General features: G+C 58.2%; 52 protein-coding genes, 2 tRNA genes and 2 pseudogenes (1 of these 56 only partly in view). 22 read left to right on the top strand and 34 right to left on the bottom strand.

Annotated features, from left to right (window positions below):
- Positions 1-142: 142 nt before the first annotated feature.
- Positions 143-219 (bottom strand) — tRNA-Pro (locus C5L12_RS16685).
- A 259-nt stretch (positions 220-478) separates the two neighbouring features.
- Between C5L12_RS16685 and C5L12_RS16690 the strand changes: the two genes are divergently transcribed.
- On the top strand, positions 479-835 hold the full coding sequence (locus C5L12_RS16690) for a hypothetical protein (protein ID WP_105373187.1): 357 nt from the start codon (positions 479-481) through the stop codon (positions 833-835).
- Between the two features lie 444 nt (positions 836-1,279).
- Positions 1,280-2,398: a hypothetical protein gene (locus C5L12_RS16695; RefSeq protein ID WP_105373188.1), complete on the top strand. Its 1,119-nt coding sequence runs from the start codon at positions 1,280-1,282 to the stop codon at positions 2,396-2,398.
- A 44-nt stretch (positions 2,399-2,442) separates the two neighbouring features.
- Here C5L12_RS16695 and C5L12_RS16700 read toward each other — a convergent pair whose 3' ends face one another.
- From C5L12_RS16700 to rfbC, 10 genes are all read right to left on the bottom strand, one after another.
- Positions 2,443-4,191: a glycosyltransferase family 2 protein gene (locus C5L12_RS16700; protein WP_157949069.1), complete on the bottom strand. Its 1,749-nt coding sequence runs from the start codon at positions 4,189-4,191 to the stop codon at positions 2,443-2,445.
- A gap of 314 nt (positions 4,192-4,505) precedes the next feature.
- Entirely contained in the window at positions 4,506-5,786 is a 1,281-nt protein-coding gene (locus C5L12_RS16705) for a KpsE/RkpR family capsule polysaccharide export protein (protein ID WP_157949070.1), read from the bottom strand.
- 18 nt (positions 5,787-5,804) lie between these two features.
- Positions 5,805-6,458, bottom strand: a complete 654-nt coding sequence (locus C5L12_RS16710; protein ID WP_105373191.1) for an ABC transporter ATP-binding protein — start codon at positions 6,456-6,458, stop codon at positions 5,805-5,807.
- A 2-nt stretch (positions 6,459-6,460) separates the two neighbouring features.
- A complete protein-coding gene (locus C5L12_RS16715; protein WP_105373192.1) occupies positions 6,461-7,654 on the bottom strand; it encodes a KpsE/RkpR family capsule polysaccharide export protein in 1,194 nt (397 codons plus the stop codon).
- Positions 7,655-7,918: 264 nt separating this feature from the next.
- Positions 7,919-8,869 carry a glycosyltransferase family 2 protein gene (locus C5L12_RS16720; protein WP_205839352.1) on the bottom strand — a complete coding sequence of 317 codons (951 nt, stop codon included), beginning with the start codon at positions 8,867-8,869 and terminating at the stop codon, positions 7,919-7,921.
- Between the two features lie 14 nt (positions 8,870-8,883).
- Positions 8,884-9,885: a rhamnosyltransferase WsaF family glycosyltransferase gene (locus tag C5L12_RS16725; protein WP_157949071.1), complete on the bottom strand. Its 1,002-nt coding sequence runs from the start codon at positions 9,883-9,885 to the stop codon at positions 8,884-8,886.
- 449 nt (positions 9,886-10,334) lie between these two features.
- Complete coding sequence (gene rfbA / locus C5L12_RS16730) at positions 10,335-11,210, bottom strand: glucose-1-phosphate thymidylyltransferase RfbA (protein ID WP_105373194.1); 876 nt, start codon at positions 11,208-11,210, stop codon at positions 10,335-10,337.
- Entirely contained in the window at positions 11,207-12,130 is a 924-nt protein-coding gene (gene rfbD, locus C5L12_RS16735; RefSeq protein ID WP_105373195.1) for a dTDP-4-dehydrorhamnose reductase, read from the bottom strand. Before rfbD ends, rfbA begins: the two co-directional genes overlap by 4 nt.
- Positions 12,127-13,194, bottom strand: a complete 1,068-nt coding sequence (gene rfbB / locus C5L12_RS16740; protein WP_105373196.1) for a dTDP-glucose 4,6-dehydratase — start codon at positions 13,192-13,194, stop codon at positions 12,127-12,129. Before rfbB ends, rfbD begins: the two co-directional genes overlap by 4 nt.
- Before the next feature lie 48 nt (positions 13,195-13,242).
- The gene (rfbC, locus tag C5L12_RS16745) at positions 13,243-13,812 is read right to left on the bottom strand and encodes a dTDP-4-dehydrorhamnose 3,5-epimerase (RefSeq protein ID WP_105373197.1); all 570 of its coding nucleotides are present in this window, start codon (positions 13,810-13,812) and stop codon (positions 13,243-13,245) included.
- A 202-nt stretch (positions 13,813-14,014) separates the two neighbouring features.
- On the opposite strand from rfbC, the gene C5L12_RS16750 reads away from it, so the two are divergent.
- The 3 genes from C5L12_RS16750 to C5L12_RS29075 all read left to right on the top strand — a co-directional run bounded on the left by C5L12_RS16750 (position 14,015) and on the right by C5L12_RS29075 (position 18,950).
- A complete protein-coding gene (locus C5L12_RS16750) occupies positions 14,015-14,755 on the top strand; it encodes a metallophosphoesterase family protein (RefSeq protein WP_105373198.1) in 741 nt (246 codons plus the stop codon).
- A 2-nt stretch (positions 14,756-14,757) separates the two neighbouring features.
- Positions 14,758-16,164, top strand: coding sequence for a bifunctional serine/threonine-protein kinase/universal stress protein (locus C5L12_RS16755; RefSeq protein WP_105373199.1), 1,407 nt, complete (start codon positions 14,758-14,760; stop codon positions 16,162-16,164).
- Between the two features lie 632 nt (positions 16,165-16,796).
- Complete coding sequence (locus C5L12_RS29075; protein WP_157949072.1) at positions 16,797-18,950, top strand: M10 family metallopeptidase; 2,154 nt, start codon at positions 16,797-16,799, stop codon at positions 18,948-18,950.
- Between the two features lie 354 nt (positions 18,951-19,304).
- Here C5L12_RS29075 and C5L12_RS16765 read toward each other — a convergent pair whose 3' ends face one another.
- Both C5L12_RS16765 and C5L12_RS16770 read right to left on the bottom strand, forming a co-directional pair.
- Positions 19,305-20,387: a calcium-binding protein gene (locus C5L12_RS16765; RefSeq protein WP_105373200.1), complete on the bottom strand. Its 1,083-nt coding sequence runs from the start codon at positions 20,385-20,387 to the stop codon at positions 19,305-19,307.
- Positions 20,388-20,973: 586 nt separating this feature from the next.
- A tRNA-Gln gene (locus tag C5L12_RS16770) sits at positions 20,974-21,048 on the bottom strand.
- A 189-nt stretch (positions 21,049-21,237) separates the two neighbouring features.
- On the opposite strand from C5L12_RS16770, the gene C5L12_RS16775 reads away from it, so the two are divergent.
- Positions 21,238-22,149 carry an MBL fold metallo-hydrolase gene (locus tag C5L12_RS16775; protein WP_105373201.1) on the top strand — a complete coding sequence of 304 codons (912 nt, stop codon included), beginning with the start codon at positions 21,238-21,240 and terminating at the stop codon, positions 22,147-22,149.
- A gap of 9 nt (positions 22,150-22,158) precedes the next feature.
- Positions 22,159-22,611 (top strand): annotated as a pseudogene (locus C5L12_RS16780) (thiol-disulfide oxidoreductase DCC family protein).
- 16 nt (positions 22,612-22,627) lie between these two features.
- Here C5L12_RS16780 and C5L12_RS16785 read toward each other — a convergent pair.
- Positions 22,628-23,521, bottom strand: a complete 894-nt coding sequence (locus C5L12_RS16785; RefSeq protein WP_105373202.1) for a DUF1499 domain-containing protein — start codon at positions 23,519-23,521, stop codon at positions 22,628-22,630.
- 331 nt (positions 23,522-23,852) lie between these two features.
- Here C5L12_RS16785 and C5L12_RS16790 point away from each other — a divergent pair, with 331 nt between their 5' ends.
- From C5L12_RS16790 to C5L12_RS16800, 3 genes are all read left to right on the top strand, one after another.
- Positions 23,853-24,119: a hypothetical protein gene (locus tag C5L12_RS16790; RefSeq protein ID WP_105373203.1), complete on the top strand. Its 267-nt coding sequence runs from the start codon at positions 23,853-23,855 to the stop codon at positions 24,117-24,119.
- Between the two features lie 131 nt (positions 24,120-24,250).
- The gene (locus tag C5L12_RS16795) at positions 24,251-24,799 is read left to right on the top strand and encodes a sigma-70 family RNA polymerase sigma factor (protein ID WP_105373204.1); all 549 of its coding nucleotides are present in this window, start codon (positions 24,251-24,253) and stop codon (positions 24,797-24,799) included.
- Positions 24,796-25,440 carry an NrsF family protein gene (locus C5L12_RS16800; RefSeq protein WP_105373205.1) on the top strand — a complete coding sequence of 215 codons (645 nt, stop codon included), beginning with the start codon at positions 24,796-24,798 and terminating at the stop codon, positions 25,438-25,440. The genes C5L12_RS16795 and C5L12_RS16800 overlap by 4 nt, the downstream gene beginning before the upstream one ends.
- A 21-nt stretch (positions 25,441-25,461) precedes the next feature.
- Here C5L12_RS16800 and C5L12_RS16805 read toward each other — a convergent pair whose 3' ends face one another.
- From C5L12_RS16805 to C5L12_RS16830, 6 genes are all read right to left on the bottom strand, one after another.
- Positions 25,462-25,821, bottom strand: coding sequence for a VOC family protein (locus C5L12_RS16805; RefSeq protein ID WP_105373206.1), 360 nt, complete (start codon positions 25,819-25,821; stop codon positions 25,462-25,464).
- Positions 25,822-25,940: 119 nt separating this feature from the next.
- Positions 25,941-26,372, bottom strand: coding sequence for a GNAT family N-acetyltransferase (locus C5L12_RS16810; RefSeq protein WP_105373207.1), 432 nt, complete (start codon positions 26,370-26,372; stop codon positions 25,941-25,943).
- Positions 26,369-29,041: a pyruvate, phosphate dikinase gene (gene ppdK, locus C5L12_RS16815; RefSeq protein ID WP_105373208.1), complete on the bottom strand. Its 2,673-nt coding sequence runs from the start codon at positions 29,039-29,041 to the stop codon at positions 26,369-26,371. The genes C5L12_RS16810 and ppdK overlap by 4 nt, the downstream gene beginning before the upstream one ends.
- Positions 29,042-29,404: 363 nt before the next feature.
- Positions 29,405-32,866, bottom strand: coding sequence for a chromosome segregation SMC family protein (locus C5L12_RS16820; protein ID WP_105373209.1), 3,462 nt, complete (start codon positions 32,864-32,866; stop codon positions 29,405-29,407).
- Positions 32,867-32,902: 36 nt separating this feature from the next.
- The gene (locus tag C5L12_RS16825) at positions 32,903-33,607 is read right to left on the bottom strand and encodes a DsbA family protein (RefSeq protein WP_105373210.1); all 705 of its coding nucleotides are present in this window, start codon (positions 33,605-33,607) and stop codon (positions 32,903-32,905) included.
- Positions 33,608-33,752: 145 nt separating this feature from the next.
- Positions 33,753-34,277 (bottom strand): DUF721 domain-containing protein, encoded by a 525-nt coding sequence (locus tag C5L12_RS16830; protein ID WP_105373211.1) that lies wholly within the window; start codon positions 34,275-34,277, stop codon positions 33,753-33,755.
- 164 nt (positions 34,278-34,441) lie between these two features.
- Here C5L12_RS16830 and mutY point away from each other — a divergent pair, with 164 nt between their 5' ends.
- A complete protein-coding gene (gene mutY, locus C5L12_RS16835) occupies positions 34,442-35,545 on the top strand; it encodes an A/G-specific adenine glycosylase (protein WP_105373302.1) in 1,104 nt (367 codons plus the stop codon).
- 20 nt (positions 35,546-35,565) lie between these two features.
- On the top strand, positions 35,566-36,180 hold the full coding sequence (locus C5L12_RS16840; protein ID WP_105373212.1) for an HAD family hydrolase: 615 nt from the start codon (positions 35,566-35,568) through the stop codon (positions 36,178-36,180).
- Positions 36,181-36,410: 230 nt separating this feature from the next.
- Here the strand turns inward: C5L12_RS16840 and C5L12_RS16845 are convergent, their stop codons facing one another.
- From C5L12_RS16845 to C5L12_RS16855, 3 genes are all read right to left on the bottom strand, one after another.
- Entirely contained in the window at positions 36,411-36,710 is a 300-nt protein-coding gene (locus C5L12_RS16845) for a helix-turn-helix transcriptional regulator (RefSeq protein ID WP_105373213.1), read from the bottom strand.
- A 17-nt stretch (positions 36,711-36,727) separates the two neighbouring features.
- On the bottom strand, positions 36,728-38,050 hold the full coding sequence (locus tag C5L12_RS16850; RefSeq protein WP_105373214.1) for a type II toxin-antitoxin system HipA family toxin: 1,323 nt from the start codon (positions 38,048-38,050) through the stop codon (positions 36,728-36,730).
- Between the two features lie 314 nt (positions 38,051-38,364).
- Positions 38,365-38,721 carry a type II toxin-antitoxin system PemK/MazF family toxin gene (locus C5L12_RS16855; protein WP_425350805.1) on the bottom strand — a complete coding sequence of 119 codons (357 nt, stop codon included), beginning with the start codon at positions 38,719-38,721 and terminating at the stop codon, positions 38,365-38,367.
- Positions 38,722-38,849: 128 nt separating this feature from the next.
- On the opposite strand from C5L12_RS16855, the gene C5L12_RS16860 reads away from it, so the two are divergent.
- Together C5L12_RS16860 and C5L12_RS16865 are read left to right on the top strand one after the other, a co-directional pair.
- Positions 38,850-39,122, top strand: coding sequence for a ribbon-helix-helix domain-containing protein (locus tag C5L12_RS16860; protein ID WP_105373216.1), 273 nt, complete (start codon positions 38,850-38,852; stop codon positions 39,120-39,122).
- A pseudogene (locus tag C5L12_RS16865) lies at positions 39,109-39,453 on the top strand (type II toxin-antitoxin system RelE/ParE family toxin). Before C5L12_RS16860 ends, C5L12_RS16865 begins: the two are co-directional and overlap by 14 nt.
- 192 nt (positions 39,454-39,645) lie before the next feature.
- On the opposite strand, the gene C5L12_RS16870 reads toward C5L12_RS16865, so the two are convergent.
- The 3 genes from C5L12_RS16870 to C5L12_RS16880 all read right to left on the bottom strand — a co-directional run bounded on the left by C5L12_RS16870 (position 39,646) and on the right by C5L12_RS16880 (position 41,611).
- Positions 39,646-40,776 carry a site-specific DNA-methyltransferase gene (locus tag C5L12_RS16870; protein WP_105373217.1) on the bottom strand — a complete coding sequence of 377 codons (1,131 nt, stop codon included), beginning with the start codon at positions 40,774-40,776 and terminating at the stop codon, positions 39,646-39,648.
- A 161-nt stretch (positions 40,777-40,937) separates the two neighbouring features.
- Entirely contained in the window at positions 40,938-41,285 is a 348-nt protein-coding gene (locus C5L12_RS16875; RefSeq protein ID WP_105373218.1) for an antibiotic biosynthesis monooxygenase family protein, read from the bottom strand.
- On the bottom strand, positions 41,282-41,611 hold the full coding sequence (locus C5L12_RS16880) for an NIPSNAP family protein (RefSeq protein ID WP_105373219.1): 330 nt from the start codon (positions 41,609-41,611) through the stop codon (positions 41,282-41,284). The genes C5L12_RS16875 and C5L12_RS16880 overlap by 4 nt, the downstream gene beginning before the upstream one ends.
- Positions 41,612-41,682: 71 nt before the next feature.
- Here C5L12_RS16880 and C5L12_RS16885 point away from each other — a divergent pair, with 71 nt between their 5' ends.
- The gene (locus tag C5L12_RS16885; RefSeq protein WP_105373220.1) at positions 41,683-42,384 is read left to right on the top strand and encodes an ArsR/SmtB family transcription factor; all 702 of its coding nucleotides are present in this window, start codon (positions 41,683-41,685) and stop codon (positions 42,382-42,384) included.
- Here the strand turns inward: C5L12_RS16885 and C5L12_RS16890 are convergent.
- From C5L12_RS16890 to C5L12_RS16900, 3 genes are all read right to left on the bottom strand, one after another.
- Positions 42,317-42,790, bottom strand: coding sequence for a DUF1284 domain-containing protein (locus C5L12_RS16890; RefSeq protein ID WP_105373221.1), 474 nt, complete (start codon positions 42,788-42,790; stop codon positions 42,317-42,319). The two genes, C5L12_RS16885 and C5L12_RS16890, sit on opposite strands and share 68 nt — an antisense overlap.
- A gap of 1 nt (position 42,791) precedes the next feature.
- Positions 42,792-43,376 carry a biotin transporter BioY gene (locus tag C5L12_RS16895; protein WP_105373222.1) on the bottom strand — a complete coding sequence of 195 codons (585 nt, stop codon included), beginning with the start codon at positions 43,374-43,376 and terminating at the stop codon, positions 42,792-42,794.
- Positions 43,377-43,567: 191 nt separating this feature from the next.
- The gene (locus tag C5L12_RS16900) at positions 43,568-44,230 is read right to left on the bottom strand and encodes a GntR family transcriptional regulator (RefSeq protein WP_105373223.1); all 663 of its coding nucleotides are present in this window, start codon (positions 44,228-44,230) and stop codon (positions 43,568-43,570) included.
- A gap of 138 nt (positions 44,231-44,368) precedes the next feature.
- Here C5L12_RS16900 and C5L12_RS16905 point away from each other — a divergent pair, with 138 nt between their 5' ends.
- Positions 44,369-45,058: an HAD family hydrolase gene (locus C5L12_RS16905; protein ID WP_105373224.1), complete on the top strand. Its 690-nt coding sequence runs from the start codon at positions 44,369-44,371 to the stop codon at positions 45,056-45,058.
- Between the two features lie 15 nt (positions 45,059-45,073).
- Here the strand turns inward: C5L12_RS16905 and C5L12_RS16910 are convergent, their stop codons facing one another.
- Positions 45,074-45,643, bottom strand: coding sequence for a PilZ domain-containing protein (locus C5L12_RS16910; protein WP_105373225.1), 570 nt, complete (start codon positions 45,641-45,643; stop codon positions 45,074-45,076).
- A 127-nt stretch (positions 45,644-45,770) separates the two neighbouring features.
- On the opposite strand from C5L12_RS16910, the gene thrC reads away from it, so the two are divergent.
- From thrC to C5L12_RS16930, 4 genes are read left to right on the top strand one after another with little or no spacing between them, the layout of a single operon-like run.
- Positions 45,771-47,171 (top strand): threonine synthase, encoded by a 1,401-nt coding sequence (gene thrC, locus C5L12_RS16915; RefSeq protein WP_205839353.1) that lies wholly within the window; start codon positions 45,771-45,773, stop codon positions 47,169-47,171.
- Between the two features lie 29 nt (positions 47,172-47,200).
- Positions 47,201-48,499 carry a M16 family metallopeptidase gene (locus C5L12_RS16920; protein ID WP_105373226.1) on the top strand — a complete coding sequence of 433 codons (1,299 nt, stop codon included), beginning with the start codon at positions 47,201-47,203 and terminating at the stop codon, positions 48,497-48,499.
- Between the two features lie 44 nt (positions 48,500-48,543).
- Positions 48,544-49,155: a GNAT family N-acetyltransferase gene (locus C5L12_RS16925; RefSeq protein ID WP_170109104.1), complete on the top strand. Its 612-nt coding sequence runs from the start codon at positions 48,544-48,546 to the stop codon at positions 49,153-49,155.
- On the top strand, positions 49,152-52,061 hold the full coding sequence (locus tag C5L12_RS16930; protein ID WP_105373227.1) for an EAL domain-containing protein: 2,910 nt from the start codon (positions 49,152-49,154) through the stop codon (positions 52,059-52,061). The genes C5L12_RS16925 and C5L12_RS16930 overlap by 4 nt, the downstream gene beginning before the upstream one ends.
- 2 nt (positions 52,062-52,063) lie before the next feature.
- Here C5L12_RS16930 and C5L12_RS16935 read toward each other — a convergent pair whose 3' ends face one another.
- Positions 52,064-52,768 carry a winged helix-turn-helix transcriptional regulator gene (locus C5L12_RS16935; protein WP_105373228.1) on the bottom strand — a complete coding sequence of 235 codons (705 nt, stop codon included), beginning with the start codon at positions 52,766-52,768 and terminating at the stop codon, positions 52,064-52,066.
- 194 nt (positions 52,769-52,962) lie between these two features.
- Between C5L12_RS16935 and C5L12_RS16940 the strand changes: the two genes are divergently transcribed.
- Positions 52,963-54,117, top strand: coding sequence for an acyl-CoA dehydrogenase family protein (locus C5L12_RS16940; protein ID WP_105373229.1), 1,155 nt, complete (start codon positions 52,963-52,965; stop codon positions 54,115-54,117).
- 33 nt (positions 54,118-54,150) lie between these two features.
- Here C5L12_RS16940 and C5L12_RS16945 read toward each other — a convergent pair whose 3' ends face one another.
- From C5L12_RS16945 to C5L12_RS16955, 3 genes are all read right to left on the bottom strand, one after another.
- Entirely contained in the window at positions 54,151-55,314 is a 1,164-nt protein-coding gene (locus C5L12_RS16945; RefSeq protein ID WP_105373230.1) for a zinc-binding metallopeptidase family protein, read from the bottom strand.
- Positions 55,315-55,405: 91 nt separating this feature from the next.
- Positions 55,406-55,597, bottom strand: a complete 192-nt coding sequence (locus tag C5L12_RS16950) for a CsbD family protein (protein WP_105373231.1) — start codon at positions 55,595-55,597, stop codon at positions 55,406-55,408.
- Positions 55,598-55,693: 96 nt separating this feature from the next.
- Positions 55,694-56,299 carry a YqgE/AlgH family protein gene (locus C5L12_RS16955; RefSeq protein ID WP_105373232.1) on the bottom strand — a complete coding sequence of 202 codons (606 nt, stop codon included), beginning with the start codon at positions 56,297-56,299 and terminating at the stop codon, positions 55,694-55,696.
- 162 nt (positions 56,300-56,461) lie between these two features.
- Here C5L12_RS16955 and C5L12_RS16960 point away from each other — a divergent pair, with 162 nt between their 5' ends.
- Positions 56,462-57,030, top strand: partial view of a protein-disulfide reductase DsbD domain-containing protein gene (locus C5L12_RS16960; protein ID WP_105373233.1) — the 5' portion only. The gene runs 277 nt beyond the window's last position; the window shows 569 of its 846 coding nt (coding positions 1-569); the start codon lies at positions 56,462-56,464; its stop codon lies beyond the right edge, outside the window.

Genomic DNA, 57,030 nt, shown 5'->3' on the forward strand with positions numbered 1-57,030 from the left:
TGCTGCGCTTCCTTTCCTGATGCTTGTGGCTGTTTGGACAGACCACGTTTTATCATCAGCTCGAAGCGCAGCACCTCCTGCATCACCGTGGAAGATGAGGCGAAAGCCGAATACCCCATCTCCGGTATGGACAAATTCAAGCTGGTCGGAGTGGAGTGATTCGAACACTCGACCCCCACGTCCCGAACGTGGTGCGCTACCAGACTGCGCTACACTCCGTGACCAGCGGGGGTTTCTATAGACCAGCATTTTTCTTTCCACAAGCGTCGTCGCGTAAAAATGACGACGGAATTATTACTCGTTTTGGAGCCTTGAGGTGAAAAACAAAGCGTTGCAAAAAAGCGGCGCCCTCAAAATATGATGTCCATAGTGCGGAGGGGAGCCTCCGGTGCTCTCCCTGCCTTATCACAGAATCTGTTACGTGCGATTCGCAGGCGCATTCCACCGGGCGCTGGAGAATAATAAGGACTTTGGAACCATGAGCCGTCGCATCATCATCTGCACCGCACTTATTGCCTTGGGGCAGGCTGGCTGCACCACCGCCAGCGTCGGTGGCAATCCGATTAACGCGCGCTGGGTCGGACATTCGGCTGGCGAGTTTTTCGCGAAATTCAGCCCGCCGATCAGCGACAGTGGTGAAGGCTCCTCCACCGTTTACAACTGGCGTGGTGGCTATAACCGCATCAAACAGCAGAACGGTCGTGTCGCTAGCGTCAGTTGCTCCGCAAAGATCAGCGTCTCAGACAACTACATCATTCGCGAAATCACGATCGTTTCTGATCGCCCCGGCACCAACGGACCGAGCTACTGCACGGAATTGCTGACGGCGAAGTAATGAGAGCCCCAGGCGGAGCGGTGAAACCTCATTCAAAGGATTATCTGCGGAGAAAGATGCCGACAATTTCATGGCTTAGGGAAGTGCCCGCACCCTCCTTAAACTCACTCCGGCACCGGACTAAGTTGGATCATCATCAGTTGCGTAAAATGCCGATAGGGATAAAAATACCGCCGATGCTGATGGCTCGATCATGCTCCATGACTGCAACACCTGGAGCCACATTGTGTTAAACACCTGAACTAGGATCAGAAAGACAAGCTGCCGGTCTTCCTTCAAAACGTTGGACCACAAAATGTCGCCGACACGTCACTTTTGCAGACTTTACATCCTGGCCGAGGACGAAATGACACGGTGTATCCAAGTGGCTTGCAGACGTGATTCAGCAAAAAGAAACTCCACTCACAATCTCAGCCGCGGCCATATTCCGAGTAGTCTCAATCGATGATGCTGAACGAGTTAAAGTCCAAACTCCATCTAAAGCTTGCCCAAGTCGTCCCAAAGGGCAAGACAAAGGAAAAGACGCCAGCCACTTTCAAACCTCGATCGATCATCGTTTTCCGAAAAAACGCCAACCCGACCTTCGCCTACTATCTCGAGGACCGGCTTACGTATTATTCCAGGCGAATACCCGTGATTGTCCGGTGCATTGACCACGACAATCTGGACGACATCGACCCCGCCGGCGCATTCGTCATTATCTGTCGCTATCTGCGTGCAAAGCATGTGAACTGGCTGAACCAGAATCAAAGCGACCTATGTGGAATTGGGATGCTCGTCGACGACGACATCCCAGCCGTAATCACAGGGGTCGAAGCCACGTTTCCATATAGGTTTTCTCTAGTCCGCTGGCATGTGGCGCCAATGGTTAGGCTCCGCGGCAAGCTTGACATAATATGGGCATCGACACCGCCGCTTGCTGCGCGACTGGCCGCCGACAACCAAGCAGTAAGGCTTCTACCTCCGCTGCCGCGCCGGGAGGATATCGGAGAAGTCCTAGTACGTCCACCATCCGATGGTGGGATAACGATGGGCTACTATGCAACAGGAATTCATATCAAGGAACATGCTTTTCTGGCGTCGTTCATCCCAGAGCTCTTAGCTCAGTATCCGCACGTCACGTTCGAAGTGGCGGCGGACCGACGAGTAAGACACCTGTGGGAACGACTTGCTGCGACTACCCCTCAGATCCGCTTCGCTTCCGTCGTGCCGTGGACGCAATTCTCGCAACGAACTGACTATGGCCGTTTGGACATCGCCCTGGTGCCACTGCTCGCTGGCTTGGTCAATGATGCAAGGGCTGACACGAAGCGGATGGACGTGTGCCGGCAGGGCGCTGCAGCGGTTTTTTCCAATGTTACCGCCTATGAGCGCAACCGACACCAAGATGAACTTCTGGTTGAGAATACACCTCAGTCATGGCGCCTCGCCATCGAAACTCTGATTAATTCGGACACAACCCGAGAAAAAGCGCGACTTGCCACCAGAGCCGCCCTTGTCAAACTCCGTTCCGAAGCGGATTTTACCATCCCCGGTCTCGTCGCATCGGCCGAGGCGTGGTAAGGAAACAGCAGTCGTCCTGCCTTTTTTGCTAGGCGTTTAGCCATTCACGGCAGCGATGGGCCACGCGCTGCCAGATCTTCTGGAAAAGCTTCCAGCACGAAGTCTTCGGCAATTTTGGAAAGATTGGGATTGTGGAAAGGGTCGTTTTTCAAAGACGTACCCCAACGCTGGAACATCACCGCTTCTTCACGTGCAAAACGTCGCAGTTTGACATCAGTGTCATCTTTGCCTCGCGAAACAGACTCGCGGTGCCAAAGCTTTGCAAAGGGCGTCCAAATGATACGCCTCCTCATCCGGCGCAATTTCAAGCAATAATCGACGTCATTGAAAGCTACCGTAAGATGCTCTTCGTCCATGCCTCCCACTGCCTGCCAAAGTGATCTAGTGGTCAGCATGCAGGCTCCTGTCACAGCCGAAACATCACGCCGCTCACGGAGAAGCCCACGATCTTCTCCTCCTTCGGGATGGATGAAGCTGAAACTGTGCCGCGCAATCGATCCAGCTCCAAGTGTTACACCTGCATGCTGGACGAAACCATCAGGGTAAAGCAGATAAGCACCGACAGCGCCCACCGTTTCGTCGCTCAACTCCCAAGCCATCTGCACTAGCCAATCGGGAGAAATGGGGTCCACGTCATTGTTTAGCAGCAAGATGAGGTCATGTCGGGCGGCGGCAACTCCTACGTTGCATGCGCGAGCAAAATTGAACTCGCCTGGCATGTTAATCACTCGCGCCCGACCCTCTGTCTGCAATTCGCGAAGATAGGCAAGGGTAGCTGGTTCACGGCTGTCATTATCGATGATGATGATATCAAGTTCAGCGCCCTTTGTTCGGTTCCGCAAACCCTCCATGCATGCCGACAAAAGATCAAGACGGTCGCGACTAGGAATGATGATCGTGACTTTCGGACGCCAATTCTCGCTAATTGCGGGACGTTCCGGACCATTTGTGCGAATTCTCGTTATCGTCCGAGAAAGCAGGACTTTCGGCACGTGAAGGACAGAGCGGGCAAAAGGTTCAGCAACCGATAAGATTACATCCTTCACAAGAGCATTCGAGATATCGATCTCGTGCGGAATAGACGACAAACGAATTAGAGCTGCGTCAAGCGGCAGCCAGCCGGATTTAGCGAGAAGCGGGCTCCAGGCCGGCTTGAAAAAAGGACTGTGGCGCCTGCCTCCGAAACCGAGGCGATCTTCATCCGGATAGACGACCGAGACCTCGGGCGAGGAGAATGGTTTTACCAACTCTTCTAGTGCCTCTTCGGCGAGCACAGCGCCGGCAGGTAAAGGCAGCCACAGAAATTCGTGGCTGGCCCCGCTCGACCGAAACAAAGGCAGATCCCCTCTCTCGACCTTACGCCAATTTCGAAATGCCTGGCGCGCGAGAGAATTCTCAGTCACCGCAGTTTGGACATTTGACGCCATTTCCAGCGTGATAAGAACGATAACATTTCCTGTCGGTTTCGCATCTCCAAATGTCGATACGCTCTTCAAATGCCGATCCAGCCAAAGACGATATGGCAAGGCATTTAGCTCCTCGGCGAGGCGCGCGAACCGAAATGAGACGCCCCTTCGGTTACCAATTAGGAACAGCTTTCCGATTCCCACAAATTTCCGGGGATTCTTTGCTAGCGCCCTGATGATCAGCTCCAGCAAGGAGGCACGCCTTACAGACATAATTGAAAGGTCAACCGGCGCCAGAGTCTTTTGGTCGGCACCGTAGATCTGCACCGTCATGGCGGCCTTAGGAACCCAGCAATAAAGAGTCGCTTGTCCGTTCGCATCAATCATCGGAGATCGGAAGACGAGCGAAGGATCTCGATCTTGCCGAAAGAAAGCTATTCGCACGTTGTTCGGCCAAGAAGCGCTTTGGTTGGAGATCGTTACTCGGATAAGTTCGCCCCTCAAGTGGGTGACCGGCACCGAGAGCACCCGAGGCTCTTTTCCCAACCTTTGTCCGCGATTGGAACCGCTAACAGCCAAAAACCTTGCTATGAACTTCATTGACCCGCAACGATTCTGTTCTGGGTTGCCCATGTCCAACTAAGATCGCATCCCGTCATTCACGCATGCGCAATCTAGGTCAACCGCAATCACAATGAGTCTCAGTCCAATTTCTGGCGAGTAAGTATAACGGCACCGCATGCGGCGCCACAAACGGCCAAACATGCAAGCAAGGTCAGAAAAAGAGACAGTGCAACCCTTGGATACTTGTTCGTATCGGGCACGGTCGGCTCGGTAAAATTGTCAACATAAACCAACTGAAGCGAACTTACCAATTTGACCTTTTCAAGGTCGGTGATTGCAGATTTCAATCTACCCTCCGCCATAGACAAATCTAATTTCAATTTGTCAAACATTGCGGAGTATTGGGCAAGGTTCCCATCTCCTTCCGTGGTCTGGCCCGCAGACTGAGCCCGCAACTGCCTCGCCTGCTCCTCCTGCGCGGCAATGCGCCTATCCAAATCGGTCATCTGCGGCGCATTCTTCCCGACGCTCTTGCTCAAAGCCAATCGGCGGCTCTTTAAGTCCGCTATACTCGCCTCGATGGTCGTCAGGACATCCTCGATCCGTTTCGCGGAGAGATCGATATCGAAAACGCCTGTCTGATTTTGTGTCTCCTGTATCTTGCCGCGAAGGTCAGCAACCTCCTTCGTTGCACGTTCAACATCCTCCTGCGTTGCAGAACGAAGGTCATCCCACATTCCCGAACTAAGTTTGTTGACTTGCGCTTCGGCGAGATGAAGTACAAGCTTCACCATTTCACTCGCCTCGTTCGGCGTATAAGCTGTCACTTCTAGTTCGACAATGCCACTTTTGGTATTGACGGACACAGATGCATGTCTCTTCCAGTATTCGAGCATCTCCTCCTGAGTAGCGTCGACCCGCAAGCGAGAAAAGAAATCGATATCTGATCGCCCATACAAGTTTTGAAGGTCAACTTGCCGCTGCATATCCTGAATGATCGCTGGGCTTTCGAGGTAATTTAGCAGGATGGCCGTATCCTGTACGATCTTCTCCTTTGGTTCGATCGTGTCGCTGGAGTACCTATCACGCGAAAGAAATGGCGTGGATGATCGTACGATGAACCGTACTTCCGAAGCATAGCCAGGACTGGCCATGAAGGTGTAATAGCAAATGCTACCAGCCATGGGCAGGACGAACGTCAAGCCGATCAGTAACATTATTAGGTAGGAAAAGACGCGATCTCGCGTCCTCGGCGACAATCCGGCGAGGCGATAGAGATTGCGGCGGCTTCTATTCTCAAACGTAAGAGCACGCGCATAGGAGCTTAGCGCCGACGCCAGTTTTTGGCTCCGACCGGTAACAGTCAGAGGCGCGGCTTGAATCGACAGAATTTCGTCTTTATTTGTTTTCTTCGACAAGAGCTTTCCGCCTATCCCTTATCGGTTGAGACGCATGTAGGTTGCAATACCATCTTCCACGTTATCAAATTGGACCATTTGTCCATCGATTAGAACGATAGCAACATCGCAGTAGTTCTTAATAGTCTGCATATCATGCGAGATCATAATGACATCCGATTTCTGACGTCTTGCACGAAACGCCTCCCGGCAACGGCGCTGAAAATTCGAATCACCGACAGCGGTAATTTCATCGACCAAATAGCAATCGAATTCGATCGCCATCGAGAGACCAAACGCAAACCGTGCCGCCATCCCCGATGAGTATGTTCTAAGGGGTTCGTTGATGTAACTGCCAATCTCGGCAAATTCCGCCACGAAGCGAAGGACGCGATTGAAGTCCTCACCATAGGCGCGTGCGACAAATTTGAGATTTTCCTTGCCGCTCAGTAAAGGATTCAAGCCGCTGGAGAATCCAAGCGGCCATGAAACGCGCACCTGTCTGCGCACGCGCCCCTTGTTGGGAAGTTCCGCCCCCGAGATCAACCGCATGGTGGTGGACTTGCCCGCTCCATTTACACCGAGCAGGCCATAAGAACGCCCCGCGGTAAAATGCACCGATTGATTTCGAAGGATGTATCTCCGATGTGCGGCGGTCTTGTAAAACTTTGTGACGTTTTCGAGTGCGATCACCTCTACACCCTATGATCTTCAATAGACATCCAGACCAGCGTCGCCGTCATCCAGAGCGTTAACAGACCCGCCGTGAGAATAATCCAACTGGAAAGACGGTCCGGATATTCCGATTCCTCCGGCATGTGCGGATCGGAAAAAGTAGAAATAAAGGTGGTTCGCTTCAGGGCCGTGGATTTGGCGGTGTCAAGATTGCGGACATTGGCTTCATAAATCGCCTGCGTCACAATCCGCCGGGTTTCGAGACGCGAGAATTCAGTAAGGCTCGCCGATAGTTGTGTTCCGTCGACTGCATCCTGGCCTGCTATGCTGTTTTGGCGCAGTTGAATTTGGTCATCGATAGCTTGAATCGAACGCCGCAGTTCCCGACCGCGCGCTGTATCATCTGCATTGGCAGCCTCCAGAGACTTCAGGCTGATCGTCAGCTGCAGCTTTTCTTCCATTAATTTCCCGATGACAGCGCTCAGCATCTTGGCAGACGAAAGCGGATCTAAAATGCCGGTCTTATTCTGGTAGTCACGCAATTCATCGAGCGCAACACGATATTCCTCCAGACTGGAATTAACTTCGCCTTCCACGCGGGTCACAAGATCCTTTTTCGCCCGCTCGGAAATCTTGTCGATCATCTCATCACATGCAGCCAAGGCAGCTTTCGATATTGCGACCGAATCCTCTGGAGAAAATGCGCGCAGGGTGAAGATAATGATCCCTGAAGGGCCGTCTACATAGGTATCGACATGCCGAATCCAGTACCGATAAAGTTCTTCAAATTGCGCATCGGTCGAAAGACGCGATAACCAGTCGATATCCTCCCTTAAGAAAAAGCTCCGCAGTCCGATCTGCGTATCAAGTTTGCGGACAATCTCGGGAGACTTGAGATAGTTTGCGACAACATACGCATCCTGCGTCAGAGAATCTCCGCCGACCATCGACCGCCCCTCGCGTTTTTCGGAGCTGTCAAACCTGTCACTCACACCGATCGTCCGAACGATCATCCTTGTTTCGGCCACATATTGGTCGCTTGCGATCAGAAAATAGTAAGCGGCAGACGCAATACCGGGAAGCAGAACAAACGCTAATAGCGTATTCCTCTTCGTGAAGAACAAACTGAAAAGCCGGGAAAACAAACCTTTGTCGGAAAGGCTTTCTAGCTCGGATGACTTCTCCCGAGAATCGTAGCCAATTTCAAGGCTCATTCATCTTCCCCGCCCAAACCCAAGGTCTCACTCTATTTTCCGATCTAGGTACGCCCGTCGGCAGATTTGACCATCTGTCCCCCTGTACCATTAACTACTTGCGCTTGCCCCAGCCCTATGTCTTCCAATTCCAATGGACCCGGCCTCCTGCTTATATCCCTTTGGGTATGGCATAACCATGGCACGCGTAAACTTTGGCGACAGCTCAAAGATAGATTTTGATCATTGCGCCACGTGGCCCACGATCTCCGACCGGCCTCAATGTTAAGACTTGAAAAGCTTCTGATCGAGAGACAGCCGTGAGGATAAGAACCGAGGCAGTCGATTGTGATGTGCACCGAGGTAATGACCTGCAACCAGTGCTGTACGCTGCCCGGCCCTCTCGAACCGATGACGAAGCGTAACCCTTCCGTACTGATCATCCAAACGCTGCCGGAAGGCCTGCAAGGAGAACTTCCCGGCAGCAATAACCGTCCGGCGCATACTGGGCGACAGTTTATACCCAAAATACTTGGAAAAGTTGCGCGATTCATCAAAAGCTCGGCGCAGCTGCTCTACGAACCCATAATCATGGGAATGATAGACTACGGCATTCGGAGCATAAGCTTTGTGATATCCCGCCTCGATGATCATCGAAGCCCATATCTGGTCTTCAGCAAACTCAACGTCCGGATAAGGGATTTTCTCCCACACGGATTTTCGCAACAGCGAGTTATTGTCAGAATAGAAGTGCAGTAGCTGCCGCCAGCCCTGGTCCCTCTCATATCTGGCTGAATCGAGATCACGGGAAACCACCAGGCGGTGCGCTAGGAAGCCGTCGAAATGGCGATCCAAATCGTTCTTCGTAAAGGGTGATGCCGTAGAATAGGCTATGTGCCGACCGAAAACGCCGGCGATCTTCGTATCCTGCTCCGCAGCAGCTACAAGGGCGGCGAGCCATGTTGCATCGACGGGCTCCGCATCGTGCGTAAGAAAAGCAACGAAGTCGGCATTGGCCAGTTGGACGCCCAGGTTGCGGGTCTTGCCATGACCGAATTCATGCGGTGCAATTTCCAAATAGCGTATCCGATCCAGGCTTCGCAAATATTCCTTGGTGCCGTCTGTGGAACCGGAGTCAATCGCTATGACCTCATACGACCAAGGCACGCGCTGAGCCAACACCTTATCCAGCACTTTCGGTAGCACGCGCATGGCATTCTTGGTCGGAATGACCACTGCGCAACGATGCCTTACCACTGCCTATCCCCCCTCTCGACCGCCTGTTGCACCCGCTCCCGGATCGCTGCCTCTATCATGCGGGCCGATTTCTCCCAGGAATAGCCGCTCACGTGCGACAACCCTTCTTGTCGGAGACGATCACGCTCCTGACAATTCTTCAGTAGCCGTTCCATCGTATCTGCAATCCCCTGGGGTGTGGGTTTCGCGAAAGCCATCGTGTCTTCCGGAAAGATCGTCCGCACCGTGTCGAGATCTAGATCGATCACCGGTAGACCACAGGCCATCATTTCCTTGTTGACCAGCGAATGATTGGTTACGGAGAAGACCACGCCAATCGTGGCCTCGCGATAGAGCTGTGCAAGTTCCTCACCGTTCAAAATACCGCGGTCACGATATGGAAACGCGAGGTCGAGCTTGCCGAGGTTCCAACCGAAGAAATCGACTTCGAATTCCACGCCGCGCTTGTGCAGGATTTCTAGTGCCATAAATGCAAGCTCAACCGCCCGGCGAGGCGTCACATAACGCGCATAAAGAGCGATCCGTGCCGGGTGACGTTTATGATGCGCCGAACCCAAATTATATACCTTCGCGTCGTAGGCAAGCGGCCACGACATAGACCACCGACCGAAATCTTTCGACATGCGCTTGTGCAGCCAGTCGCCGGCGCAGAGGCAATCGAAATCGAAATGATAGGTAGCCTCGGTCAACAACGCCTCAGTGCCGGCCGGATAGAAGGCCGGCTCGAAATCCTGAACGAAGTAGAACTTGCGTATGAAGCGTTCCATGGCATTGACCGGATAACAGGTAAAACGATCGGTTGCGATCAGCGCATCGCCAGAAGCATCAGGCGTAAGGCCCTCAAATAGCTCGACGGTTCCCGAAAATGACTGAAAGTGCTTATTGATGCTTTGCTTCGCCTCGGCGCTGGTCTTGTGAACTCTTGGATTTTGAATCAGAAAACTCACGTCGTGGCCGAACTTTTCTAGATGACTTGCGATACGAAAAATCGTCATGTGCCCACCGGCTCCGGGCAGGAAATCCGGGATCACCCATGTGATACGGAGCCGGGACGGATTCATGCTATCTATCGGTGGACGACCACCCGAAGGCGCATAGTCTATGAAGCTCTTTAGATGGCTTATTTGGCGCTCGAACGCCGTTTTTCTCTTTCGATGCGGCGTCATAAGACGCCACAGGCGCCGCGCGATAGACTGCAATGACACTAACCGGCCTTCCTTCGTTCCAGCTGAAGCGGGGTTTCGAATCTTCAAAATGGATACGGCGTTTGTCCACCCAAAGATGCAAACAAGCACCTTTCGTGCAATACGTGGCGTAAGCATGTTTCGCAAGCGCCAAAGCTACAGGTCAACGGACGACAATACCTCTGACAGAGGAGGTTTTGATGAGCGAAAGGAAGACTGTCTTACGGAAGGCACTCTACGGTTCGCATATTGTTGATCATTTAGATAACGCCCGAAAGCACCTTTTCCCGTAAATATCGCCCATAGGCGCTTTTTCCGTACGCGTCCGCGAGCCTGGATAATGAAGAATGATCAATGAACCCTCTGGAGAATGCAATCTCCTCTGGACAGCAGATCTTGACGTCTTGGCGGCGCTCCAGGGTAGCTACAAATTCGGCAGCCTCAAGCAAACTGTCCGGCGTGCCTGTATCGAACCAGGCGTATCCTCTGCCAAGGATCTTCACATCGAGAAGCCCTCTTTCAAGATAAGCCTTGTTGACGTCAGTAATCTCCAGTTCACCTCGCTGCGACGGCTTGAGATTTGCGGCGATCTCGATCACGTTACGGTCATAAAAATAGAGGCCGGTGACAGCGTAGCTGGATCTTGGTGTAGCTGGTTTTTCCTCAATAGAAATAGCCTTCATGGCGGAATCGAACTCAACGACGCCATAGCGTTTCGGATCGGCGACATGATAGGCGAATATAGTGGCGCCCTGTAGCTTGGCGATTGCCAACTCGAACACCTCCGTAATGCCGTGGCCATAAAAGATGTTATCACCTAGGATAAGACAGGACGGTTCTTCCGCAACGAAATCCGCGGCAATGATATATGCCTGCGCCAAACCGCCCGGTTCCGGCTGGACGGCATAACTGAGCGAAATCCCCCATTGCGATCCATCTCCCAACAGGCGTTCAAACAGAGGCATGTCGATCGGTGTCGAGATGATCAAGATGTCACGAATGCCGGCTAACATCAGGGTCGACAACGGATAGTAGATCATCGGCTTGTCGTAGACGGGCATAAGCTGCTTCGATATCACCTTGGTCATCGGGTGAAGCCGCGTTCCGCTTCCGCCAGCGAGAATGATGCCTTTCATCCTTGTCCCTGCTCCTTGTATTGTTGTTGAGCAAGACGAGCTACGGTTTTCGCCGTGGATTTCCGCCAATCCGGAAGGCGAACATCGTGAATTTCCCCGAGCTTGCTGCATTCTAATTTTGAGTTGACTGGTCGTTTCGCCTGTGTCGGATATTGACTGGATGGGATGCGCGCTACATCCACCGTGGGCCCAGCGTGCAGTGCTGACTGCGCAAAAATTTCAACAGCGAAATCAGCCCAGCTGGCTTCGCCTGAGCCCGCCATGTGGAAGATCCCGCGAAGTTCAGAGGCATCGCTAGACAGTACATTGGCTGCAACTTTCAAAATCCCATCGGCGATATCGAGCGCTGAGGTGGGATTGCCTATTTGATCATCGACAACGTTCAGGCGGTCTCGGCCTTCCGCCAACCGCAGCATTGTTTTCAAAAAATTCTTCCCAAACGGGCTATAGACCCAAGCGGTGCGGAGTATCACATGGTTCGAAGTGGCTTCCGCAACGGCCTTTTCTCCTGCGAGCTTGGAGCGGCCATAGGCTCCAAGCGGAGCCACAGGATCCGATTCGATATAGGCGAGGGGTTTGCTTCCATCGAAGACGTAGTCTGTGGAAAGATGGATCACTGGAACATCGAGCTCGGTGGCCAGGGCTGCGATCTTTCCTGCCGCAACTCCGTTAACAACGGTTGCAGCGTCTTCCTCGGTCTCTGCCTGGTCCACAGCAGTATAGGCAGCAGCCGAGACGATGACGTCCGGGTGGACGTTGCGCAATATTGCTTCAATGCTGTCGGGAGCCGACAAATCCAGCTCCGGGCGGCCGATAGCGATGACCTCAAAGCGATCACTATACCGCCCACGCTCCAGCAAAGACTGGACGACCTGTCCATACCTGCCAGTCACCACCATCCGTGCCCGGCTGCCATTCATGCCACAGCCTGTTTGTTGGAAGCCAAAAGACCAAGACGATCGCCGCCATAATCCTTTCTTAAGGGCTGCCACCACCATTCATTTTCAAGATACCACCGCACCGTCTTCTCGATACCACTGTCAAAATTTTCCTGTGCCCTCCACCCAAGTTCTGTCTCCAGCTTGGTGGCGTCTATCGCATACCGAGCATCGTGCCCCGGCCGATCGGCGACATAGGTAATCAAGCGACTATGGGAGGTATCTCGCGGCCGCAACTGATCCATCAGTTCGCAGATTCGATTGACCACATCAATGTTGCGACGTTCGTTGCGGCCGCCAACATTGTAGGTTTCTCCGACCCTTCCTCGCTCGGCAATTGTATCGAGCGCCCGGGCATGATCCTCGACATAAAGCCAGTCCCGGATATTGGCGCCATTGCCGTAGACTGGCAGCGGCTTACCATCCATCGCGTTGAGGATCATCAGCGGGATGAGCTTTTCCGGGAAATGATAGGGGCCGTAATTGTTGGAGCAATTGGAGACCACGACCGGCAGGCCGTAGGTCCGCACCCAGGCCTTGGCCAGGTGGTCGGACGCCGCCTTGGAGGCCGAATACGGCGAACTCGGATCATAAGGGGTCTCTTCGGTGAAGAGCCCTCCGTCGCTGAGAGATCCATAAACCTCGTCCGTAGAGACATGCAGGAAGCGGAATGCATCCCTTTCGGCATCGTCTAGTGTCATCCAATACTGCCGGGCACATTCGAGCATATTGAACGTACCCAGGACATTCGTATCGATAAAATCCTTCGCACCCGTAATCGACCGATCCACATGGCTTTCGGCCGCCAGATGCATGATCCGATCAGGGTGGAAGCTAGAAATCGCCTCGGTAATTGCTGCACGGTCACCGATGTCGGCTTTCAGGAAACGATAGTTCGTCCGATTTCCTGTTGCCTTCAGTGAAGTCTCCGTACCAGCGTATGTCAGTTTGTCGACATTCAGAACCTCGTAGCCTTTCTCAAGGACGAGATATCTTACTACTGCCGACCCGATAAATCCGGCTCCACCTGTGACGATCACCCGCATGTTTTTGAGTATCTCCTCTGTATTATGAGCAGGTTAAAGCGCGGCGCGTTATTGTTCTTCAGGTACAAAGAAATTTGCCTGATGATCGGCTAGCGTTGGTTGTTTCCGGTCTTTTTCTGATAGAACAGCACGATCGGAGGATATTGGCCAGGTGATACCGATCGCCGGATCATTCCATAGCAGGCCACGGTCGTGTTGAGGGCTGTAGTAGTCAGTCACCTTGTAGCTGATAACGGTATCGGGTTTCAGGGTGCAAAAGCCGTGCGCAAAACCAGGCGGCACCCATAATTGGTGGGCGCTCTCTGCCGTCAGTTCGATTGCCACATATTGGCCGAAGGTTGGTGATCCGTTCCGAATATCGACAGCCACATCCAAAAGCGCGCCCGCTGTACATGAGACCAGTTTTCCCTGGGCTCTCGGATTGAGTTGGAAGTGCAACCCCCGCACAGTGCCGACTTCCGCTGAAAAAGATCGATTTTCCTGAACAAATGCATGGGATCCCACATTTGCGTCGAACAGATATTGTCGAAATGTCTCCATAAAGTAACCGCGAGTATCGCCAAACTTCTTTGGAGTAATCAAAACGACGTCCGGTATCTTCATACGCTCGAACAGCATGGGATCTCCATGGCTTGAAAATTATCGGTTGCGTATGAACCACACTGAAACCTCAAGCGCAACGCATAGGTTGGCTTTAATCTGGGAAATAGCTTCGCTTCTCCGGTGAAGAATATCTCCGACCCATTGCCCAGTCTCCTTAGCCTTCCGGCCAATGGTGAAGCCGTCCGATTGCCCTAAAGTACGAGGTGGGAGGCCTCACATGAAGATCGCGATCCTGTCCGACGTCCACGCCAACCGCGAGGCCTTCCAGGCGGTCCTGGCCGACTGCAGGTCACGCGGCGTGGATCGTTTTGTCATACTCGGTGACATTGTCGGTTACGGTCCTGATCCGGGCTGGTGTGTGGACAAGGCCACCGAGCTAGCCGAAGCAGGTGCCGTGATTGTCCGAGGCAATCACGACCAGGCGGTCGCGACGCCTTCGTCATCCATGAGCTCCACCGCAAGGACGGCAATCGACTGGACGAGGGATGCACTGAGTCCGGCGCAAAAGCTCTTCCTGGCGAAGTTGCCGCTTTCCGTCACAGAGGATGATCGGTTCTACGTCCATTCGGACGCCTCGGCGCCATCCCGGTTTCATTATGTGAGCAACGCCGAAGCCGCAGCGCTGCATTTTTCGCGCTGCGGAGCGCGCTTGAGCTTCTGCGGCCATGTGCACCGACCCGCTCTCTATTCTTTCGGTGCCGGCGGCAAGGTGACGTCCTTCGCGCCGTCGAGCACCGTGCCGATTCCGTTGCTGATGCAGCGGCGCTGGCTTGCGGTGATCGGTTCCGTCGGCCAGCCGCGGGACGGCGATCCCGCCGCAGGCTTTGCAATCCTAGATACCGATAGCGGCGAACTCTGTTTCTTGAAGGTCCCCTATGACGTCGAGGAAACCGCAGCCAAGATCCGCGCTGCCGGCCTGCCGGACAGCCTGGCAAGCCGGCTCTCAAAGGGGACCTGACCATGCCTTCAGCGACGCTCCAGCCCGGAAGCAGGATCGATGGCTTTACCATAGTCGAGGTGGCCCATCGCGGCGGCATGGCAAAGCTGTTTTCGGTATCCCATCCAGACTATGATTTCCCGCTTCTCATGAAGGTGCCGGCGGTCGGCGGCGGCGCAGACCCGGCCACGATCGTCGGTTTCGAGATGGAGCAGATGATCCTGCCGCGGCTTTCGGGCTCGCATGTGCCCCGGTTCGTGGCAAGCGGCGACTTCGATCAGCAACCCTATATCGTCTTCGAACGGCTGCCCGGACAATCGCTCTACCACCGGCTCGAGATGTTGCCGCTCGGCCAGGCGGAGGTGGCCGACCTCGGCGCACGGATCGCGACCGCGCTCGCAGATCTGCATCGTCAGGACGTCGTCCATCTCGATATCAAGCCCTCGAATGTCATGTTCCGCGAAACCGGCGAAGCCGTGCTGGTCGACTATGGCCTTGCCCGCCACCTGCACCTTCCGGATCTGATGGACGAGGAGTTCCGTCTGCCTTACGGCACCGCCCCCTATATGGCGCCTGAACAGATCCTCGGGGTCAGAAGCGATTGCCGCAGCGATATTTTCGCGCTCGGCGTGTTGATGTATTTCTTCGCGACGGGAACACGGCCGTTCGGCGATCCGCAGGGAATGAAGGGGCTAAAAAAACGGCTGTGGCGCGATCCGGCGCCGCCACGCGCGTTGCGGCCGGAAATTTCCAAGCCATTGCAGGAAGTGATTCTGCGCTGCCTGGAGGTCAACCCGGCGCGGCGTTATCCGGCAGCGGCGCAGCTCGCCATGGACCTCAAGGACCTCTCCAAGGTTGCGCTTACCGCGCGGGCGGAAAAAATCCGGCGGGACGGCTTGGCGGAAGCGCTGAAGCGCCGCTTTAACCCGGATCCGATCGAACTTCTGAAAGAAAAGACCGCCCGGGAGGCACAGGGAAAGGCGCCGATCGTCATGGCTGCGATCGATCTGACGGACAGTTCGGTCGATCTGGCCGAAGAGTTGCGGCTCACCCTGCAGCGGATCCTCGACAATACCCCGAACGCCCGCATCGCCTGCTTCAATGTTCTGAAGATCAACCGTATCGCCCTGGACAAGGAAGTCGATGAAACCGGAACGAACCTGCATGTCGCACGCCTCGTGCAACTGAAACATTGGGCAGAGCCGCTCAGGTCTCCCGAAAGCACGATCACCCACCACGTCATCGAGGCGGTTTCACCGGCCGACGCCATCCTCGAATTCGCACGGCAAAACCTCGTAGACCACATCGTAATGGGGGCGCGAGCGCATTCAACAATCCGCACCCTCCTTGGCAGCGTCTCTGGCGCTGTGGCGACCCACGCCCCCTGTACTGTGACGGTGGTAAGGCGCCGCAGCAAGAGAGGGGGATAGGCAGCTTCAAGAAATAACGCAATGTCATGATCTTCTGTGGCTACCGTTTTAGGCCGACCGGCATGCTATATCTCAGTGTGGGCCGTTCAATGTATCGGGAATGGCCAGTCTTCGCATGATGATCTACCGCCTCGTTTCCGATCCTCTTCATCAGGGTTTAGACACGTAGGCAACCGACATCATAGCCTTCACCTTCAACAGCCCCTGAAGCATTCAGGTCAACAACGAGACCGTTAAGGTTCAACACGTTAATTCGGCACGTTCCGATCAGGTCGGTCTGGGCAGAAACGCAGGTCACGGTCGATGCAGACGACCGGATGCCTGGCGAGAAACGGAATCGTCGTGGTTCGGTCAATCACCGCTCTCCGCTCAGCAGTCCGGCCTCGCCCCGCTCACCGAATAACGATCGTCCTGCAGTGCCACTAATCTTGTCGTGCTTACCTCATCAAAGAAGTCTACTGCGGAGCAGTTCGTAACTTCACTCGCTGACCGGCGATGGGGGACCGGGGTAGCTAAAAATTCACTATCAAAATCAAGTGTTGTGTTGCTTGAAAAGCTTTCTTAAGTAACGCCCCTGATAACAATAGCGTGTGCGGGCGGTAACGAGACCGTATTATCCGAAAGGGAATCAGGTGACTGGGAGCTTCACTTCAAGCAGGGTTCAGGCAGCCTCCGGGAACACGCTAGTTGACGGGGTGCTTAGTGGCCATGCATGGGCGGGTCCGGTGACCTATTCATTCCCTTCTGCCTCCACAAGTTACAGCTATTCAGGAGAGCCGCTTTCGTTCAGCACGGTTTCCGACAACCAGCAGGCGGCGGCACTTTTGGCGCTCGAAGCCTCCTACGGCGGCAAGGCCAACGACGGATTTTCGGTGGAAGGATTTACGAACCTTGCGATCTCTGCCGGTTCGGCGACAACTGCCACCCTCCGTTTCGCTGAATCGAGCGCCCCGTCGACAGCGTGGGCATATTTGCCGGGTGGGTATTCGCAGGCAGGCGATATTTGGTTTGGCCGAGGGTATAATTATCGCAGTCCCGTGGCCGGCAACTATGAGTGGCACACGATGCTACACGAGATTGGCCACGCGCTTGGGCTCAAGCATGGCCACGAGAGCGAAGGAGGATTCAATCCTCTGCCGGCTAGCTATGATAACTTAGAATATTCCATCATGACGTATCGAAGCTACGTTGGCGGACCAATAGACGGTTATCGCTACGGCATGAGTGACGCTCCTCAATCCTACATGATCGCCGACATTGCTGGTCTGCAGCAGATGTATGGAGCAGACTACTCCACAAATAATGGCCACACGACATACAAATGGCAGCCAGGTTCAGGTGTCACGCTAGTGGACGGCCAAGCGGGCATTCTTGCTTCGGGGAGAGAGATTTTCGCAACCATCTGGGATGGCGGTGGAGTCGATACGTTCGATCTCACCGCTTATTCGACAAGTCTGAAGGTGGATCTTCGTCCCGGCATGGCGTCCCTCTTCAGCTCGGCTCAGGCTGCATATCTTGGTGGCGGCCCTAACGGCGGCTACGCGCGGGGCAATATCTATAATGCCCTTCTGTACAAGGGTAATACTGCCTCTTTGATTGAGAATGTGAAAGGCGGCGGAGCCGCCGATTCAATCATTGGCAATCAGGTGAATAACACCCTTTCGGGATATTCGGGAAACGACACGCTTAGCGGTGAAGCCGGAAACGACACACTCATTGGAGGACTAGGTGGGGATCGCCTGTACGGCGGAATTGGCATTGATACGGCGTCCTATGCCGCAGCAAGCGCTGCGGTTATCGCCAGTCTCTATTCGCCTTCGATCAACCGGGGCGAGGCCGCGGGTGACATTTATTCTTCGATCGAGAATCTGATTGGTTCGTCCTACGGGGATACCTTGCATGGCGATAAGGGAAGCAACCGCCTAAACGGCGGGGCTGGCAACGACACTCTGAACGGCGACGACGGAAACGACCTACTATTCGGCGATACAGGTGCCGACAGACTTTACGGCGGAAACGGGTCGGATACTGCGATTTACGAAACCGCTACCGGTGCCGTATCTGCCAGTTTGGCGTCTTCCACAAATAACACGGGTGACGCCAAAGGAGATATCTACTCTTCAATCGAGAATTTGACAGGCAGCAAATATAGCGACCGCCTGGAGGGCAATTCGGCCGCGAACGTACTTTCGGGAGGCGAAGGCAATGACACCTTGATAGGCGGGGCGGGAACTGACAGGCTTTTGGGTGGAAGCGGATCGGATACTGCCTCTTATGTCACGGCGAGAGTAGGCGTAAGGGCGAGTTTGGTGTCGCCGAGCACCAACATCTCCGATGCCGCTGGAGATGTTTATTCGTCAATCGAAAACTTGATGGGTAGCAAATACAATGACCAACTTTATGGGGACGCTGGCGCTAACATTTTGTCTGGCGGGGCCGGCCACGATATCCTCGCTGGCGGAGCTGGTGCCGACCGCTTGGGGGGCAATGACGGAAATGACAAGCTATATGGTCAAGCCGGAAACGATGTGATGAATGGTGGCTTGGGCAGTGATACCTTCTACTTCGTTTTTGGTTTCGGGAAGGATTTTATCGAGGACTTCTCCACCGTTGCAGGCGACGTCATGCACTTCGCGGCTGATATTTTCTCCGATCTTTCTTCCCTGCTGGACGCGGCGGTTCAACAGGGACAAGACACGATTATTGTCCACGACGCGAATAACGTGCTGACTTTGAAGAACGTTTCGCTAAGTAACCTGCAGAACGACGACTTCGTCTTCGTATAATAATTAGCTAGCGGGTCTTTTGGCTTGGTGCCGCTATGGTAGTCGAAGCCTCTACCTTCTCAAGCAGACCTCCAAACAGCATCGATGATCGCCTCATCGGCGCCGTCTAGGAATAGTTGCAAGGTTTAAATTCCACGCGTGGTCACGGCGTTTCAGCCGGGTTCTAGCCGGCCGCAACAAACCGCTCTATTGACGGCGGGCCTGCCGCCGGCGATCCTCCAAGCCCGCCATTTATATCAGCAAGTTAATTGGCAATCTCCCGTTTTTCAGAGAAATTGCGATCTTATCACCGCGGTCCAGATCAGCCAAATGCTGCTTCCCACGATAATGCCTCGAGCCGGCAGGGTTTTGATATCACACGATTACGAAGTCCCGGTATGTTAGCGAGAGGTTTGGGTCGAGGTCGGCAAACAGGATCCGCCCACCGGAAGCGCTGCCATTGCTGTCGTAAAACAGATCGCCGCTGTCGCGTTCGTAGATCAGAAAGTCGTTGGCATCACGGGCAAGGCCGGTCGTGTTGCTGACGAACATGCTGGACGAGATGGCGCCATTCGACGTGAAGCGGGTGAAGATGGCGTTGTCCAGTTCAATTGCATCGTAGGTGACGTTGAAGTCGTCGATCAGATCGACATTGCCGGAAGAACTGAGCCCGGTATTGAAGAGAAACCTGTCGTACCCGCTGCCGCCGATGAGCCTGTCATTGCCGCTGCCACCGGAAAGCCGGTCATTGCCGGAACCACCGCTCAGGAGGTCATTGCCGGAACCACCAAGCACAGTGTCATTGCCGGTTTCGCCGTAAAGCGAATCGTTGCCGGAATCGCCGTAGATGTAATCGTTGCCGCCGCTGCCCCAGAGCTTGTTGCTACCGATCGAGCCGTAGAGCTTGTCGGCCGCACCACTTCCGACTGCGTTCTCGATGCTGACGAGGGTCTCCTCGTAATTGGTGCCCTTGGTATGGGCATAGCCATCGCGAAGGTCGACCACCACGCCGGAACCAGCCAGATCCGGATCATCGTCCTGCAGTTCATAGCTAATCACATCGGTGCCGGAGCCACCGTTGAAATAGTTATTGAACCCGACAGAGTAGAAGCTATCGTTGCCGATCTCACCGTAATAGTCGCTGTGGAAGGTCGAAACTTCAAACACGTCGTTCCCGTCGTAACCACGCACGACGTCGTAGTAGTCGGGATTGGTGGAAAATCCGATGGTGGAATAAAAATCGTTGCCGGTTCCCAGATCGATCTCGTTGCCGCCCTCGTAGACGTTATAGACGCGATCGTCGCCTGCCCCGGCGGCCACCCAATTCCATCCGCCGTTGGAGCCACCGACATTCAGGTAGATGCGATCGTTGCCACCATAGGCATAAATATCGAGCTCGTACCCGTAGTCGTCCTGATAGATGGTGTTGGCGTAGTCATTGCCCCGCACGATTGCCATATCTCACTCCTGGTATTTGGTCCTGCGCCTTGGGTAGCATCGACAAGATGAACAGCAGCAGAACGGCAAATTCATCCGCATAGTGCGGCTATCAATATAGTCCCCTGCCGCGCCGCGCCCGTTGCCACACCATGCCAGTCTTCTGACCGAAATCGGCCTCGTCTTTCCACCAAATCTCCGTCGACGTTCCGTCCGCTAGGCCGCCCAGAGGCGGCTCTTAATGAAGGAGATGTTTTTTGAGCAATCGTGATCTCAGCACTTCAGGCGCCACTGGATCAACGCCGGATCTGGCCCTGCCTTCGATGATCTCAGCCAACGTCACCTTCTGGGCAGCAGACCAGCGAGGTTCCAGTTCGGCAAACCACAGGCGCGTTGAGGCCGTCGAACCTGCTGCGTTGAACTCTGGGATCTAGTCGCCCATCCGGCGGCGTCTTCACCTTTTCCGTTGTCGGCTTCGTCCTTATGAGTCTGTTCTGCGGCCACCTGCCTAGACGGGACTGGTGGTGCGCCATAACAAGCGCTGCCTCTGGCTCCCCTTCTGACGAATTGATCGTTACCTATATGCCAGTATGGACCCAGGAGACCGTGGCTGGGGCGCCAGGATTCGAACCTGGGAATGCCGGTACCAAAAACCGGTGCCTTACCGCTTGGCGACGCCCCAACACTTGCGGGCGGCAAATCGCAAAAAACCGCCCCGGCAGGTGGCTTGCTCTAGCAAAGCTTGTTCGGCCTCTCAACGGCTAACTTCACGATTTTCCATTTTTCCGATGCGCATTTTTGAATGCACTGCCGCAAAAGCGGTGATAGATGCTCCTGACAAGAGACGAAGATCACACACGCTGAGGCCGGCATGGCAGAGGATCTCACCTTCGATATGGAATTTTCCCCTGCCTACGGCACGCCGGTGCCTGTCGCCTACGGCGTCGAGCGGTTAACCGTCAATAACCCCTCCCCATTCACGTTCCATGGAACCAATACCTATATCGTTGGCGGCTCATCCGTGGCCGTCATCGATCCCGGCCCCGAGAACGAGGCACATTTTAGAGCCCTGATGGCGGCACTCAAAGGGCGCGAAGTCACCCATATCTTCGTCAGCCACACGCATCGCGACCACTCTCCGCTTGCCCGACGGCTTAAGGAGGCAACCGGAGCAGTAACCGTCGCCGAAGGGCCGCACCGGGCCGCTCGTCCGCTACACGTCGGCGAAACCAATCCCTTCGCGGAAAGTTCAGATATCGACTTCGTCCCCGACATTGCGGTCGCAGACGGAGAAACGATCGAGGGGGACGGCTGGGCGCTTTCTTCCCTTCATACGCCAGGCCATACGGCCAACCACGCGGCCTTCGCGCTTGAAGGGACGGGCGTGGTTTTTTCCGCCGATCACGTCATGGCCTGGGCAACGACGATCGTGGCGCCGCCGGACGGCTCGATGGCCGATTTCATGGCCTCGGTCGACACACTGCTTGAGCGGGACGACCGGATCTTTTTTCCCGGTCATGGTGGGCCGGTAAAAGAGCCGACGTCTTTCCTCAGAGGCCTTCGCACCCACCGCCGCATGCGCGAGCGCGCCGTCCTGGAGCGCATTCGCGCAGGTGACCGGCTGATCCCGGACATGGTGAAGGTGATCTATGCCAGCACCGATCCGCGCCTGCATGGTGCAGCCGCGCTCTCCGTACTGGCGCATCTGGAAGACCTGGTGGAAAAAGGCCGCGTCGTCACCGAGGGCCCGCCCTCTCTGGCGGGCACCTATTGGCTGGCGTAGGAGAGTAGGATGTCCGGCCAGAACTACAGCTATCGTCACGACCTCGCGGTGCCTGACTTCAATGATAACGGCCCGATCATCATCTTCGACGGCGATTGCGTCTTCTGCTCCGGCTGGGTGAAATTCCTCCTCAAGCACGACCGGCGCGGCCGCTATCGATTCCTCACCGCGCAGTCGCCGCTCGGTATCGCTCTTTACCGGCACTACGGCCTGGAAACCCGCAACTACGAGACCAATCTGCTGCTCGACGGAGGCCGGCCTTATTTCAAGTCGGAGGCCACGCTGCGGGTGCTGGGTTCCCTCGGCATGCGATGGTCGCTCATGCGGTTCCTGTCCGTCCTGCCTCGGTCATTCCGCGACTGAGGTTATGACATCATCGCCCGGAACCGTTACCGGATCGCCGGCAGACGCTCGTCCTGCTTCGTGCCAACGGCCGCAGATAAACATCGTTTCCTCGCGTAAAGCGCCGACCCGGTCGTCAGTTGCCGGCGATACCCAAGAGTTCGGTGTCGAGCCGATCAAGGAAGTCTTCGGCAATCGCTTCACCCACGCCAAGGTCATGCGGTCCATAACGGGAGGCGACGCGGATATCGACCGAAGTGGTCTCGGCATCTTCGCGCAGACGGATAACGAGATCGAAGCGCAGTCCGAGAACCAGCGTGCGGGCCTCTCCCTGAAGCAGGACGTCGCCGGCATTGCCGAAAACGGTGGTGAGCGACGGCTCGGGACGCGGCAGCGGGATCGGCGCCAGATCCGGCACCGGGGCCTGCTCGTCCTCGGGCGCAGGCCGCTCGGCGATATCCGGCGCGATCAACTCCACCCCTTCCCTGCGCGTCACCGAAATGCGCGCCGAAAGCATAGCCTTCTGCACGCCTTCATAGACGCGGTCGAGGGCACCTTCATACCGGCGCCCGGTAAGCCCCGGATAGGCGGCAAACTGCGCACGCCTGTCCGCCGGCGTGGTGGTAGCCGGCCGCGACAGCCATTGCTGCTTTGCATTCGGCTCGGCAATCCATGTCGGCGGGTCGGCAATATCCGTCGAAATATCGAAAAGCGGCGGCAGCGTGTAATAGGAGAGCGTACCGGCCGCGACGACCCCGAGCGGCACTGCCGCGTAGAAGAGGCCCTTGGCGGCTGCGACGCCGCCTTCCGCACCCACCTGCCAGAGCCGCGTCAGCCCGATCAATGATAACGGCACTGAGACTGCCGCAATCGCCGCGGCAAGGAAGGTCAAAGATAAAAAATCCGGTGTCGTCAGCGGGCCGAAGCGATGGGCAAGTGTCGCGATGGCGAAAAGCACGAGCGCGGAAAGTCCCAGCCTTCTTGCAGCATAGGCCGAATGGGAAACGGGCCGGACAAAACGGACGGTCATGCTGACACGAAGCTCACGACAATATGAGGACACCGGCACTTATATCTAAAGCAGCCATTCTTAAATGGAAATCGCTTTGTTCGTCCCTTTGCACAAGGAGATCCGCCCGTGCGCAATACCGGTATCTTAAGCGTCATCCTGTTGTCCTTGCTTGTGACCGCTTGCCAATCCTCCTCCGGCTTTTCGCGGGCAGACCGTTCGGTATTTCAATCCACCGACAATTGACGGCGACGAGCCTGAAGCAGGTTCAGACATGGTGCGGGCAGTCGTTCTTGTGTAAAAAAGGCGAAGTCGGGTTCGCACCCTGCGTTTTTCCTTGGGAGTTTCCTTCATGCGCCTTCGTCGTCCTCTCCTGCTTGCAGCGCTCGCCTTGCCGCTTGCGGCTTGCCAGACCATGACGCCCGAAGAGCGCCGCGCAGCTGACGAGACTATCTGCGCAGGCTATGGCTTCCGGCGCGGCTCCGAAGCGATGGCGCGCTGCGTGCTGGATCTGGAGCTCGACCGCCGGGCGGAGTCGCGTGCCTTCCAGGCCCGCAGCAGTTCGATGATGTGGCGCCCCATGATCGTCGAGCGGCGCGTGATAGTCGAAAGACGGTAGGCGTATCGGCAACTTGGCGCTGACCGGAACACATTACAGCGTCACGCTCATGTGATAGGGCTGAGCTTCGAGAAAAATTTTCTGCAGGCTGTAACCGATCGCACCAGGCTTCCGAATACCAACGAGACAGCATGACCATCGCCCATTCGGAAGAAGCCCTGAAGACGCTGATGCTTCTATCCCTCGATGGGGACGAGGCAGCCTACCGGCGTTTGCTGAACGCTCTGCGCGTCCTGCTCGTCGGCTATTACAGCCGCAGGATGAGCGCGGCGACGAGAGCGGATATGGAAGACCTTGTCCAGGAGACACTGCTGGCGCTGCATTCCCGACGAGCAACATACGATCGCAATCGCCCGTTCACGTCCTGGTTCTTCTCGATCGCGCGCTACAAGCTGATCGACCACCACCGCGGTCGCGGTGGGCGGATGATGGCGGAGGTGGAACTCGGCGAGGATTTCGAAAGCGGTTTCAGCGAAGATGCGGTGACGGCCCGCATGGATGTCGAGCGGCTTCTCGACAGCCTGCCGGCAAAACAGCAGGAAATCATCCGTCAGGTGAAACTGGAGGGGCAATCGGTCGCCGACACGGCAAGCCGCACCGGCCAATCCGAATCGGCAGTCAAGGTCGGCATCCACAGGGGCCTGAAGGCATTGGCGGAGAAATTGCGAGGCGAAACGTGAAACGGACAGACGATATCATCGACAGCCTGGTGAAGGACCTTAAGCCGGTAGCGCCCCGCACGCTGGAGCGGCGCTTGGCGCTTGACCTCGTCGTTACTCTTGCCGTTTCGCTGCTCCTCATGCTGACGATCCTGGGCTTGCGCGTCGATATGAACGAGGCGCTCATGCTGCCCGTCTTCTGGATCAAGTCCGCCTATAACGCACTGCTTGCAGTCGTCGCGCTCCTGGCGGTCTACCACCTCGCCCGCCCGGACGGTTCGGAGGGACGCTTCTTTGTCTTGATTGCCGTGATCTTCCTGGCCATGGCAGTCGCCGCCGCAATCCAGCTGATGATGTCTCCGGGTGAGACCTATCGGGTCCTCATCTTGGGGTCCTCGGCTCTGCACTGCCCCTTCCTTATCTTCGCCTTCGCACTTCCGGTCCTTGCCGGAAATATCTTGTGGTTGCGTCGAGCGGCACCGACCGATCTGCGCCTGACGGGGCTTATAGCGGGCATTGCCGCCGGCGCGGCGGGTGCCTGGGTTTATTCCTGGTTCTGCACCGAAAACGGCATGCCTTTCGTGCTGATCTGGTATTCCCTCGGAATTCTGATGACCGGCCTTATCGGCGCTCTCATCGGCCCCCGCCTGCTGCGCTGGTAGGCAGGTCAGGCTACACCTCGATCAGCGGCGGTATTGAAGCTCGATTTTTACGCTCTCCGGCCCGTAGACAAAAATCTGGCCGATATCGGTACCCGGTATGGCGTCGTGTTCGAAGCGGTAACCGGTCGCCTCGATATCCCTGATGGCGATATCCCGGTCATAAAAGGCAAAGGCCACGTGGTCGTAGATGCCAACAGGAGGATCATCTTTCCGATCAACGGGAAGCAGATGAATGCAGGAATGGCCATCGAGATAAAGCCAATGCCCTGGGAAAGGGAACGGCGGACGAAAGCCTTCCTTCACTCCCAACACCTTTTCGAGGAACGCCATCATCGGCCCCGGATCGCGGGTGCGGATCGTTACATGGTCCAAGCGCGGCATCTGGTCCTCCCCGTCGCCCCCGTTCACTCACAGACAAATTCTGCCACAGCCGTCGCCTGAAAACGACTCCTCATTCCATTCCGGCCAACGATATCCGGCAGATGAATAAGTTGGGCCGGTCAGAAATTTTTCATCTCGTAATGCGGGATGCCGACTTCGAAGAACTCCTCGCCAAAGGTTTTGAAGCCGAAGCGTTCGTACATTGCTGTCTTGTCGCTTTGCGCCGACAGGCAAAAACGGTTTTCGCGCGCAGTCCGGTGGACATCCATGGCATGTCGGATCATGGCGCTTGCAATTCCCTTGCCGCGCCAGGCATGGCTGACGACAACCCGTCCGATCCTGACGAAGTCGTCGGCGTAGATCAATCGGAGCGTGCCGCAAACTTCGCCGGAGAGGATCGCCACGAAATGAAAGGCCGTCAGATCGTCAGCATCGAACTCCATATCCGCCGGCACGTTCTGCTCGACGATGAAGACCTCGCGACGCAGCCGAAAACCCTCGTTGCAGAGCGTGCTGAAAACCGGCACGGCAAGTACGGTCACCGGGTTCATGGTTTTTTCCCCTCTATCGCCGCCTGGGCCGCCGCAAGCCTGGCGATCGGCACGCGGAAAGGCGAACACGATACATAGTCAAGCCCGGCGTCTTCGCAGAAGCGGATCGATGCCGGGTCGCCGCCATGCTCGCCGCAAATCCCGAGCTTCAGGTCGTTTCGTGTCCTGCGGCCGCGTTCGGCGGCCAGTCTGATCAGTTCTCCAACGCCGTCGAAATCCAGAGAAATGAACGGATCGTGCTCGATGATGCCTTTGCGCTGGTAGGTCGGGATGAAGGTCGCCGCGTCATCGCGCGAAATCCCGAACGTCGTCTGGGTAAGGTCGTTGGTGCCGAAGGAGAAGAACTGTGCTGTCTCGGCAATCACATGGGCGCGGATCGCAGCCCGCGGCAACTCGATCATCGTGCCGGCGAGGTAAGCGATCGGCGTGCCGCTTTCCTTGGCAACATCATCGGCAACCCGGTCGATGACGCCCTTCACGTAATCGAGTTCGGTGCGAAGGCTGACGAGCGGCACCATGATTTCAAGCTCCACGGGCTCGCCGGTTTCCCGGGCGGCGGCCACGGCAGCCTCGAAAATAGCGCGAGCCTGCATCTCGGCAATCTCGGGATAGGAGATCGCCAGACGGCAGCCACGATGGCCGAGCATGGGGTTGAACTCATGGATAGCGTCGATGCGGCGGGCGAGAAATGCCGGCGGCATGCCCATGGCCTTGGCGACATCGGCAATCTCGGCCTCCGTCTTAGGCAGAAATTCGTGCAGCGGCGGGTCAAGCAGGCGGATCGTTACAGGCAGGCCGTGCATGATGGTGAAAAGCTCGGTGAAATCCGAGCGCTGCATCGGCAGGAGTTTCGCGAGAGCTGCCCGGCGGCCGTTTTCGTCTTCCGCAAGGATCATCTCGCGCATCACATGGATGCGGTCACCCTCGAAGAACATGTGCTCGGTGCGGCAAAGGCCGATACCTTCAGCGCCGAACGAGCGGGCAGCCCGCGCGTCCTGAGGCGTGTCGGCATTGGTGCGCACCGTCATGCGACGGTTCTTGTCAGCCCAGGCCATCAGCTTGCCGAAATCGCCGGAAAGCGCCGGCTGAATCATCGGCACCGTTCCCTGCAACACCTGGCCGGACGAGCCATCGATGGTGATCGTGTCACCTCGCTTCAGCGTGATGCCGCCGACGCCGATCAAAAGTTCGTCGCGAAGGTCGACACGCATCGAACCAGCGCCGACGACGCAGGGGATACCCATGCCACGGGCGACCACCGCTGCGTGGCTGGTCATGCCGCCGCGTGTGGTGAGAATTCCTTCGGCCGCATGCATGCCGTGAATGTCTTCGGGGCTCGTTTCGATCCGCACAAGAATGACCTTGCGCCCCTCCGATTCCGCTGCCACCGCCTCTTCGGCGGTGAAGACGATCTCGCCGGTGGCCGCGCCCGGCGACGCCGGAAGGCCCGAGCCGATAATATGGCGTTCGACGCGCGGATCGATGGTGGGATGCAGCAGTTGATCCAGAGAAGGAGGCTCGATCCGGCAGATCGCCTCTTCCTCGGAGATCACTCCCTCCTCCACCATATCGACGGCGATCTTCATCGCCGCGCGGGTGGTGCGCTTGCCCGAACGGGTCTGCAGCATCCAGAGCGTTCCCCGCTCGATGGTGAATTCGAGGTCCTGCATGTCGCGGTAATGGGCTTCCAGCCGTTCGCAGATCGCCTTGAATTCTAAAAAAGCCTCCGGCATCAGCTTTTCCATCGAGGGCTTTTCGGAGCCCGACGCGATGCGCCCCTCTTCGGTGATCGACTGCGGCGTGCGGATGCCGGCGACGACATCCTCGCCCTGGGCATTTACCAAAAACTCGCCGTAAAGCGCTCTTTCACCTGTCGACGGGTTGCGGGTGAACGCAACCCCCGTTGCCGACGACGAGCCGAGGTTGCCGAACACCATGGTCTGGACGTTGACGGCCGTACCCCATTCTTCGGGAATGCGGTGGAGGGTCCGGTAGGTCAGCGCACGCGGGTTCATCCAGCTCGAGAACACCGCGGCAATCGCCTTCCACAGCTGGATATGCGGATCCTGCGGAAAGCTCTCTCCCAACTCCTCTTCGATGATCTTCTTGTAGAGGCCGACGACATGCTGCCATTCGACCGCGGAAAGATCGGTATCGTAATCATGGCCGAAGCGGGCCTTCTCGTCCTCCAGTATCTCCTCGAACACTTCGTGATCGAGACCCATGACGACGTCGGCATACATCTGGATGAACCGCCGGTAGCTATCCCAGGCAAAGCGGGCATCGCCGGCGTCGTGACCAAGCGCCTGCACCGTCTCGTCGTTAAGGCCTAGGTTAAGGACGGTATCCATCATCCCGGGCATGGAGGCGCGCGCACCGGAGCGGACGGAGAGCAGAAGCGGCTTGGTCGAGCCCCCGAAGCTGCGCCCCGTCAGCTCCTCCATGGCAGCGATGCCCTCGAGAACCTGGATTTTCAGGTCATCGGGAAGGGTCCGGCCATGTTCAAAATAATGGGCGCAAGCATTAGCGATGATGGTCATACCCGGCGGCACAGGCAAGCCAAGGCTCGCCATCTCGGCGAGATTTGCGCCCTTTCCACCTAACCGCTCAAGGTCGACGGCGCGGCCCTCGGCCTCGCCACCGCCGAAGCGATAGACCCACTTCATCATGCTGCCCTCCACCCGATGCAGTCTGTTTTTCGCCATAACTACAGGTTTTACGACGGTTTGGAAACGCAGTAGGCAAGGATTATGTTGCAACGCAGCAAATAAAAGCTGCAGCGCGGAAGGATAGCGGGTTTCTGGGAAAACAAGCTTTGCGGGGCCGGATCACAGGCGGCCCCGCAAAGCCTTCCGTCCGAGACAGGAAACCCGGACGGGGGGTCTAAGGCTCCGACGTGAGCGTCGGAGCACCAGGAAGTTCAATGGACTTCCTCCGAATTCAACAAGACAACAATAGCGGAAAATTTCAATCACCCATATGGGTGATTCTACTTAATTGACGAGCATTTTTCCTGGGCACATTAGATTTGCTCAGCTTGCCTCACGCAACAGCTCCGCCGTCTGCAAGTCGACGGACACAAGCTGGGAGACACCTTGCTCCGCCATTGTGACACCGAAAAGCCTGTTCATACGCGCCATGGTTATGGGGTTGTGCGTGATAATGATGAAGCGGGTTTCGGTGGACGCCGCCATTTCGTCCATGAGATTGCAGTAACGCTCGACGTTATGGTCGTCGAGCGGCGCATCCACTTCGTCCAGAACGCAGATCGGCGCGGGATTGGTGAGGAAAACCGCAAAGATCAGTGCCATGGCGGTCAGGGCCTGTTCGCCGCCTGAAAGCAGCGTCATGGTCTGTGGTTTCTTGCCCGGCGGTCGCGCAAGGATTTCGAGCCCGGCCTCAAGCGGATCGTCCGATTCGATAAGCTGCAGTTCCGCCGTGCCGCCGCCGAAAAGGTGGGTGAAGAGCCGCTGGAATTCCGCGTTGACCACATCAAAAGCCGCCAGCAGACGCTCACGGCCTTCACGGTTCAGACTCTGGATCGCCCCGCGCAGCTTGCGAATCGCGTCGATCACATCGGCGCGCTCGCGCATCAATGTATCGAGCTTGTCGGAAAGCTCCTTTTGCTCCTCGTCGGCACGAAGATTGACCGCACCCAATCGCTCGCGCTCCATCCGCAACCGATCGACCTCCCGCTCGATTTCCCTGATATCGGGCATCGGCGCATCGGGTTTCAGGCCGGCAAGGCGCAGGACTTCATGGGGCGCAACGTTCAAGGTCTCGCGGATGCGGCTTTCGCTTTCGTGGCGCTTTTCGGCAGCGGAGACTAAACGTTCCTCGGCGCGGCCGCGTCTTTCCCGAACTTCGGCCAGTTCGGACAGCGCGGTGACGGCAATCCGGTCCGTCTCACGCTGAAGCGTTTCAGCCTCGGCAAGCCGGTCAGCGGCGGCGCGCCGCATGTCGTCGGCCTTCTGCAGCTCCGAAAGCAGCGCGCGCCGCTTGTCGTCAAGCTCCTCGGGTGCGGCTTCGAGATCGGCTATCTCCTCGCGGGCCTCGTCCTCGCGCTCACGCAGGCTTGCGATGTGACCGGCAGCACTCGCCGCTCGGGTGGTCCACGCGGCGCGTTCCTGAGCGATCGCCGACAGGCGGCGCTTGCGGCCTTCCGTCTCGCGGCTCAGTCCCTCGTAGCGGGCACGTGCCTCGGCGAGCAAGCTGCGATCGGTCGCAACCACCAACTGCTGCTCGCGCAGCCGGTTGTCGAGATTAGAAATATCCGGAGCATGTTCCAGTTCAACGCGCGCATTCTCCTCCTGAACGCCCAGATCCTCGATCTGCCCGCTGATCTGATTGACGGCCTCGGCGATCACGTCACGGCGGCGCATCAGGTCGCCAGCAGCGCGTTCGGCCGAAGCAAGTGCATCGCGCGCTTCGGAAAGCTGCCGCGCAGCAAGACGGCCGCCTTCGCGGGCATCGGCAAGCTGGCGCTCCCGAGCCCCGATTTCGGACGCGGCGGCGGCAAGTGCCACCTCTGTTTCCGACAGGACGATACGCGCCTCGTCGATTTCCGCCTCAAGCTCGGAGAGCCGGTTCTTCTGAGAAAGGCGCAGGGCGGCGGCGCCAGGCGCTTCCGAACCGGTGACGTGACCATCCCAGCGATAAACGGCGCCTTCCTTCGTCACCAGACGCTGGCCGGGATGCAGGAGCCGGATTAGGTTCGGGGCATCCGCTTCGGAAACGAGGCCGATCTGCGCCAGGCGGCGGGCAAGTTCCGGCGGAGCCGTAACATGGGCGATCAGCGGCTTTGCACCGGGCGGTAGGTCCGGATCGCTTGAGCCATCGCCGTTCAACGACCAATAGGTCGGTGCGTTGGCGTCGACGGGGCTTTCCAGATCATCGCCCAATGCGGCTCCAAGTGCTGCCTCGTAACCGCGGTCGACGCGGATCATTTCGGCAACAGCCACGAAATCGCCAGAAGCGGCGCCGGCAGCAAGCATCCTGGAGATCGTACGCGCTTCGGTTTCCAAGCCGTTCAGTGCGGAGCGGGCCGCTTCCACCGGGCCGCGGGCCGCCAATTCATCCGCACGCGCCGACGCGAGTGCGGCTTCGACTTCCTCGGCAACCGCGGCTGCATCCTCGACCGCGAATTCGGCTGCCTCCACCGCTTCGCGCTTTTCGGCCGGGTCATCAAGTCCTGAGAGGCGATCGTTGATCGAGTCGAGCTCGCGCCTGGAGTCGCTAAGCTGCCGTTCGAGACGCTGGCGGCGCTCGGCAAGATCGCGGATTGCCCGCTCCAGCTGGTTGCGTCCAGCAGCCGCTTCCGCTCGCTCGGCGGTGATGGCGGAAGACAGTTTCTCGCTTTCGCCGAGTTCGGCCGCCGCAGCCTCAAACGCCGCATGCAGCTCTTCGGCCTGCACACCGGATTCGGCCAGAATCTCGCTGAGCTCGGCCTCTTCCTGGTCGAGCTTCTCCAGGAAAACCGCATTGTCAGCGGCCAGTTGCTCTTCGCGGCGGATATCCTCGCCGAGCTGCGCAAGGCGGCGTGTCAGTTCATCGCGGCGCTTCAGGAGACGGTTTACCTCCTCCTCCAACTGACCGCGGGCGATCTGCAGGCGCTGGAGCGCAGCCCCCGCCTTTGCCTCTTCCTCGCGCAGTTCCGGCAGCTTCAGGCTGGCGACCGCCTGTTCTTTTGCCGCCTCCATCTGCGCCTGCGCCTTCTCGGCCACGACGACCGTGATCTGGTTCAGCGCGCTTTCCGCTTCGGCTTCCGCCTCCTTGGCCTGCGTCCAGCGAATATGCAGAAGCTGCGCTTCGCGCGAGCGGATATCGGCTGAAAGCGTCTTGAAGCGGTTAGCCTGCCGGGCCTGCCGTTTCAGGCTCTCTATCTGGCTTTCGAGCTGGCTCAGCACGTCGTCGAGACGTTCGAGATTGGTTTCGGCGGCGCGCAGGCGAAGCTCGGCCTCATGGCGGCGAGAATGGAGGCCGGAGATACCAGCTGCCTCTTCCAAGAGCTGACGGCGAGCCTGCGGTTTCGCCTGGATGAGCTCCCCGATCCGGCCCTGACCGACCATGGACGGCGAGCGCGCGCCGGTCGATGCATCGGCAAAGAGCAACTGCACGTCCTTGGCGCGCGCCTCCTTGCCGTTGATCCGATAAATCGAACCGGCTTCACGCTCGATCCGGCGGCTTACCTGAATTTCATCGGCATCATTGAAAGCGGCAGGCGCGGTGCGGTCGGAATTGTCGAGGTAGAGGCCGACTTCGGCGGTGTTGCGGGCCGGGCGGTTGCCGGAGCCGGAAAAGATCACGTCGTCCATGCCGGACGCGCGCATGTTCTTGTAGGAATTCTCGCCCATTACCCAGCGCAACGCTTCGACAAGGTTGGACTTGCCGCAGCCGTTCGGGCCGACCACACCGGTCAACCCGCGTTCGATGACGAATTCCATCGGCTCGACGAAAGACTTGAATCCGACGAGGCGCAGCTTGGTGAACTTCATGCCGCGCCCCTCATCTTCCCCTTAAGGAAGATAAGCTCACAACAGGCTGTCGATGAGCGCTGACATGGATTCAACCGATAGGTCCCCAGAATACTTCTTGCCGTTGATCAGGAAAGTCGGGGTGGAATTCACACCGAAGTCGTCAGCTCCCCGCTTTACGACCGCGTTTACTTCATCGAGAAGCTTCTGGTTCGTCAAGCAAGCTTCGAAACTCTGCTGTGAGTAACCTGCCAGTTTGACACTTTGCAGCAATGCATTGCGCACATTTCCGTCCGCCGGAGCCGCCCAGGCGCGCTGCTGCTTGAAGAGCATCGAGACCATCGGGAAATATTGGGCCGGAGCAGAAAGCTCCTGCGGGTTCTGCGGATTGCAGCGGGCCAGCATGAAGGCGGCCGTCGCGACCGGATCGAACGGGAATTCCCGGATGATGAAACGCACCTTGCCAGTGTCGATATACTTGGTCTTGATCGTGTCGAAGGTCTTGTTGTGGAAGTTGGCGCAGTGCGGGCAGGTCATCGACATATATTCGATGACCGTCACAGGCGCCTTCTCCTCACCCAGCGCCATTTCCGGCAGCGGACCCGGCTTGATGGCAGCTGCCATGTCCACGTCGCCCTGGGACTCGGGAAGTTCCTGCGCAAAAGCTTCGGAAACGCCGAGCGGCAAGGCCAGCGCCAGGGCGGTTACGGCAACACCGCCCAAAAGCGCGCGCCGGGTCATGGTGACATCGTTCATCTGCATGGAACACCTGTAAGCGAGAGGTCTCAATATTTTTGACATTCCGTAACGCGACGCCCGAACAGGAACAAGCTGTCGATAGGCAAATCTCTTCAAAGAATTGTGACAAATCAGAGATGTATCAAGGATGAACGCAAGCTTCTTAAGGTCACCGCTTGCTTTTCTTCTGGAGCACGGCTGTCCCAAGTCGCTCGACAGCCTTTTTCAGCGCCTCGCTTTCGATGCCCTCCATCATCGTTTCAAGCCGCTTGGCTGCCTCGCCCTTCAGCGGCGGAGGCTTGCGGGGATGCTTGAAGGTTTGCGAGACGGGCTTTTGGACGATACGTATCTGGCGGACGGCCGGAAAGCCGAAAAAGCCGTTGATGCGCGCAATCAACTCGCCCTGGGCGTGGGTCAGAAAAAGGGCGCGGGCGCCTTCGCAAGCGATCGTCAGGACGCCGGCCTGATAGCCGCCGCCTGCGGCAAAACCTTCGTCGCGCCGCGGCCAGGCGATTTTTTCCGGTCGGGTGCAGTCTGCAAAATCCTCGCCGGCGATTTCGTCCCAGGAGCCGAGCAGCGCCGTCGAGATGCCGGCGCGGCGGGCAAGCACCGGATCGATGATGCCGTTCGCCACTTCGGAAATCTGAAACTCCCGTTTTCCTCTCTGGCTGCGCGTCTTTTCCGGGCCGTTCATTCGAAATCCGATCCAGTTGATCGAAAGTCATTATAGAGACCGGAATGCGATCGGGAAAGCGATCGTGGGTCAGGCTTCAGCGAGTGGTTCTACAATCCTGTTCCCCCAGCTTTCCTCCGGGCCTGCGATTGGCGAAAACAGGCGCAGCCACTATGTTCGTTCACATGACGAGTTCTTCTGCCCTTTCTGCCGATCTCCCGCTTTCGTTCCCGGAAAAGCTGCTTGCCTGGTACGACCGGCACCATCGGGAGCTGCCCTGGCGGGTGAGCCCGGCGGCGGCGAAGGCGGGCGGGCGGGCCGATCCCTATCGCGTCTGGTTGTCGGAGGTCATGCTGCAGCAGACCACCGTCCAGGCGGTCAAACCCTATTTCGCCAAGTTCCTGGCGCTCTGGCCGAAGGTCACCGATCTCGCCGCAGCGCCTGCCGAGGACGTGATGGCCGCCTGGGCAGGGCTTGGTTATTACGCCCGCGCCCGAAACCTGAAGAAATGCGCCGAGGCGGTGGCCGCCGAGCACCAGGGCATCTTTCCCGATACGGAGGAAGGCCTGCGCGCACTTCCCGGCATCGGCGACTATACGTCCGCGGCGGTTGCGGCAATCGCCTTCAACCGACGAGCCGCAGTCATGGACGGCAATGTCGAGCGTGTGATTTCGAGGCTTTACGCCATCGATGCGCCGCTACCGGGCTCAAAGCCCTTGATGAAGGCGAAGGTTGCTGATCTGACGCCTGCCGACCGGCCGGGGGATTTCGCCCAGGCGATGATGGATCTCGGTGCGACGATTTGCACGCCGAAGCGACCGGCCTGTACGCTCTGCCCCTTTCGCGAAGACTGTCTCGCCTTCGCAAAACATGATCCGGAACGCTTTCCCGTGAAGGCCGCGAAAAAAGAAAGACCGGTGCGGATGGGTGCGGCCTTCGTGGCGGTAACACCCGAAGGCGAGGTATTGCTGCGTCGGCGGATCGAAAGCGGCCTGCTCGGCGGCATGACAGAAGTGCCGACAACGGCGTGGACCGCGCGTCTCGACGGCGGCACGAGCCCTAACCACGCTCCATTCCCCGCCGACTGGCAGGCCTGCGGCACGGTCGTCCATGTCTTTACCCATTTCGAGCTCAGGCTTTCCGTCTTCCGGACGAGAACCGAGAAAATAGAGGCGAATAACGGATGGTGGGAGCCGGTCACAAATCTTGAGGCCCAAGCCCTGCCAACCGTCATGAAAAAGGTCATCGCCGAGGCTATCCCACGAGCCTTCGAAAAACTTCCGAACTGATACCCCTCCCGAGGAGACACATGACGGCCAAGATCGACCACATCGTTTTCGACATCGGCAAAGTGCTGATCCACTACGACCCGAACATCCCCTACAGCCGCATCATTCCGGACGAAGAAGAGCGCAAATGGTTCTTTCTCAATGTCTGCACCCATGAATGGAACCTGGAACAGGACCGCGGCCGCAGGTGGGAGGATGCCGAGACGTTGCTGATTGAGAAATATCCCGAACGTGAGGAACAGATCCGTGCCTTCCGCAAGCATTGGCATGAGATGGTGCCGCATGCCTACGACGGCTCCGTCAAAATCATGGAAGACCTGATCGACAGGGGCCAGGACGTGACGATGCTGACGAATTTCGCGGCCGATACGTTTGCCCATGCCAGGGAACTCTTTCCCTTCCTGAACAAGCCGCGGGGAGTAACCGTTTCAGGCGAGATCGGGCTGATCAAACCCGATGTGGCGATCTACGAAAAACATGCCCGCGACTTCGGCATTAAACCGGAAGCGACGATCTTCATCGATGATTCCGCCGCGAATGTGGAAGGTGCACGCGCTGCCGGCTGGCAGGCGGTGCATTTCACCGACGCTGAACAGTTGAAAAAAGATCTGACCGCTTGCGGCGTGCAGGTCTGACCAAGAAGGGATGCGGCCCCGGGGTCAACTCCCCGGGTTCGGTTTAGATTTTTTGATCAGATTGCTTTTTTTGGGATGGAGCAGCATGTATTTGGTTGTATCGCAAGCCAGATGTCGACATGGCGCCTTGCCGAACTTTATCCTTCAGTGCAATCAGTGACGCCTTGTCATCGAAATAACCTGACGAGCGGGGTTTATGCCTGCAAGTGCAGCGTTTTCCTCGTGTCCGGTCACTTTTCGGTATCCGATCGGTTCTCCGCCTTCGGTACAAGGCCTACAGCAAACCCGAACAGACGCCCTATTCTTTCCAACGTCTCCAGCGTCGGGTTCGCCGCCCCGGTTTCGATTTCAGCAACTTGTCGCCGGGTTAACGAAAGCGTTTTAGCAAACTCCTCCTGGGTCATGCCGAAACCCTTTCGAATTTCGGCTACAGCTTCAGGCAGCCTTAGGTCGCCGGTTCGAGCACGCTCAGCAAGTGTTCGACGGTTTTGAAGAATCTCGTCTTTCGTGGGTTTCTTCCATCGAGCCATTTAGCGGTCCTTTGCCATCATTGACACGCGGCCAGAACGCTGTCCGCTATCGCGATACAGCGCCCCATTGCACGATCCAGAATATCCGCAGACGCTCCCATTTCTTTCGCCATGGCCGGAGCCTGGCGCAGGTGTTCGGCAAACATGGCAAGCGTAGCTGCGAGCGCACTGTGCTCAGCAGGATCAGGCATCAGTTCGGCGCAAATCCGCGTCCAATCGGGAAGATGATCGCGACCGCGGTCACGCATCATGGCCCAGCGGGTGGAGCGAACGATCCCCTCCTTGGCTAGCCGCATTGGAGCGAAATCAAACAGCGGGGACAGGCGGATCGTGCCGTCCTGGTGTTTGCTCAATGCGGAGTTTCGACCGTGATTGTCGGGGTTGCCGAGCGCCAAGTTTGCTATGTCGCGCTTCAGGTATTCTACGATGTCCGAGAACGGATCGGCAGAATATTGGCGCAGAACGTCGATATAGGCCTCGTGTGTGCCGACATGGCCGAAATCGGCAATGCCGATCGCGGATACGAGGCTTTCCTGCCCTAGTCGGACGGTTCCGCCGCCTTCTCTCTTCTTCCGGTCGAAACGGGGAATGATTAAGACGCCTTCAGCATAGCTTGATGGTTCGCTGACATTCAGGCCGATCTCTTGAGCGATCCGCGAATAGAGGGCTTCGCCTTCGAGGATGAGGCGATCCACAGGCTCGTTGCTGCGTACCAGCTTGACGATGACGTGGCGCACGGCCTCATCATCAGTCACGAAGCTGTCGGGATAATAGAGCCCATCATTCGCCTGCGTCATCGAGACCTTCGGCCATTCGCCCTGCAAGCCGCTGGAGCCGGAGGCGAGCATTCCAAAGCGGTCGGCGACTTCAATGAAGCGATCCGACCGCTCAAGGATTTCCGCTTCTGTCACCCCTTGGCGCTCAACACCCCGCAGCCGTTCCACTTCGGCGTCCGCCGCTTCTTTGATGCGGATATTGCCTATGCCACCAGTCGCCGATCGGAGAAGCAGCGGCAGATCAGAAGCGCGCGCGCCTTCCGCAAGGCCGAGGTGTTCGGCAAGCTTTCGCCTTGCATGTCCCTGCGGCATGAGATCCAAGAGGAACGGCGGCCAGCTCCGGCTATATCGATTTTCAAGATCAACGGGAAAACAGACGGACAGGGCGCGATGGTCACAGACCGTCTTTCCGGCTGCGAATTCGGCTGACGCCACGCTGACGAAATAGTCGAGATCGTAATCGACGATGGATGCGCCCTTAAAGCCGGCCGCGTCGTCCTTCAGTTCTAGCGTCGCGGCGTGATGCCACTCATCATTAAAATGGGTTTGGAGCGTTAAGCGCATTAATTGACCCTTTCAATGGTTCAAATAATACGGATTTTTACGTTATTCAACCCATCAACGTGGTTCAATTAACTTTCGCTAAAACTGCCAACTACGGAAGCCTCCCATCTGGCTGACCATTTTCTACTGCGCAATGCAATCGTGCATGCGAATATCATCAATGATCCCGTCGCGAATATGGAAGCGCCCGCGCTGCCGGCTGACAGGCGGTGCATTTCACGGATGCCGACCAATTGGGAACAGACCTAAGGACCTGGGAACATCGACATCTAAACGGTCGATCCGGCAGAGCTCGTCACTTGGTCAAAAGCTCTTCATGATTCCTTTCCCCTGCCGGCCCGGGGAGAAACTGCCATGCCGAGGAATACGGTCATCGCCTGGTTCAGTCGCACCATATCCTCATCGTCCAGCCGACCGACCTGCACACCTACTTTCGCTCTGGGAAAAGTGGTGATCTTGTTACCATCCAGGCGGCAGACCGAACGCAGGCCGTTGCGGTCCGTAGGCTCTGCGACGAGGCGAAACAGCGGCGCGTCGGTAGGGTCGGTTGTGAAAGCGCAAATCGTGATCGAGTCGGTGGCCTCGAAGCTGTCGTCCTGCACGATCACAACTGAAGGCGGATCTTGCCGCACACGGCGTGGACTTGGCCGAAGTATGACCCCCGGGGTCAGCCTCCCCGGGCGTGAATTTTCTCGTCCGGAACTAGAGGTACAAAACCGGACAAGGAATGGTGCAACCTCCCTGAACCACTTGACATATGCGACGGGTAGCATTTCCTTGAGACGAAAGGATATTGGCTATGAGCGTAAAATCATCGATTTCGCTGACCGAGCAACAGGATGCCTTTGCCAGATCGCTCGTCGACAGCGGGCGATATTCGAGCTTCAGTTCGGTTCTTCAGCAAGGCCTGGAGCTTCTTCGGCAAAAGACGGAGACGGAAACCGTGGAGATGGAAGCCCTTCGGGGACTGATCCGGCGGTTAAACGGACCGACTCTGTCGGATGATGCAATGGCGGGTGCAGTCGACAATATGATCGCGCGGAAACGGCGAGCTCTTCGTGTGGAGCCTTGAATATTCCATCGAAGCCGAGCGCGATTTTGAGCTTATCTTTGATTATCTCTTCGCCGTTTACAGCGATCTCGGCGAGCACCCGGACGAGGCTTTGGAGCATGCGGCCGGCCGAATTCGCGAACTACGCTTGTCGATCGGTCGGTTGGCTGAGACGCCGCATATCGGAACATTGTGATCCAATATCTATCCGGGCATCCGCTTTTTGAGACTAGACAAGGCAGTAGTTTGGTTTTTGCCCGTCGTCGATCGTCAGATGATCGTCATTGCTGCCATCTTCTTCGGCGCACAAGACCATATCCGACATATGATGAGGCGACTGCTCGATAGCTGAGAACTGGGTGTATCGAGCGTTGTCACGCGATGATCGCATCTCCGAGGCTCTCACATCGGATAACGTCTTGGCAAAGCGCCGTTGTAAGTCAATTGACGCCCGGGGTCAGCCTCCCCGGGCGTCAATTATCCTCGTCCGGGACTAGAGGTACAAACCGGACAAGGAATGGTGGATCTGACAGGGGCTGGTGGATCAGTCCAATTTTGCCAGATCATTCCGAATGATGGCTCTCAGCGCGTCGATCGGCTTCAAGGAATGGCCGTCGTCGAAGTGCCAGAAGGTCCAACCGTTACAGGCGTCAAAGCCCTGCACCTTGGCGCCAAGGCGATGAATGGATCCGGCCTCGCCGTTTGCAGCGAGCGTGCCGTCGGCGCGAATGATGGCGCTGTAGCGGCGGCGTTCGTCGGTCAGAACCTGGCCGGGCCGGACGAGACCTGCTTCAAGCAGCGTGGTGAAGGCGACGCGGGGTTCGGCTTTCTTGCCGGTCATGACCGTCAGTTCGGCTTTGCCCAGCGGTTCGACAGCTTCGATACGGGCGGCAGCCGCATCGATATAGTCCTGTTCGCGCTCGATGCCGACAAAATTGCGGCCGAGGCGTTTTGCTACAGCACCGGTCGTACCGGAACCGAAGAACGGGTCGAGGATAACGTCGCCAGGCTTGGTGGATGCCATGATGACACGGGCGAGCAGCGCTTCCGGCTTCTGGGTCGGGTGGACCTTCTTGCCATCCTCGCCTTTCAGGCGTTCGTTGCCCGAGCAGATCGGAAAGAGCCAGTCGGAACGCATCTGCACGTCGTCGTTGGATGCCTTCAGAGCATCGTAGTTGAACGTGTAGCTCTTGGCCTTCGCGTCGCGGCTCGCCCAAATCATCGTCTCATGGGCGTTCTGGAACCGGCGACCCTTGAAGTTCGGCATCGGGTTGCTCTTGCGCCAGACGATGTCGTTCAGCAGCCAGAAGTTCAGATCCTGCATCATGGCGCCGACGCGGAAGATATTGTGATAGGAGCCGATGACCCAGATCGTTCCATGCGGCTTCAGGACGCGGCGGCAGGCAAGCAGCCAGGCCCGGGTAAAGGCGTCATAGGCCTCGAACGAGGCAAACTGGTCCCATTCATCGTCGACGGCATCGACGAGCGACTGATCGGGGCGATGCAAGGTGCCGCCGAGCTGAAGATTATAGGGCGGATCAGCAAAGATCGCATCGACGGAGTGATCCGGCAGGGCTTCCAGAGCGGCGACGCAATCGCCCTTGATGATGGAGTTGAGCCAGGTGTCCGGACGGACCTGTTGCTTCAGGTCGGCCAGCGGAAGAACTGCTGCCATTTTTTACTCGCTACGCTGTACTCGGTACGAATTTACTGACGGTTATGGTTACCTACTTTGGTTACCAAAAACTGAAGCGTTGGACGATTTCGAGAAAAATTTCGAGGCAGACGAAAGGTGGAGCCGGTCTCACCAGCTTCACCCCAGATTGGCTAGGTTTGCTAAGCCGCATGCGCCGCGCGGCTGTCGGTCGGCGCCTCGTCGCGCTCGAACATGCCGTAGTCGCGCAAGACATGACCGATGCGCAGCCGGTAGTCTGCGAAGATCCCGTTGCGCCCTGCTCTTTGCGCGGCCCGATGGGCTTCGAGATTGCGCCACTGGCGCACCGCCTCCTCATCCCGCCAGAAGGACAGCGAGAGAAGGTTCCCTCGCATGGTGAGGCTTTCGAACCGCTCGATCGAAATGAAGCCGTCGATCGTTTCGAGTTCGGAACGCAGCTCGCCGGCGAGGTCCAAATATTTGTGGCGTTCGCCCATATAGGGCACGACTTCGAAGATGACAGCGATCATGGCTTTTTCAACGCTCCGTGCGGCATGGAGACGTTCTTCAGGAAGATGCGGTCTTCCTTCAGGATGAAACGCTCGCGACTGGCAAACTCGTAGTTCTGCTTGCCGAGCGGATCGACCGCCAGACGGGCACGATAGGCTTCGTAGGCCGCCAGGCTCTCGATATTATAGACCCCGTAGGCGGTGGTCGCCGAACCTTCATGCGGCCCGAAATAGCCGATCAGGTCGGCGCCGCAGCGGGGAATGGCCTGGCCCCAGTTGCGGGCATATTCGGCGAATTCCGCTCGTTTGAACGGATCGATCTCATAACGGATGAAACAGGTGATCATGACTTTCTCCAATGCTTGAGAGCCTGTTTTGCCATGTTGCAGAACAAATATGCTTCGGTTAGGATCGAAGTATGAAAGAAGGACCGGACATTGCTCGCATCGGCACGCTTATCGGCGATCCCGCCCGCGCCAACATGCTGACCGCCTTGATGGGCGGACAGGCGTTGACGGCGACCGAACTGGCGCAGGCGGCCGGGGTGACGCTGCAAACCGCCAGCTCACATCTGTCCAAGCTCGAGGACGGTGGGCTGATCTCCCAACGCAAGCAGGGCCGGCACCGATATTTCACACTGGCCGACGGTGCTGCCGGGACGCTTCTCGAAAATATCATGGGATTTGCGGCAAGCCGGGGACATCTCAGGCATCAGCCTGGGCCGAAGGATCCGGCGCTCCGCAAGGCACGGATCTGCTACGATCATCTGGCCGGCGATTATGGCGTACGGATGCTCGACAGTTTCGTAAGCCGCGGCGTCATCCGCACCGACGGCGAAAACCTGATGGTGACCGAACAGGGCCGGGTCGATATCGGCCAGATCGGTATCGATGTCGCACCGCTTGTCTCTAGCCGCCGGCCGCTTTGCAAATCCTGTCTCGACTGGAGCGAGCGCCGGTCGCACCTTGCCGGCACGCTCGGCAAGGCCTTACTTTCGCATTTCCTGGAAAAGGGCTGGGCCCGCCGCAGCAGCGAGAGCCGCGCCGTGCTGTTCACGCCGGAAGGGGAGCGCAAGTTCCTGTCGCTGTTTCCGCTGGAACGGCCGAGCCCAGAACCCTGACGTCGGCAAAGCCGGATGCCGCCACCACCGAGCAGATTTCCGACCACCGGCATCCGTGGCAGGCAGTGCGAAGACTTCCGTCCGCGAATGCTTCCCGGAAACGCCTGATGAGCGTGCGGCCCGGGTAGATGCGATCGCCCGGACGAACCGAACGACCCAGCAGGCGGGCGACGGCAGCCGTCGCCAGATCGTCGCGCCTGACAACGCTTTCCAAGCGGCAATGCGCTTTATCGCCACTCAGCAGCGGCCGGCAGATATCATCCGGCCCCGAGACGATTTCAAGCGCCTCTCCCTCGGAAAGCCGCCGCGCAAGGGCCATGTAGTTGGCCACAAACGCGGCATTGTAACCCTTTCCGATAAAGGTCAGCATGCAGAGCAGGTGATGCGGCCGCAGCCGGACGACCAATTCAGACCTCCTTGGCGCGAAACTGCTGCAGGCCCTTGAGCAGCGCCGCGGCGAGTGCGGATTTCAGAACGGCGCCGAGAATGAAGGGAGCAACGCCGAGAAGCCACGCTTTTTCCGCGCCGAGCAAGTAGGCCAGGTAAGCGCCGCCGATAGCCAGGCACAGGACGTTGGCGGCAAGGTGAGCGGCAAAGCTCTTTACATACCGTTCGCCGGTCCAGCCTTTTTCCGCGAGGTAACCGGCGACGGCCGCAACGATCGGGAAGGATGCCAGATATCCTGCCGTCGGACCGGCAAAAGGCGCCAGGCCACCGGAACCATTGGCAAGAACCGGAGCGCCAAGTGCCGCTTCGCCGAGCCATAGGAGAACCGTCAAGGCACCGAGCCGCCATCCGTAGAGCACGCCGATCATGGTGATTGCGAAGGTCTGCATCGTGACCGGCACCGGATACATAGGCACCGCAATCTGCGAGGCGAGCGCCAGTGCCAGCGTGCCGGCAAGGACGAAAAGTGCCTTGGTCAAGACCGAGCGGCCGGCAAGCCGCAGCGGATCAGAGACAGGGATTTGGCTGAAATCGGTGGCGGGCATCAAATTCTCCTTTTCAAATTATAGATAATTTCGATTCTCATCTATTTTATGAAAGGAATTGCCAGTCGAGACAAGTGCCTTACCGCCTCAACCGCCCTGGAAAGCGCGTTACGGATGCACGTGATCTCGGATCAATCCGAAAAAGATCTTTCAAAACAGCATGATAAAATTATCTATAATTTCTGATAAACTCAGCCGACGATCGCGAAAGTCTCGCGGGAAGGCCCAGCGGGCTGCGGGCCGCGGCCTATCCATTGCACATGTTTCTGGAGAATGGCCGCCGCTTCCTCGCTCCTGCCCTGGCGAAGAGCAGTCAGGATCGCCCGATGGTCGTGATCGGTGCGCTTTTCCCAACCGGATTGCCAGGCGGAAAAAAGAAAACGTGCACTTGCTGCATGCAGGTCGTCGATCGACGCCAGCAGCCGTTTCATGCCGCAAGGCGTCAGAATCAGCCGATGGAAGCGGCGGTTGGCCTCCTCCCAGGCGTGCACATCGGCGGCGGCGTCGCCTTCACGGGCGGCTTCTTCCGCCTCATCGAGAATGGCGGGGGTAAGATGGCGGGCGGCATGCCGCAGCGCCAGAACCTCCAGCACGGCACGCATTTCCGCCACTTCACGAACTTCGGCAAGATCAAAGGAGGCAACGCGCACGCCGCGACGAGGTTCGCTGATTGCCAGCCCCTGCGCCTCGAGCCGACGAAAGGCCTCGCGAACCGGCACGTGGCTGGTCTGAAATTCCTCGGCGATATGGTCCTGGCGAAGACGCGCGCCCGGAGAGAGCTCACCGCGCACGATGCGATCGGCAAGCACCCGGCTGATGCGACTGGCTATCGTGTCTTCCGGCTCCTTGCCCATGCTGCTTCCTTAGAGCGGTGTTTCGGGCTTGTCGAGAGCCGCCCGCCCTGCTCGCTTCAGCCATGCAGCCTCGTCGGTTGAGCTTGGCGCGACTGTCGTATAAAAGGCCGGCCTCACCTCCGGTACAAGGCATCCATCATGAGCGGTTTCGACCTCATCATCTTCGACTGCGACGGCGTGCTCGTCGATTCCGAAATCATCGCGGCGCAGGTCGAGTCGCGACTTCTGACCGAGGCCGGCTATCCGATCAGCGTCGAGGAAATGGGCGAACGCTTTGCCGGCATGACCTGGAAGAACATCCTGCTGGCGGTCGAGAAGGAAGCGAACATTCCGCTTTCCGCCTCGCTGCTCGATAAGTCGGAACAGTTGCTGGATGCCCGCCTCGCCCGCGACGTGAAGATCATCGACGGCGTGAAATTCGCGCTCGCGCGCCTCGCGACGCAGCGCTGCATCTGTTCCAATTCCAGCAGCCATCGGCTCGACATGATGCTCGAAAAGGTAGGGCTCAAGCCCTATTTCGCTCCCCATATCTATTCCGCCAAGGATCTTGGGGCGGACCGGGTAAAGCCGAAGCCGGACATCTTCCTGCACGCAGCCGAACAGTTCAAGGTTTCGCCGGACAAGGTGCTGGTGCTTGAGGATTCCGTACACGGCATCCACGGCGCCAAAGCAGCCGGCATGCGCGTCGTCGGCTTCACGGGCGCCTCGCATACCTATCCGAGCCATGCGGATCGGCTGACCGATGCCGGCGCCGAAACGGTGATTTCCCGCATGATGGACTTTCCGGCAGTCGTCGCAGCCCTCGGCGAATGGGGCGGAGCGCTCTGAGCAACCACTGCCCCGTCACCCCCGGCGGGCGGGCTTTTTGGCCGGGCCGGCATCATAACCGAGACGGACGCGGGTGAAGCGGGATGCGCCGCCCTGGGCGTTCGGGATCTGCACATCCGGTTTGTTGAAGATGAACTGGGTGCCGCCGGCAGGCATTTCGACTGGGAAGGCGACCTTCTGCGAGTAGATGACGTTGTCGCCATCGACGACTTCGACCAGAATCGGCAACGTAACCTGACCCGGCTGCCCGGCGGGGCCTTGCACGACACGGCCCTGGGCCACGACATTGATGGTCAGGGTCGTTTCGTTGGCGGTGCACTGGCGCGTCGCATCGGCCAGCGAGGCCTGGTAGAGCAGCTTTTCGGGATTGTCCTGACCACCGCGAGCGTAGACGCGATGGACGGCCGTCTGTTCCAGCATCACCACCTGCGGGCAATAGGCCTGCACAACGGGAGTTGCGGGCTGCTGGGCGGACGCAGCCTCGGCGGTCGGCGACAGTCCCTCGGCGGTCGAGGATGAATTGCAGCTTGCGAGAGCCGCCACGAGCGAAACTGCCAGAACACTACGCGAAATCTTGCCTAACACCGTACTCAACCTCTTCCATCCCGATTGCTGGGTCACGTCTTCACGAGAACCGGAACGTCATTTTCCGGCCTTTCACCACCCATTTTCCTGGTCTATATCAGCGGCGCGAATAAAAATCGATTGGGGATTGAACGTCGTGGACTACATTTCTACCCGGGGCGTAGCCCCGTCCCTTAAGTTCCGGGACGCCATGCTGGCAGGTCTTGCGCGCGACGGCGGTCTCTACGTGCCGCGCGAATGGCCCAGCTTGACGAAAAAGGACATCCGTGCGCTGCGCGGAAAGCGCTACCAGGATGTCGCCTTCGAAGTGCTGAAGCACTTCGTCGAGGACGAAATTCCCGCCGACAAGTTCAAGGCCATGATCGAGGAAGCCTATGCGACGTTCCGGCATCCGGCGGTTGTGCCGCTGGTGCAGACCGGGCCGAACGACTTCGTACTCGAACTTTTCCACGGCACCACGCTCGCCTTCAAGGACGTGGCGATGCAGTTGCTGGCGCGACTGATGGATTATGCGCTGGCAGAGCGCGGCGAACGGGCCACCATCGTCGGGGCGACCTCGGGCGATACGGGGGGCGCGGCGATCGACGCCTTCGCCGGCCGCGAGCGGACCGACATCTTCATTCTTTTTCCGCATGGCAAGGTCTCGCCGGTGCAGCAGCGGCAGATGACCACCTCCAATGCGGCGAATGTGCACGCGCTGGCGGTCAGGGGAAATTTCGACGACTGCCAGAACCTCGTAAAGGAGATGTTCAACGACGCGGCCTTCCGCGACCGGCTGAAGCTTTCCGGCGTCAACTCGATCAACTGGGCCCGCATTATGGCGCAGGTTGTCTATTATTTCACAGCCGCACTGTCGCTCGGCGCACCGGACCGCAAGGTTTCCTTCACCGTGCCGACCGGAAATTTCGGCGACATTTTTGCGGGTTACGTCGCAAAGAAGATGGGCCTGCCGATCGACCGGCTGGTGATTGCCACCAATGACAACGACATCCTGGCCCGCACCTTGAAAAGTGGCCGCTACGAGATGCGCGGCGTCAAGGCCACGACTTCGCCTTCCATGGACATCCAGATTTCCTCGAATTTCGAACGGCTGCTGTTCGAATCCTATAATCGCGATCCGGCCTCCGTTCGCTCGGCCATGGCCGGGCTGAAGCAGTCCGGCGCTTTCGAGGTCCAGCCGGACGCGCTCAAAGCCATCCGCCGCGAATTCCGCGCCGGGCGCGCCACCGAAAAGCAGGTTGCGGCCACCATTCGCGAGACGCTCAGCGCCAATGGTTATCTGATCGATCCGCATACGGCGACCGGCGTTTTCGTCGCTCAAAAGAATTTGAGAGCCACAAGTCCCATGGTCACGCTCGCCACCGCGCATCCGGCCAAATTCCCGGCCGCGGTAAAATCCGCTTGCGGAATTGATCCGGCGCTTCCATCATGGCTTGCTGATCTTATGCAAAGGGAGGAGCGCTTCGATATCTTGGAGCCTGAGCTTAAGGCCGTCGAAACCTTCATCGGCCAGCATGCCCGCGCTTGAAGTTCTCGGCGGCGCCGGAAAGACGTAACATGAATGTAGAAATCACCCGGCTTTCTTCCGGGTTGACAGTCGTCACCGAGACCATGCCTCACCTGGAGAGCGTTGCCCTCGGCGTCTGGATCAAGTCCGGGTCGCGTAACGAGACCCAGGACGAACATGGGATTGCTCACCTCCTCGAGCATATGGCCTTCAAGGGCACCAAGCGGCGCAGCGCCCGCGACATCGCCGAGGAAATCGAAAATGTCGGCGGTGAACTGAATGCCGCTACCTCGACGGAAACCACGTCCTATTATGCCCGCGTCCTCAAGGATCACGTACCGCTCGCCGTGGATATCCTGGCCGACATCCTGACGGAGTCGGAATTCGACGAAGAGGAACTCAGGCGCGAAAAACACGTCATCCTGCAGGAAATCGGCGCCGCGAACGACACGCCCGACGACGTGATCTTCGACCGCTTTTCGGAAATCGCCTTCAAGGGCCAGACGATCGGCCGACCGATCCTCGGGACGCCGGAAACCGTCAACGGCTTCACGCCCGGCCAGATCCGCAACTACCTGTCGCGCAATTACACCACCGACCGGATGTTCGTGGTGGCGGCCGGCGCCGTCGACCATGCCTCCTTCTGCCGCCAGGTGGAAGAGCGTTTTGCCACACTGCCCCTGATGCCGAGCGCGCCGCCGGTCCTGGAAACCGCCCGTTACCTCGGCGGCGACGTTCGCGAAGAGCGCGACCTGATGGACGCACAGGTCCTGATCGGCTTCGAAGGCAAGGCCTATCACATGCGTGATTTCTACTGTTCGCAGATCCTTGCGAATATCCTGGGCGGCGGCATGTCGTCGCGCCTGTTCCAGGAAGTGCGCGAGCACCGTGGGCTCTGCTATTCGGTCTATGCCTTCCATTGGGGCTTCTCCGATACCGGCATCTTCGGCATTCATGCGGCGACCGGCGGAGACGACCTGCCGAAGCTGATGCCGGTGGTGATCGACGAACTGCACAAGGCATCGGAAACCATTCACCAGCAGGAAATCGACCGCGCCCGCGCGCAGATCCGTGCGCAGCTTCTCATGGGCCAGGAAAGCCCTGCGGCGCGTGCCGGCCAGATCGCCCGGCAGATGATGCTTTACGGCCGGCCGATCCCCAATAACGAAATGATGGAGCGTCTCGAGGGCATCACCACCGAACGCCTTACCGACCTTGCCGGAAGGCTGTTTTTCGATACAGTTCCGACATTGTCCGCCGTAGGTCCGATCGAACAGCTCGCTCCCATGGCCGATATTGCCGCGGCGCTTTCCTCGCCGAACGTTGAGACCAAGAAGGCCGCCGGTTAGGTCGAAGACCCGCACCCGGCTGCCCTGCCCGGAGCAGCAACAGCATGGCGAAGTCGGTGTTTCGGTTCCTGTCAAAACAGCCGGACACCCCTGAGCTATACGGAGAGAAACATTTGCTCCGGCTGCCGCGGTTTTCCGACTACAAGCAGTGGTACGCGCTGCGCTCGGAAAGCCGGGCTTTCCTGCAACCGTGGGAGCCGATCTGGCGGCCGGACGAACTCACCGAGAGTTCGTTCCGGGCGCGTGTCGTCCGCAGCGGCCAGGAATATGGCTCGGGCCTCGCCGTGCCGCTCCTCCTCTTCCGCCGGCAGGACAATGTGCTGCTCGGCGGTCTCACTATCGGCTATATCCGCAGGGGTGCCGCGCAGAGCTGCATGATCGGCTATTGGATGGGGGAAAGACACGCCGGCCAAGGCCATATGTTGGCCGCATTGAAGGTGGCTATCCCGTATGTCTATGGCGGACTTCAGTTGCACCGGATTGAAGCAGCCTGTATTCCGGAAAACTGGAAAAGCGTCCGGCTTCTTGAAAAAGCCGGCTTCGAGCGGGAAGGTCTTTTGAGGAAATATCTCAAAATCAACGGCGAGTGGCGCGACCATCTGATGTTCTCCCGGCTGCCGGAAGACGGCAATCTCGGGACGACGCCGAGGCCATGAGGGTGTCCGTATTGCGTTTTGCGTCCTTGATCCGCTGGCTGCCGGCGCTGATTTTGACCCTAGCCGTCGCCATCCTGGCTATCGCACCTTCGGCCAGTGCCGCCGAACCGGTGAAGATTTCCCGTGACGACACCGCACTCGACCTGACCAAGACGACCGATATCTATACAAACCAGGGTGAAGCGTTTCAAGTCTCGACCGCAGCCGGTGCCGACGGCATCCGCCGCCGCATCGAAGTGCGGGCAAGTTCGCCTCGTCATCAGGGGGACTGGGCAGTCTTCGCACTTGCCAACGTTTCGGAAGAACAGCTCGAGCGGGTCATCGTCGCGCCGCATTTCCGGCTGGCGAATTCCAAGATGTTCTGGCCGGATCTCGGTTCGCAACGCATCATCTCGATCACCCCGTCGGAAGGCTTTGCGCTCGACCGGGTGCCAAGCCCGGATGCGGACGTTTTCCGCATCACGCTCAATCCGGGAGCGACCATCACCTTCGTGGCAGAACTTGCAACGCCGCAGCTTCCGCAAATCTATCTCTGGCAGCCGGACGCCTACAAGGACACGGTGAACTCCTTCACCCTCTATCGCGGGATCGTGCTCGGCATCGCCGGTCTTCTGGCAGTCTTCCTGACTATTCTTTTCGTGGTCAAGGGAACGTCCATGCTGCCTGCGGCGGCCGCTCTCGCCTGGGCCGTCCTCGCCTATATCTGCGTGGATTTCGGCTTCCTCGACAAGCTCATCACCATCACCTCCAGCGACCAGAGAATATGGCGGGCCGCGGCGGAAGTGGCGCTTGCCTCCTCGCTCGTCATCTTCCTCTTCACCTATCTCAACTTGAACCGCTGGCACGTCCATCTTGGTTACGCGACGCTTGCCTGGGTTGTCGGGCTCGTGCTTCTTGGCGGCGTGGCGATCTACGACCCTTCGGTTGCCGCAGGCATTGCCCGCATCTCGTTTGCTCTGACCGGCACGGTCGGCATCCTGCTGATCATCTACCTCGGCTTCAATCGATATGACCGGGCCATCCTGCTGGTACCGACCTGGGCACTGATCCTCGTATGGCTATTCGGGGGATGGCTGACGGTGACGGGCAAGCTCGACAACGACATCATCCAGCCGGCGCTCGGCGGCGGTCTCGTCCTGATCGTGCTTCTCATCGGCTTCACCGTCATGCAGCACGCCTTTGCCGGCGGCGCCTACCAGCAAGGCCTGTTTTCCGATCTAGAGCGGCAATCTCTGGCGCTGACGGGCAGCGGCGACACGGTCTGGGATTGGGATGTGGCCCGCGACCGCGTCGTCACCACCCCCGATATCTCCGCCCGCCTCGGGCTCGATCCCGGCACCATGCATGGCCCGGTGCGCAACTGGGTGCCGCGGCTGCATCCCGATGACCGCGACCGTTTCCGCGCCACGCTCGACGTGCTTTTAGAACATCGCCGCGGCCGCCTGCATCACGAATTCCGCATCCGGGCGGAGGACGGGCATTTCCACTGGCTGCAGATTCGCGCCCGGCCGGTGCTTGGCTCCAACGGTGAAATCATTCGTTGCGTCGGCACGATCATCGATGTCACGGAGCAGAAAAATTCCGTCGAGCGCCTGCTGCAGGATGCGCTCCACGACAACCTGACCGGCTTGCCGAACCGCCAGCTCTTTCTCGACCGCCTGCAAGCGGTTCTGACACTCGCCCCGAGTGGCGACATGGTACGCCCGACGGTCATGACGATCGATATCGACCGCTATAAGCAGGTCAATGACAGTCTCGGCATTGCTGCCGGCGACAACATCCTGATCGCGCTGACCAGGCGGCTTCGCCGTCTCCTGAAACCGCAGGACACGCTGGCACGTATCGCCGGCGACCAGTTCGGCCTGATCCTGGTGTCTGAACGCGATCCGGCCAAAGTTGCCGATTTTGCGGATGCGGTTTCCAAGGCGATCATGGTGCCAATCAACTTCGCCAACCGCGAAATCATCCTTACCGCTTCGATCGGGCTCGCCTCCTGGGTGGACCAGCAGGAAAGTGCAGCCGGCCTGTTGGCCGACGCTGAACTCGCAATGTACCGGGCAAAGCGCGCAGGCGGAAACCGTGTTGAGCCCTTCCGACCGGCGTTTCGCGCCTCCGGCACGGACAAGCTGCAGATCGAAACCGATCTGCGTCGCGCCATCGAGCGCAAGGAACTCTCGCTTGCCTACCAGCCGATCATCCGGCTGAAGGATGGGGAAATTGCCGGCTTCGAGGCGCTGATGCGCTGGGACCATCCCAAGCGCGGCAGCATTCCGCCATCGGAATTCATCCCGATCGCCGAGATGTCGGACCTGATCGGCCCGCTCGGCTTGTTCGCCCTGGACCGCGCCGGCACCGACCTGATGAAATGGCAGAACCAGACGGGTGAACTGCCGATCTTCGTCTCGGTGAACCTTTCCAGCGCTCAGCTCCTTAACGCCGACCTCTACAACGACGTACGGGCCTTGCTGCAGAAGACCCAGGTCAGCCCGCATCAGCTCAAGCTGGAACTCACCGAGTCGCTGATGATGGAAAATCCCGAGCAGGCACGCCTCGTGCTCGCCAAGCTCAAGGAAACGGGTATGGGCCTGGCGCTGGACGATTTCGGCACCGGGTATTCTTCACTGGCCTACCTGACGAAGTTTCCGTTCGACACGATCAAGCTCGACAAGGCACTCGTCAAGGATGCCACGGATAAACGCGCCATTCTTCTACGCTCCGTCATTGCCATGGCCCGTGCGCTCGAGATGGCGGTGGTCGCGGAAGGCATAGAGACCGACGAGGATGCCGCCGAACTTGCCAAGATGGGTTGCCATTTCGGCCAGAGCTATCTGTTCGGCCCGCCGGCCGCTGCGGATGTGGTGCTGAAGTTACTCAAGGAACGCTTTCCCCTGACCAAGCGGGCGTGACGTCACGCCGCCTGCCCGGTCTTCTGACGCTCACGGGCAAAGGGGCTTAGTCCGAGCCATTGTTGCATCGAGCTCGCCATCTCGGGACTACCGTCAAGCTCCAGCCGGCCGGACCTCACCTCCGCTCGCACGGTCGCGATGCCCATCCAGATCGCCGTCATGATACGCAAAGCGCAGGTCACGTAGAGATCGACCTCAAAGCCCGGATCGGTCGAACAGACGTCCACATCGCGCCCGTCGATGACAAGCCAGTATCGCTGCCGCGCCGGCGGTTGATCCGGAAAAAGAAACTGCACCGTACAGCGGCTGGGAGGCAGCGGTTCCGGATCAAGATGGCGGCGCATATCCCACATCAAAAGCGACGGATCGAGTTTTTCGAGGGCATGCTGGGTTTCCACCCAATGCTGCCCCCAAAAACCGAGCGTCATCACGACGTCGCGAAGCTCCTCGCCGGCCGGCGTCAGATGGTATTCGATGACACCGTCTGCTGCCTTGCGTGTCTCGATGACACCCGCCTTTGCAAGCTCCTTCAGCCGTTTTGAAAGCAGGGTGGGCGACATGCGCGGCACTCCGCGCCTGAGGTCGTTGAATCTGTGGCTACCACAGAGCAGCTCCCGCAGTATCAGCGGTGTCCAACGGGTGCAGAAGACTTCGGCGGCCATGGCGACGGGACAGAACTGGCCGTAACTCGCGGTCATTTCCGGCATAGGCAACCCCTGCGTGATTGAACTACCCAGAATAGGACCATCGCCCATAAGCGCCAAGTACACTTTTTGTACTAGTCCTTCTCCACTTATCCATGAGGCTTCCGGCGCGCCATACGCGGTACACTTCCTGTACTTGCGGCTTTTCGATGCCCGGCAAACACTCCCTGCATTCTCAACAGGAGGAGGATTGCAACATGACGACAGCAACCGGAACCTTGCCGTTCAGCAAAGTTCATCCCGAGCTCGCCGGCATTGCCCGCTCACTCGGTTCAGTCTTCGCCGGGCGTGCAGCTGCGGCCGACGAAGGCGACACCTTCGTTGCGGACAATTACCGCGACCTACGCCATTCCGGCCTGGTGGAGGCCGGCGTGCCAGCGGACCTCGGTGGCGGGGGCGCGGACATCGCGGAACTTTGTGCCATGATCAAGGAACTCGCCCACCATTGCGGCTCCACCGCGCTTGCCTTTTCCATGCACACCCATCAGGTGGCGATCCCCGCCTGGCGATGGACGCACCAGAAGGCACAGCCTGTTGTGCCGCTCTTGAAGCGGGTCGCAGCGGAACGGATCATTCTGCTTTCGAGCGGCGGATCGGACTGGATCCGCGGATCAGGCAAGGCGGAAAAGGTCGATGGCGGCTATCGGATAACCGCACGCAAGATCTTCACCTCAGGCTCGCCCATCGGCGACCTCCTGATGACAGGTGCCGTTGTGGACGAACCGGATGGACCGAAAGTGATCCATTTCGGCCTGCCGATGAAATCCCCGCATGTCAAAGTGCTCGACACCTGGAAGACGATGGGCATGCGCGGCACAGGCTCCCATGACGTGATGGTCGATGGCCACGTGGTGCCGGAAGAAGCGGTTGCGCTGAAACGCAATCAAGGCGAATGGCATATGCTCTTCCATATCATCTCCATGATCGCTTTCCCGCTGATATATTCGGCCTATCTCGGCGTTGCCGAAAGCGCCCGGAACATCGCCATAGACCTGGCAAAGAAGCGCGAGCCGGACGCGCATGTGATCAGCCTTGCCGGACAGATGGAGACCGAGCTGCGCGCCGCTCAATATGCGCTTGGCAACATGATCGCAGTCGCAGAGCGGGGCGATCCCTCGCCGGTGACGACGAACGAGATCATGATCGGCCGCTCGCTGGTTGCCCGCCACGCAATCGCGGCGACCGAGCTTGCGATGGAAACGGCGGGCGGTGCCGCCTTTTATCGCGACAACGGTCTGGAACGGCGGTTCCGCGATGTCCAAGGTGCGCGTTATCATCCGATGAGGGTGGGAGCACAGCAGGAGTTTTCCGGTCGCACCGCACTCGGTCTCGACATTTCGACGACGTTCTGATGGGACGGCTAGGCTTGCTTCACGAGGCACTATTCAGGAGGCAAGCCCCGCCGGAGGAGCGGGCGCAATGCGCCCGTCCCGACCTTGAATGGAGGCAGTGCCAAGCTCCACTTCGGACGGCTGCTTGAGATCGGTTTGGCTATTCTGGTGAACGAGCTGATGGATGAATTCGAGCTTCGTCACCACCGATGGAGTAAGGATAAATGGATAAAGATCCGGCACGCCCATCGACCGGTGGATGCCGTTGATCGCGAGGCTCAGAGGCACCCAGGCGGCTACAAGCTGCTCGGAACTTTCGGCCTTGTACGGATTGAAAGCCACTTCCGCCGCCAATTCCTGATGCCGCCGCGGCTCGATTGAGATCCCATAGGCCCTTGCCGTCTCCAGCGTATCGACAATGTGAAGATAGTGGGCAAAGGTCTCGGCAAAATCTTCCCAAGGATGACTGCTCGCATAGGTGCTGATGAACCTCTCCTGCCAATCAGGCGGCGGCCCCTCTTCATAGTTGCGCTTAAGCGCCTCCCCGTAATCCGCCGTCTCGTCGCCAAAGACTTCCCGAAACTCGGCTAGCCTAGCGCCGTCGCGCACGAGTTTGTCCCACATATAATGACCGATCTCATGGCGAAAATGGCCAAGCAGGGTCCGATACGGCTCATTCATCGAGACCCGCACCTGTTCCCGGGTGACATCGTCTGCCTCGGCGGCGCGAATGGCGATCAAGCCGTCCTCATGACCGGTCATCGCTGGTACGATCGTGCCATCCTCCCTCACCTCGTCCACGAGAAAGTCGAAGACGAGACCGTTCTCAGGGTCCTCTTGGCGTGTGGTACGCGGCAGGTTCCAGCGCATAAGAGAGTAGAACAGATGCCTTTGCGCCTGACTGATCCGGCGCCACTGATTGAGGCCGACCTCTGTGGATGCATCGGGAACGAGCCGATTGTGCCGGCAGGCCGGGCAAAAGGGGTGCACCTCCTCCGCCGCCACCGTCCAGTTGCAGACATCGATGGCTGCGTTGGCACAGAGCCTAACCTTGCGTTCGGGTCTGGCGACCAGATGCCAAGTTCCGTCCTCATCTTCGGCAAGCGCATGCATCGCCAGCATTTCCGGCACAAAGGCAAGCCTGTGGCCGCAGTTGACGCAGGAGCGGTTGTCGAAATGGATCGGCTGGCCGCAATGGTCGCAGTCGTAGAGGCGCATGGGAGATACCGTGGAAAAGTAGGATGAATAGAGAAAACCTGCTCCGACCGAAGCCGGAACAGGTTCGAATACGCTTGCTGGCGCAATTCGTTTACATGCGGTCTACCACGTTCTTCGCGGCGTCCTTGAGATGGCCCTTGGCCTGCTGGGCATCGCCCTTAGCCTCCTGAGCAGATCCCTTAGCCCGCATTTCATCGTCGTCGGTCATGTCGCCGGCTGCCTGCTTAACCTTGCCAGCCATTTCATTGGCCTTGCCGGCCATTTTGTCACTGGTGCTGCCCATGGATCTTTCTCCTTGTTCGTTTGACGCGTCCAGCGTCTTGCAACAGGAGAACGCCGCGTCAGTGAGCTTCGTTCCGGGGCAGATCCAGATTTCCCGTCAGGCGTGGCCGGCTTCGCTGGACAGCATTTCCGGGCTGACCCCCATCGATGCCAGTGCCCGCTCGTATTTTCCATCAAGCGCTCGGTCGAAGATCAGGTCGTCGTCGGCTGGACAATTGAGCCAGCCGTTGTTGGAGATTTCCAATTCCAACTGGCCGGCTCCCCAACCCGCGTAACCGAGCAGCATGGTAGCTCGCGCCGGTCCGCGACCGTTACAGATCGCGCGAATGATATCCAGCGTGGCGGTAAGCGATATCTCGTCGCTGACGGGGATCGAGGACTCGCTGACAAAATCATCCGTATGCAGGACGAAGCCGCGGCCCGTTTCGACCGGCCCGCCGGACAGAATGGGAAAATCGCGGGTATCGCTCGGCAACATGATCGCTTCAGTCTGGTCCAGAAGTTTCAGGTGAAGCAGAACGTCGGTGAATGAAATCGGCTGCGGCCGGTTGATGATGAAGCCCATCGCGCCGGCCGGCGAATGGGCGCAGACATAAACAACAGCTCGGGCAAAATTGCCGTCTTTCATGCCAGGCATGGCGATCAGGAACTGGCCGTCCAGGAACCCCCGTTCGCTCTTGTCCCTCAGGGTCGAGAAAACCATCATGCCTCCAACCTGCCTGCCGGCCCGGCCTCCGGGCGAGTGAGGCTTCAATCCATCTCTTATCAAGATGGGGCAGTATATCCAATCAATCAACCGAAAATGATCGGCTTTTGGGGGTCTGTGACTGGTCCGGCTCCACGTAATCGATTAAATGCTTGCCGCATGAAGATAATTTCGCTCAGCCATTTTTCCGATCGCGCATCTGCCATACTCGCCGGTCTGTTTGCTGGCGCGGCGGTGGCCTTTGCTACCCCAAGTATCGCTGAGATAACGCCCTGGGCCATCAATGAAGGCGGCCGGATGCGGATCGTCGCCTTGCCGCCCGAGCCGGATGGCATCGTTCGTGGCGTTTTGCAGATCGAGCCCAAATCGGGCTGGATCACCTACTGGAAAGAACCGGGCGAAGCGGGCATTCCGCCGCAGATGGTGTTATCCGAGACCGACGGCGTCAAGCTGAACCATATCTCCTTTCCGGTTCCGAAGCGGATCAACAATGGCAAGCTGCGCGACATCGGCTACGATCAATCGGTGGCGCTGCCCTTCGAACTCAAGGCAGACGCACCCCACAAGCCGCTGACTATCGCAGCTTCGGCTTTCGTCGGTCTCTGCCGCAATATCTGCATTCCTTTCCAAGCGGAATTTTCGCTGGCGCTTGCGCCGACCAAGGGAACGCCGGTCGAGGAAGCGATGATCCTCAATGCGGCAGCCTCGAAGCTGCCGGAAGCTCCCTC

The organism is Neorhizobium huautlense (assembly GCF_002968575.1).
GTDB lineage: Bacteria > Pseudomonadota > Alphaproteobacteria > Rhizobiales > Rhizobiaceae > Neorhizobium > Neorhizobium huautlense.

Bases quoted from the DNA above. Each gene is read 5' to 3' on its own strand.
- C5L12_RS16690 (WP_105373187.1), top strand. From the start codon at position 479: ATGAGCCGTCGCATCATCATCTGCACCGCACTTATTGCCTTGGGGCAG.
- C5L12_RS16695 (WP_105373188.1), top strand. From the start codon at position 1,280: ATGATGCTGAACGAGTTAAAGTCCAAACTCCATCTAAAGCTTGCCCAA.
- C5L12_RS16700 (WP_157949069.1), bottom strand. From the start codon at position 4,191: ATGATTGATGCGAACGGACAAGCGACTCTTTATTGCTGGGTTCCTAAG.
- C5L12_RS16715 (WP_105373192.1), bottom strand. From the start codon at position 7,654: ATGAGCCTTGAAATTGGCTACGATTCTCGGGAGAAGTCATCCGAGCTA.
- C5L12_RS16725 (WP_157949071.1), bottom strand. From the start codon at position 9,885: ATGACGATTTTTCGTATCGCAAGTCATCTAGAAAAGTTCGGCCACGAC.
- rfbA (WP_105373194.1), bottom strand. From the start codon at position 11,210: ATGAAAGGCATCATTCTCGCTGGCGGAAGCGGAACGCGGCTTCACCCG.
- rfbD (WP_105373195.1), bottom strand. From the start codon at position 12,130: ATGAATGGCAGCCGGGCACGGATGGTGGTGACTGGCAGGTATGGACAG.
- rfbB (WP_105373196.1), bottom strand. From the start codon at position 13,194: ATGCGGGTGATCGTCACAGGTGGAGCCGGATTTATCGGGTCGGCAGTA.
- rfbC (WP_105373197.1), bottom strand. From the start codon at position 13,812: ATGCTGTTCGAGCGTATGAAGATACCGGACGTCGTTTTGATTACTCCA.
- C5L12_RS16750 (WP_105373198.1), top strand. From the start codon at position 14,015: ATGAAGATCGCGATCCTGTCCGACGTCCACGCCAACCGCGAGGCCTTC.
- C5L12_RS16755 (WP_105373199.1), top strand. From the start codon at position 14,758: ATGCCTTCAGCGACGCTCCAGCCCGGAAGCAGGATCGATGGCTTTACC.
- C5L12_RS16765 (WP_105373200.1), bottom strand. From the start codon at position 20,387: ATGGCAATCGTGCGGGGCAATGACTACGCCAACACCATCTATCAGGAC.
- C5L12_RS16775 (WP_105373201.1), top strand. From the start codon at position 21,238: ATGGCAGAGGATCTCACCTTCGATATGGAATTTTCCCCTGCCTACGGC.
- C5L12_RS16785 (WP_105373202.1), bottom strand. From the start codon at position 23,521: ATGACCGTCCGTTTTGTCCGGCCCGTTTCCCATTCGGCCTATGCTGCA.
- C5L12_RS16790 (WP_105373203.1), top strand. From the start codon at position 23,853: ATGCGCCTTCGTCGTCCTCTCCTGCTTGCAGCGCTCGCCTTGCCGCTT.
- C5L12_RS16795 (WP_105373204.1), top strand. From the start codon at position 24,251: ATGACCATCGCCCATTCGGAAGAAGCCCTGAAGACGCTGATGCTTCTA.
- C5L12_RS16805 (WP_105373206.1), bottom strand. From the start codon at position 25,821: ATGCCGCGCTTGGACCATGTAACGATCCGCACCCGCGATCCGGGGCCG.
- C5L12_RS16810 (WP_105373207.1), bottom strand. From the start codon at position 26,372: ATGAACCCGGTGACCGTACTTGCCGTGCCGGTTTTCAGCACGCTCTGC.
- ppdK (WP_105373208.1), bottom strand. From the start codon at position 29,041: ATGATGAAGTGGGTCTATCGCTTCGGCGGTGGCGAGGCCGAGGGCCGC.
- C5L12_RS16820 (WP_105373209.1), bottom strand. From the start codon at position 32,866: ATGAAGTTCACCAAGCTGCGCCTCGTCGGATTCAAGTCTTTCGTCGAG.
- C5L12_RS16825 (WP_105373210.1), bottom strand. From the start codon at position 33,607: ATGCAGATGAACGATGTCACCATGACCCGGCGCGCGCTTTTGGGCGGT.
- C5L12_RS16830 (WP_105373211.1), bottom strand. From the start codon at position 34,277: ATGAACGGCCCGGAAAAGACGCGCAGCCAGAGAGGAAAACGGGAGTTT.
- mutY (WP_105373302.1), top strand. From the start codon at position 34,442: ATGACGAGTTCTTCTGCCCTTTCTGCCGATCTCCCGCTTTCGTTCCCG.
- C5L12_RS16840 (WP_105373212.1), top strand. From the start codon at position 35,566: ATGACGGCCAAGATCGACCACATCGTTTTCGACATCGGCAAAGTGCTG.
- C5L12_RS16845 (WP_105373213.1), bottom strand. From the start codon at position 36,710: ATGGCTCGATGGAAGAAACCCACGAAAGACGAGATTCTTCAAAACCGT.
- C5L12_RS16850 (WP_105373214.1), bottom strand. From the start codon at position 38,050: ATGCGCTTAACGCTCCAAACCCATTTTAATGATGAGTGGCATCACGCC.
- C5L12_RS16860 (WP_105373216.1), top strand. From the start codon at position 38,850: ATGAGCGTAAAATCATCGATTTCGCTGACCGAGCAACAGGATGCCTTT.
- C5L12_RS16870 (WP_105373217.1), bottom strand. From the start codon at position 40,776: ATGGCAGCAGTTCTTCCGCTGGCCGACCTGAAGCAACAGGTCCGTCCG.
- C5L12_RS16875 (WP_105373218.1), bottom strand. From the start codon at position 41,285: ATGATCGCTGTCATCTTCGAAGTCGTGCCCTATATGGGCGAACGCCAC.
- C5L12_RS16880 (WP_105373219.1), bottom strand. From the start codon at position 41,611: ATGATCACCTGTTTCATCCGTTATGAGATCGATCCGTTCAAACGAGCG.
- C5L12_RS16885 (WP_105373220.1), top strand. From the start codon at position 41,683: ATGAAAGAAGGACCGGACATTGCTCGCATCGGCACGCTTATCGGCGAT.
- C5L12_RS16895 (WP_105373222.1), bottom strand. From the start codon at position 43,376: ATGCCCGCCACCGATTTCAGCCAAATCCCTGTCTCTGATCCGCTGCGG.
- C5L12_RS16900 (WP_105373223.1), bottom strand. From the start codon at position 44,230: ATGGGCAAGGAGCCGGAAGACACGATAGCCAGTCGCATCAGCCGGGTG.
- C5L12_RS16905 (WP_105373224.1), top strand. From the start codon at position 44,369: ATGAGCGGTTTCGACCTCATCATCTTCGACTGCGACGGCGTGCTCGTC.
- C5L12_RS16920 (WP_105373226.1), top strand. From the start codon at position 47,201: ATGAATGTAGAAATCACCCGGCTTTCTTCCGGGTTGACAGTCGTCACC.
- C5L12_RS16925 (WP_170109104.1), top strand. From the start codon at position 48,544: ATGGCGAAGTCGGTGTTTCGGTTCCTGTCAAAACAGCCGGACACCCCT.
- C5L12_RS16930 (WP_105373227.1), top strand. From the start codon at position 49,152: ATGAGGGTGTCCGTATTGCGTTTTGCGTCCTTGATCCGCTGGCTGCCG.
- C5L12_RS16935 (WP_105373228.1), bottom strand. From the start codon at position 52,768: ATGCCGGAAATGACCGCGAGTTACGGCCAGTTCTGTCCCGTCGCCATG.
- C5L12_RS16940 (WP_105373229.1), top strand. From the start codon at position 52,963: ATGACGACAGCAACCGGAACCTTGCCGTTCAGCAAAGTTCATCCCGAG.
- C5L12_RS16945 (WP_105373230.1), bottom strand. From the start codon at position 55,314: ATGCGCCTCTACGACTGCGACCATTGCGGCCAGCCGATCCATTTCGAC.
- C5L12_RS16950 (WP_105373231.1), bottom strand. From the start codon at position 55,597: ATGGGCAGCACCAGTGACAAAATGGCCGGCAAGGCCAATGAAATGGCT.
- C5L12_RS16955 (WP_105373232.1), bottom strand. From the start codon at position 56,299: ATGGTTTTCTCGACCCTGAGGGACAAGAGCGAACGGGGGTTCCTGGAC.